This window comes from Nocardioides sp. YIM B13467, assembly GCF_042788075.1.
Classification (GTDB): domain Bacteria; phylum Actinomycetota; class Actinomycetes; order Propionibacteriales; family Nocardioidaceae; genus Nocardioides.
Map to the genome: position 1 here is coordinate 55,761 of NZ_JBHZPJ010000004.1, position 47,827 is coordinate 103,587.

The 47,827-nt window shown below is 68.9% G+C and carries 49 protein-coding genes, 3 tRNA genes and 1 rRNA gene (1 of these 53 running past the window's edge); 21 read left to right on the plus strand and 32 right to left on the minus strand.

Translation table 11 applies throughout. The features are described from left to right. On the plus strand, window positions 1-900 hold the 3' portion of the coding sequence (locus tag ACFX43_RS01195; RefSeq protein WP_378816003.1) for a TerC family protein. Its footprint begins 327 nt before the window's first position; only the last 900 of its 1,227 coding nucleotides appear in the window; its start codon lies off the left edge, out of view; the stop codon is at window positions 898-900. A gap of 16 nt (window positions 901-916) precedes the next feature. Here the strand turns inward: ACFX43_RS01195 and ACFX43_RS01200 are convergent, their stop codons facing one another. Next, the gene (locus ACFX43_RS01200) at window positions 917-2,263 is read right to left on the minus strand and encodes a serine/threonine-protein kinase (RefSeq protein ID WP_378816005.1); all 1,347 of its coding nucleotides are present in this window, start codon (window positions 2,261-2,263) and stop codon (window positions 917-919) included. A 92-nt stretch (window positions 2,264-2,355) separates the two neighbouring features. Here ACFX43_RS01200 and ACFX43_RS01205 point away from each other — a divergent pair, with 92 nt between their 5' ends. Continuing rightward, window positions 2,356-3,192 carry an APH(3'') family aminoglycoside O-phosphotransferase gene (locus ACFX43_RS01205; RefSeq protein WP_378816007.1) on the plus strand — a complete coding sequence of 279 codons (837 nt, stop codon included), beginning with the start codon at window positions 2,356-2,358 and terminating at the stop codon, window positions 3,190-3,192. A gap of 45 nt (window positions 3,193-3,237) precedes the next feature. Here the strand turns inward: ACFX43_RS01205 and ACFX43_RS01210 are convergent, their stop codons facing one another. Beyond that, on the minus strand, window positions 3,238-4,179 hold the full coding sequence (locus ACFX43_RS01210) for an AraC family transcriptional regulator (protein ID WP_378816009.1): 942 nt from the start codon (window positions 4,177-4,179) through the stop codon (window positions 3,238-3,240). A gap of 121 nt (window positions 4,180-4,300) precedes the next feature. Between ACFX43_RS01210 and ACFX43_RS01215 the strand changes: the two genes are divergently transcribed. Next, window positions 4,301-5,053, plus strand: coding sequence for an SDR family NAD(P)-dependent oxidoreductase (locus ACFX43_RS01215; protein WP_378816011.1), 753 nt, complete (start codon window positions 4,301-4,303; stop codon window positions 5,051-5,053). Between the two features lie 97 nt (window positions 5,054-5,150). On the opposite strand, the gene ACFX43_RS01220 is transcribed toward ACFX43_RS01215, so the two are convergent. From ACFX43_RS01220 to ACFX43_RS01235, 4 genes are all read right to left on the minus strand, one after another. Further along, entirely contained in the window at window positions 5,151-5,993 is an 843-nt protein-coding gene (locus tag ACFX43_RS01220) for an alpha/beta fold hydrolase (RefSeq protein ID WP_378816013.1), read from the minus strand. A 75-nt stretch (window positions 5,994-6,068) separates the two neighbouring features. Beyond that, window positions 6,069-6,623, minus strand: coding sequence for an NADPH-dependent F420 reductase (locus tag ACFX43_RS01225; protein ID WP_378816015.1), 555 nt, complete (start codon window positions 6,621-6,623; stop codon window positions 6,069-6,071). Continuing rightward, entirely contained in the window at window positions 6,620-6,862 is a 243-nt protein-coding gene (locus ACFX43_RS01230) for a (4Fe-4S)-binding protein (protein WP_378816017.1), read from the minus strand. Before ACFX43_RS01230 ends, ACFX43_RS01225 begins: the two co-directional genes overlap by 4 nt. A 2-nt stretch (window positions 6,863-6,864) precedes the next feature. Next, window positions 6,865-7,182: a GNAT family N-acetyltransferase gene (locus tag ACFX43_RS01235; RefSeq protein WP_378816019.1), complete on the minus strand. Its 318-nt coding sequence runs from the start codon at window positions 7,180-7,182 to the stop codon at window positions 6,865-6,867. 96 nt (window positions 7,183-7,278) lie between these two features. Between ACFX43_RS01235 and ACFX43_RS01240 the strand changes: the two genes are divergently transcribed. Further along, window positions 7,279-8,466, plus strand: coding sequence for a CE1758 family FMN-dependent luciferase-like monooxygenase (locus ACFX43_RS01240; RefSeq protein ID WP_378816021.1), 1,188 nt, complete (start codon window positions 7,279-7,281; stop codon window positions 8,464-8,466). Further along, on the plus strand, window positions 8,466-9,152 hold the full coding sequence (locus ACFX43_RS01245; protein ID WP_378816023.1) for a CE1759 family FMN reductase: 687 nt from the start codon (window positions 8,466-8,468) through the stop codon (window positions 9,150-9,152). The genes ACFX43_RS01240 and ACFX43_RS01245 overlap by 1 nt, the downstream gene beginning before the upstream one ends. A gap of 15 nt (window positions 9,153-9,167) precedes the next feature. Here the strand turns inward: ACFX43_RS01245 and ACFX43_RS01250 are convergent, their stop codons facing one another. Together ACFX43_RS01250 and ACFX43_RS01255 are read right to left on the minus strand one after the other, a co-directional pair. Then, a complete protein-coding gene (locus ACFX43_RS01250; RefSeq protein WP_378816025.1) occupies window positions 9,168-9,668 on the minus strand; it encodes a MarR family winged helix-turn-helix transcriptional regulator in 501 nt (166 codons plus the stop codon). A 69-nt stretch (window positions 9,669-9,737) separates the two neighbouring features. Next, a complete protein-coding gene (locus ACFX43_RS01255; RefSeq protein ID WP_378816027.1) occupies window positions 9,738-10,649 on the minus strand; it encodes an AraC family transcriptional regulator in 912 nt (303 codons plus the stop codon). Window positions 10,650-10,722: 73 nt separating this feature from the next. Here ACFX43_RS01255 and ACFX43_RS01260 point away from each other — a divergent pair, with 73 nt between their 5' ends. Together ACFX43_RS01260 and ACFX43_RS01265 are read left to right on the plus strand one after the other, a co-directional pair. Next, a complete protein-coding gene (locus ACFX43_RS01260; protein WP_378816029.1) occupies window positions 10,723-11,511 on the plus strand; it encodes an SDR family oxidoreductase in 789 nt (262 codons plus the stop codon). Continuing rightward, a complete protein-coding gene (locus tag ACFX43_RS01265) occupies window positions 11,508-11,942 on the plus strand; it encodes an anthrone oxygenase family protein (RefSeq protein ID WP_378816031.1) in 435 nt (144 codons plus the stop codon). The genes ACFX43_RS01260 and ACFX43_RS01265 overlap by 4 nt, the downstream gene beginning before the upstream one ends. A 103-nt stretch (window positions 11,943-12,045) precedes the next feature. Here the strand turns inward: ACFX43_RS01265 and ACFX43_RS01270 are convergent. Further along, a tRNA-Arg gene (locus ACFX43_RS01270) sits at window positions 12,046-12,118 on the minus strand. Window positions 12,119-12,267: 149 nt separating this feature from the next. Between ACFX43_RS01270 and ACFX43_RS01275 the strand changes: the two genes are divergently transcribed. After that, window positions 12,268-13,299 carry a LuxR family transcriptional regulator gene (locus ACFX43_RS01275; RefSeq protein ID WP_378816033.1) on the plus strand — a complete coding sequence of 344 codons (1,032 nt, stop codon included), beginning with the start codon at window positions 12,268-12,270 and terminating at the stop codon, window positions 13,297-13,299. A 384-nt stretch (window positions 13,300-13,683) separates the two neighbouring features. Here the strand turns inward: ACFX43_RS01275 and ACFX43_RS01280 are convergent. After that, window positions 13,684-13,777 (minus strand) — tRNA-Ser (locus ACFX43_RS01280). Between the two features lie 43 nt (window positions 13,778-13,820). Next, window positions 13,821-14,315 carry a hypothetical protein gene (locus ACFX43_RS01285; protein ID WP_378816102.1) on the minus strand — a complete coding sequence of 165 codons (495 nt, stop codon included), beginning with the start codon at window positions 14,313-14,315 and terminating at the stop codon, window positions 13,821-13,823. Window positions 14,316-14,405: 90 nt separating this feature from the next. Here ACFX43_RS01285 and ACFX43_RS01290 point away from each other — a divergent pair, with 90 nt between their 5' ends. Next, the gene (locus tag ACFX43_RS01290) at window positions 14,406-14,711 is read left to right on the plus strand and encodes a hypothetical protein (protein ID WP_378816035.1); all 306 of its coding nucleotides are present in this window, start codon (window positions 14,406-14,408) and stop codon (window positions 14,709-14,711) included. A 55-nt stretch (window positions 14,712-14,766) separates the two neighbouring features. On the opposite strand, the gene ACFX43_RS01295 is transcribed toward ACFX43_RS01290, so the two are convergent. From ACFX43_RS01295 to ACFX43_RS01310, 4 genes are all read right to left on the minus strand, one after another. Continuing rightward, window positions 14,767-14,854 (minus strand) — tRNA-Ser (locus ACFX43_RS01295). Between the two features lie 42 nt (window positions 14,855-14,896). Next, complete coding sequence (locus ACFX43_RS01300; RefSeq protein ID WP_091044463.1) at window positions 14,897-15,127, minus strand: biotin/lipoyl-binding carrier protein; 231 nt, start codon at window positions 15,125-15,127, stop codon at window positions 14,897-14,899. Between the two features lie 49 nt (window positions 15,128-15,176). Continuing rightward, entirely contained in the window at window positions 15,177-16,886 is a 1,710-nt protein-coding gene (locus ACFX43_RS01305; RefSeq protein WP_378816037.1) for a hypothetical protein, read from the minus strand. Window positions 16,887-16,971: 85 nt separating this feature from the next. Further along, window positions 16,972-17,748 (minus strand): carbon-nitrogen hydrolase family protein, encoded by a 777-nt coding sequence (locus ACFX43_RS01310; protein WP_378816039.1) that lies wholly within the window; start codon window positions 17,746-17,748, stop codon window positions 16,972-16,974. Window positions 17,749-17,771: 23 nt separating this feature from the next. Here ACFX43_RS01310 and ACFX43_RS01315 point away from each other — a divergent pair, with 23 nt between their 5' ends. Genes ACFX43_RS01315 through ACFX43_RS01325 form a run of 3 tightly spaced genes read left to right on the plus strand, consistent with a single transcriptional unit; the run spans window position 17,772 to window position 19,930 of the window. Continuing rightward, window positions 17,772-18,341, plus strand: coding sequence for a molybdenum cofactor guanylyltransferase (locus tag ACFX43_RS01315; RefSeq protein ID WP_378816041.1), 570 nt, complete (start codon window positions 17,772-17,774; stop codon window positions 18,339-18,341). 9 nt (window positions 18,342-18,350) lie between these two features. Continuing rightward, on the plus strand, window positions 18,351-19,325 hold the full coding sequence (locus tag ACFX43_RS01320) for an NAD(P)H-quinone oxidoreductase (protein WP_378816043.1): 975 nt from the start codon (window positions 18,351-18,353) through the stop codon (window positions 19,323-19,325). Between the two features lie 14 nt (window positions 19,326-19,339). Continuing rightward, window positions 19,340-19,930, plus strand: coding sequence for a bacterial proteasome activator family protein (locus tag ACFX43_RS01325; RefSeq protein WP_378816045.1), 591 nt, complete (start codon window positions 19,340-19,342; stop codon window positions 19,928-19,930). Here the strand turns inward: ACFX43_RS01325 and chrA are convergent. Beyond that, window positions 19,927-21,063, minus strand: coding sequence for a chromate efflux transporter (gene chrA, locus ACFX43_RS01330; RefSeq protein WP_378816047.1), 1,137 nt, complete (start codon window positions 21,061-21,063; stop codon window positions 19,927-19,929). The two genes, ACFX43_RS01325 and chrA, sit on opposite strands and share 4 nt — an antisense overlap. Before the next feature lie 164 nt (window positions 21,064-21,227). Here chrA and ACFX43_RS01335 point away from each other — a divergent pair, with 164 nt between their 5' ends. Further along, entirely contained in the window at window positions 21,228-21,443 is a 216-nt protein-coding gene (locus ACFX43_RS01335) for a hypothetical protein (protein WP_378816049.1), read from the plus strand. 267 nt (window positions 21,444-21,710) lie between these two features. On the opposite strand, the gene ACFX43_RS01340 is transcribed toward ACFX43_RS01335, so the two are convergent. Genes ACFX43_RS01340 through ACFX43_RS01350 form a run of 3 tightly spaced genes read right to left on the minus strand, consistent with a single transcriptional unit; the run spans window position 21,711 to window position 23,252 of the window. Next, a complete protein-coding gene (locus tag ACFX43_RS01340) occupies window positions 21,711-22,280 on the minus strand; it encodes an NUDIX hydrolase (RefSeq protein ID WP_378816051.1) in 570 nt (189 codons plus the stop codon). Between the two features lie 10 nt (window positions 22,281-22,290). Further along, entirely contained in the window at window positions 22,291-22,620 is a 330-nt protein-coding gene (locus ACFX43_RS01345) for a YnfA family protein (protein WP_378816053.1), read from the minus strand. After that, window positions 22,617-23,252 (minus strand): histidine phosphatase family protein, encoded by a 636-nt coding sequence (locus ACFX43_RS01350; protein WP_378816055.1) that lies wholly within the window; start codon window positions 23,250-23,252, stop codon window positions 22,617-22,619. The genes ACFX43_RS01345 and ACFX43_RS01350 overlap by 4 nt, the downstream gene beginning before the upstream one ends. Before the next feature lie 84 nt (window positions 23,253-23,336). On the opposite strand from ACFX43_RS01350, the gene ACFX43_RS01355 reads away from it, so the two are divergent. Continuing rightward, on the plus strand, window positions 23,337-24,287 hold the full coding sequence (locus tag ACFX43_RS01355) for a helix-turn-helix transcriptional regulator (RefSeq protein WP_378816057.1): 951 nt from the start codon (window positions 23,337-23,339) through the stop codon (window positions 24,285-24,287). Window positions 24,288-24,385: 98 nt separating this feature from the next. Here ACFX43_RS01355 and ACFX43_RS01360 read toward each other — a convergent pair whose 3' ends face one another. The 8 genes from ACFX43_RS01360 to ACFX43_RS01395 form a co-directional block, all read right to left on the minus strand. Further along, entirely contained in the window at window positions 24,386-25,777 is a 1,392-nt protein-coding gene (locus tag ACFX43_RS01360; RefSeq protein ID WP_378816059.1) for a cytochrome P450, read from the minus strand. A gap of 96 nt (window positions 25,778-25,873) precedes the next feature. Continuing rightward, window positions 25,874-27,148 (minus strand): hypothetical protein, encoded by a 1,275-nt coding sequence (locus ACFX43_RS01365; RefSeq protein WP_378816061.1) that lies wholly within the window; start codon window positions 27,146-27,148, stop codon window positions 25,874-25,876. Window positions 27,149-27,300: 152 nt separating this feature from the next. Next, window positions 27,301-27,987 carry a TetR/AcrR family transcriptional regulator gene (locus ACFX43_RS01370; RefSeq protein WP_378816063.1) on the minus strand — a complete coding sequence of 229 codons (687 nt, stop codon included), beginning with the start codon at window positions 27,985-27,987 and terminating at the stop codon, window positions 27,301-27,303. Window positions 27,988-28,298: 311 nt separating this feature from the next. Further along, entirely contained in the window at window positions 28,299-29,996 is a 1,698-nt protein-coding gene (gene atzF / locus ACFX43_RS01375) for an allophanate hydrolase (protein ID WP_378816065.1), read from the minus strand. Continuing rightward, window positions 29,993-33,673: an urea carboxylase gene (uca, locus tag ACFX43_RS01380; protein ID WP_378816067.1), complete on the minus strand. Its 3,681-nt coding sequence runs from the start codon at window positions 33,671-33,673 to the stop codon at window positions 29,993-29,995. Before uca ends, atzF begins: the two co-directional genes overlap by 4 nt. Beyond that, window positions 33,670-34,461: an urea amidolyase associated protein UAAP2 gene (locus ACFX43_RS01385; RefSeq protein WP_378816069.1), complete on the minus strand. Its 792-nt coding sequence runs from the start codon at window positions 34,459-34,461 to the stop codon at window positions 33,670-33,672. The genes uca and ACFX43_RS01385 overlap by 4 nt, the downstream gene beginning before the upstream one ends. Next, window positions 34,458-35,312, minus strand: coding sequence for an urea amidolyase associated protein UAAP1 (locus ACFX43_RS01390; protein ID WP_378816071.1), 855 nt, complete (start codon window positions 35,310-35,312; stop codon window positions 34,458-34,460). Before ACFX43_RS01390 ends, ACFX43_RS01385 begins: the two co-directional genes overlap by 4 nt. Window positions 35,313-35,781: 469 nt before the next feature. Next, window positions 35,782-36,567, minus strand: coding sequence for an HAD family hydrolase (locus ACFX43_RS01395; RefSeq protein ID WP_378816073.1), 786 nt, complete (start codon window positions 36,565-36,567; stop codon window positions 35,782-35,784). Window positions 36,568-36,850: 283 nt separating this feature from the next. Between ACFX43_RS01395 and ACFX43_RS01400 the strand changes: the two genes are divergently transcribed. Then, window positions 36,851-37,429, plus strand: a complete 579-nt coding sequence (locus ACFX43_RS01400; protein WP_378816075.1) for a TMEM165/GDT1 family protein — start codon at window positions 36,851-36,853, stop codon at window positions 37,427-37,429. A gap of 4 nt (window positions 37,430-37,433) precedes the next feature. Here ACFX43_RS01400 and ACFX43_RS01405 read toward each other — a convergent pair whose 3' ends face one another. Both ACFX43_RS01405 and ACFX43_RS01410 read right to left on the minus strand, forming a co-directional pair. Next, a complete protein-coding gene (locus tag ACFX43_RS01405) occupies window positions 37,434-38,666 on the minus strand; it encodes an RNA polymerase sigma factor (protein ID WP_378816077.1) in 1,233 nt (410 codons plus the stop codon). 1 nt (window position 38,667) lies between these two features. Next, window positions 38,668-39,045, minus strand: coding sequence for a YciI family protein (locus ACFX43_RS01410; RefSeq protein WP_378816079.1), 378 nt, complete (start codon window positions 39,043-39,045; stop codon window positions 38,668-38,670). Window positions 39,046-39,242: 197 nt separating this feature from the next. Between ACFX43_RS01410 and ACFX43_RS01415 the strand changes: the two genes are divergently transcribed. Continuing rightward, complete coding sequence (locus ACFX43_RS01415; protein WP_378816081.1) at window positions 39,243-40,061, plus strand: nicotianamine synthase family protein; 819 nt, start codon at window positions 39,243-39,245, stop codon at window positions 40,059-40,061. Here ACFX43_RS01415 and ACFX43_RS01420 read toward each other — a convergent pair. Beyond that, window positions 40,058-40,942 (minus strand): LLM class flavin-dependent oxidoreductase, encoded by an 885-nt coding sequence (locus tag ACFX43_RS01420; protein ID WP_378816083.1) that lies wholly within the window; start codon window positions 40,940-40,942, stop codon window positions 40,058-40,060. The two genes, ACFX43_RS01415 and ACFX43_RS01420, sit on opposite strands and share 4 nt — an antisense overlap. Before the next feature lie 135 nt (window positions 40,943-41,077). Between ACFX43_RS01420 and ACFX43_RS01425 the strand changes: the two genes are divergently transcribed. Genes ACFX43_RS01425 through ACFX43_RS01435 form a run of 3 tightly spaced genes read left to right on the plus strand, consistent with a single transcriptional unit; the run spans window position 41,078 to window position 44,074 of the window. After that, on the plus strand, window positions 41,078-41,506 hold the full coding sequence (locus ACFX43_RS01425) for a YciI family protein (protein ID WP_378816086.1): 429 nt from the start codon (window positions 41,078-41,080) through the stop codon (window positions 41,504-41,506). Window positions 41,507-41,557: 51 nt separating this feature from the next. After that, the gene (locus ACFX43_RS01430; protein ID WP_378816089.1) at window positions 41,558-42,787 is read left to right on the plus strand and encodes an RNA polymerase sigma factor; all 1,230 of its coding nucleotides are present in this window, start codon (window positions 41,558-41,560) and stop codon (window positions 42,785-42,787) included. 21 nt (window positions 42,788-42,808) lie between these two features. Further along, window positions 42,809-44,074, plus strand: coding sequence for an Nramp family divalent metal transporter (locus tag ACFX43_RS01435; RefSeq protein WP_378816092.1), 1,266 nt, complete (start codon window positions 42,809-42,811; stop codon window positions 44,072-44,074). 37 nt (window positions 44,075-44,111) lie between these two features. Here ACFX43_RS01435 and ACFX43_RS01440 read toward each other — a convergent pair whose 3' ends face one another. Continuing rightward, the gene (locus tag ACFX43_RS01440; RefSeq protein ID WP_378816094.1) at window positions 44,112-44,912 is read right to left on the minus strand and encodes a siderophore-interacting protein; all 801 of its coding nucleotides are present in this window, start codon (window positions 44,910-44,912) and stop codon (window positions 44,112-44,114) included. A 75-nt stretch (window positions 44,913-44,987) separates the two neighbouring features. Here ACFX43_RS01440 and ACFX43_RS01445 point away from each other — a divergent pair, with 75 nt between their 5' ends. Beyond that, window positions 44,988-46,010, plus strand: a complete 1,023-nt coding sequence (locus ACFX43_RS01445; RefSeq protein ID WP_378816097.1) for a DUF2332 domain-containing protein — start codon at window positions 44,988-44,990, stop codon at window positions 46,008-46,010. A gap of 56 nt (window positions 46,011-46,066) precedes the next feature. Further along, complete coding sequence (locus tag ACFX43_RS01450) at window positions 46,067-47,362, plus strand: MFS transporter (RefSeq protein WP_378816100.1); 1,296 nt, start codon at window positions 46,067-46,069, stop codon at window positions 47,360-47,362. 342 nt (window positions 47,363-47,704) lie between these two features. Here the strand turns inward: ACFX43_RS01450 and rrf are convergent. Then, window positions 47,705-47,821: ribosomal RNA gene (gene rrf, locus ACFX43_RS01455) — 5S ribosomal RNA — on the minus strand. Between the last annotated feature and the right edge of the window lie 6 nt (window positions 47,822-47,827).

A 47,827-nucleotide genomic window follows, 5' to 3' on the forward strand; every position in this document is an offset into this window, starting at 1 on the left:
TTCTCGCTGATCGCCCGCACCGGATTCATCTTCGTGGGCGCCGCGCTGATCAACACGTTCGCCTGGGTGTTCTACCTGTTCGGCCTGATCCTGCTGATGACGGCCGGCAACATGCTGAAGCCCGACAACGACTCCCACGGGGAGAACTTCGTCGTCCGCCTGGCCCGGCGGCTGTTCCACGTCAGTGAGCACTACGACGGCGACAAGCTCTTCACGGTGGAGGACGGCAAGCGCATCCTGACGCCGATGCTGCTGGTGATGGTGGCCATCGGCGGCACCGACATCCTCTTCGCCCTCGACTCGATCCCGGCGATCTTCGGCCTCACCCAGAACGTCTACCTCGTCTTCACCGCGACCGCGTTCTCGCTGCTGGGTCTGCGCCAGCTCTACTTCCTGCTCGACGGCCTGCTCGACCGGCTCATCTTCCTGTCCTACGGGCTGGCCGCGATCCTCGCCTTCATCGGCGTGAAGCTGATCCTGCACGCGCTCCACGAGAACAACATCCCGTTCATCAACGACGGCGATCCCGTGCACGTGGTCGAGATCAGCACCGGCCTTTCCCTGACCGTCATCCTCGGCGTACTCGTCGTAACGATCGTCGCCTCGCTGTTCAGCAAGCGCGGCCGCGCGAAGAATGCCATCGCCAACGCCCGCCGGCACGCCGCCGCCTACCTCGACTCCGAATACACCGCCGACCCGGCCGAACGCGAGCGCATCCACAACGCCCTCCTCGCCGAGCGCGACCTCATCGTCTCCCTCGGCCCCGACTACCTGCAGATGGCGCGCGAGGAGACCCCTCTCATGGAGCTCCTCGAACGCGCCCTCGCCAGCCACACCGCCGCCGTCGAGCGCGGCGAGGCCACCCCCGCAGGACCGCCGAAGATCCTCCGCGAGGAGTAGGGCTACCTGTTCCGGGCTAGCAGCAGACGACCTGCTGCACCTTGAACAGAGTGTCCTCCTGGCGCTGCATGTTGACGTAGCCCTGGTCCACCCAGACCACCCGGAAGAGCCCGTCCCCGAGGTCCTCGACCCGGCGCTCGCCGTCGGCGTCGAGGTCGTCGAGGATGTGGTAGTAGAACCCGTCGCCGCCGTTGGCGTCATCGGTGCAGTCCCACGCGGCCGGGTCGGCGAGGTCGGGGATGTAGAGGCCTGCGGCCTCGCAGTCACCAGCCTGGAGCGCGTCGACGAACCGTACGGCCGCGGTCTCCGCGCCGCTGACCGGCTTCCCAGCCGTGGTCTCCTCGCCGCTCGCCGGCTCGTCGGCCGGTCCGCCGCGCGCCACGAACCAGGTCGCGGCACCGCCCAGCGCGAGGGCGGCGACGACGGCAGTCGCGACGAGGCCGGCGTTGCGCCGGCGGCGCGCGGGCGGCTGCGGCTGCGACTGCGGCTGCGGCTGCGTCGGGGACGGCGAACGGAGCACGGTCTGCGCGTCCGAAGGAGGAGGTACGGCGACCGCCCGCCCCTCGGCCGCGGCGGTGAGGGCTGCGGCGAAACTCCCCGCGTCCGGCCAGCGGTCCTCGGCCCTCGGCTCCAGAGCCCTCATGATCACCGCGGACACCGTTGCCGGCACGGGCGCGACCGTGCCGAGGTCCGGAACCCGGGACACGACCGTCAACGCCGGCGCGGGCGAGCGCCCCGCGAACATCGCCCACGCGACCGCGCCCAGGCTGCGTACGTCGGCGCGATGGTCGATCGGCAATGACTCGTCGAACTGCTCGGGCGCCATGTAGGCGGGCGTCCCGATCTGCCTCGTCACCTCCGTGTGCTGGTCGAGCGCACGCGCCACGCCGAGGTCGGCGACCATCGCCCGCAGCCTGCCGTCGGACCCACCGGCGAGCAGGATGTTGGCCGGCTTCACGTCGCGGTGAATGACCGAGCGCGCGTGCAGTGCATCCAGGCCGGACGCCGCCTGCGCGACCAGATCGGCCACCAGCTGCGGCGGCATCCCCTGAGGGTGCTGGGTGATCAGCTCCGCGACGCTGCCCGCGTCGGCGTACGCCATCACGAAGTAGGGCGCACCCGTCGCGGTCTCGCCGATGTCGTGGACCGAGACGACGTGGGGCGAGTCCACCGACCGGAGGAAGCGCGCCTCCTGCAGGAACCGCTCCCGGATGTCGGCCGCCTGCGTCCACTGGGCGCTGAGCACCTTCACGGCAACGAGCGAGTCGAGGTCCGGGTCGTGGTAGAGCCACACCTCGGCGAATCCGCCGGAACCGAGTGGCTTGACCTGGCGCAGGCGCCCGAGTGTCTGGGGAAGGGTCACCGGGACATTATGGGGCCGGGTCTCAGTCCGAGCGCGCGAACCGCTCTGCAAACCGTTGGACCCCGCGTGGTCCGCGCCGAGATCATGGATCCATGTCGGTCGACATCTCCTCGGTAGCGGCCGGACTGCTGCCCGCCGCCGACACGAGCTGGGAGCCGGTCACGGCCGGCGAATCCGGCGCCTTCGTCCTTCACGATCGTGACCGTGAGCGCTATGCGAAGCTCGTTCCCACCGCGGCCAGGGATGACCTGGCCGCCGAGCGAGACCGGATCGCCTGGCTCGGCGAGACAGGCGTCCCGACTGCATCGGTACTGGGTTGGCGGGCCACCGACGACGGCGCGTGCTTGATCACCAGTGCCGTTCCCGGTGTTCCGGCCGATCAGCTCGACGCCCCTGCACTCCGGCGCGCCTGGCCGGGGATCGCTGCCACACTACGTGAGCTGCACTCCCTACCTGTGGCGGACTGCCCCTTCGGCGGAGGACTCGCGTCGATGATGGCCCTGGCGCGTACGACGGTGGCAGAGAACCGAGTCCAGGCCGAGTTCCTGCCGGTGGACCTGCAGCAGATATCGCCGGCACGGATCCTCGGCCAGCTCGAGGACGAGCTGCCGCGACGCGAACGTCAGGAGAAGGACGAGCGGGTCGTCTGCCACGGCGACCTCTGCTTGCCGAACGTCCTCATCGATCCCGACACGATGGGCGTAGCCGGACTGATCGACCTGGGCCGCCTGGGCGTCGCCGACCCGTACGCCGACATCTCTCTGCTGTTGGCCAACGCCCGCGAGACGTGGCCCGACGAGGTCGCCGCTCGCCAGGCTGACGATGACTTCGGCGAGCTGTACGGGATCGACCTCGACGCGGCGAGGCAGCGCTTCTACCTGATGCTCGACCCGTTGACCTGGCCTGGGGAACAGCGGTCTGGCGGCTGATTCAGGGCGGTGTAGTGGTGCTACGCGCCGGGTAGGGATTCGAACTCAACTTCCGTTCGCGGCCGAGCACCGTTGCTGGTCACGGAACTTCGCGGGCGATGAGCCGACCACGCGGCGGAAGGCGGTACTGAACGCACTCTCGGACTGGTAGCCGGTGGCTCGTGCCAGCTCAGAGATCGACAACGCGTCCCGGGCGAGGGCGTCGCGAGCGAGGCTCATGCGCCACTGAATGAGGTACTCCAGGGGCGGGACCCCGACGTGGCTCTTGAATGCCTGGGCGAACGCGGAGCGGGACATGTGGCTGATCTCGGCGAGCTCGTGGAGGTTCCAGGGGTGTGCCACGTCCGCGTGCACTGCACGTAGAGCTGCGCCGATGCCGTCCTCGTTCAAGGCTCCGAGCCAGCCGGTGGGCCGGTCTGTCTGGCCCGCGTGAACACGCAGCATGTGAACGAGCAGGATCTGTGCGAGGTGGTTCTGCACCAGCGGGCCGCCAGCGGCGGCGACTCCGACCTCGGTGGCCAGGTGATCGATCAGTTGCGCAAGCCGGCTGCCATGAGGATCGGAAGCGCGGACGATCACGAGCGGCGGCAGTAGATCGGTCAGGAGTGCCGCGTTCTGGTCGTCGAACGCGATGTGCCCGACGCAGAGATAGAGGTCGTCCTCGGACTCCGGGCCGACTCGGACGAAGCCATCCTCGGCGTCCGCCCACACAGCCTCCGCAGGGCGCGGGCTGACGTCGGGCGTGCTGGCCAGTACGTACGGCGGCGGGTTGCCCAGCATGAAGGTGTCACCCTCGCGCAGGAGCACCGGTTCATGCCCCTCGAGGATCAGCCAGCAGCTGCCGCGTACGAGACCACCGATCCGCACGTGCAGGAACGTGTCGAAGCTCAACGCCCATTCGCCCACGGCCCGGAGGCTGGGCCCGATCACCGTGCGGGGCTTCAGCAGGCCGATCGCGTCAGCAACTGGATCACGGAAGCCAAGCACTCACCGACACCTCTGGACGATACGTAATGAATAGCGGACTTTAGATTATGGATCTTACAGCGACGGCGTCGCAGTATCGATGTCGTAGTCGGCAACGAGAGAAATGATGGAGAAGACTCACATGGGACATTTGGACGGCAAGACCGCGGTAGTCACCGGCGGAAGCAGCGGGATCGGCCTCGCCGCCGCTGTGCGGCTGGCGGACGAGGGTGCGTATGTGTTCGTCACCGGGAGGCGTGAGGCCGAGTTGGAGGCCGCCGTCAAGACCATCGGATCGGACCGGGCGAGGGGCGTGACTGGCGACATCTCCAAGTTGGCCGACCTGGACCGGCTCTACGACGCGGTCCGGGCCCGCGGCAAAGGGTTGGACGTACTCGTGGCGAACGCGGCGGTTGGCACGTTCGTGACGTTGGAGCAGACCACCGAGGAGCACTTCGACCAGACCTTCGGGGTCAACACCCGAGGCACTCTGTTCACCGTGCAGAAGGCGCTCCCGCTGCTCAACGACGGCGCCTCGGTCATCCTGACCGGCTCCACGGCGGCCGACCGTGGCATGGAGGCGTTCGGTGCGTACGCAGCGTCGAAGGCGGCGGTCCGATCCTTCGCGCGGACCTGGTCGACCGAGCTGAAGGGTCGCGGCATCCGGGTCAACGTGGTCTCGCCGGCATGGATCGAGACCCCCGGGGGCACCGCGGCTTTCGGCGACGAGGAGACCGCCCGCGCCATGAAGGAGCATGTCGCAGCGACCGTGGCCAAGGGCCGCATGGGTCGGCCCGAGGAGGCCGCCGCGGTCGTGGCGTTCCTGGCCTCGGAGCAGAGCAGCTACGTCGTCGGCTCGAACCTCTACGTCGACGGCGGAGAGAACCAGACCTGAGCCCAGACCCGGGAAGGTCACGAGCCGTTCCACCGATATGGCGGCCACTGCCGTCGTCGCCCAGTTGCCGTTCTCGAGGTCTTCGCGCGGTCGATGATCACCTGCGGAGGAACTCCATGAGGGCAGCGTTGACCTCGTCCGCATGGGTCCACAGGAGGCCGTGGGGAGCACCCTCGACCTCGATGTAGTCGGCGTCAGGGACCGCCTGGTGGAAACGGCGTGCCGTAGCGTCGATGGGAAGGATGTTGTCCTTCGTTCCGTGCAGGATCAGCGTCGGCTTGCCGGCCGCGCGAACCGCGTCGACATCGCTGCGAAAGTCCTCGATCCAGGTCGGGACGACTGCGTACGCGGCCACCGGCGCACTGCTGATCGCGACGTTCCAGCTGCCGGTGACGGCCTCCTGGCTGATCCGAGAGCCGAGGTTCTCGTCCAGGTTGTAGAAGTCCTTGAAGAACTGCGTGTACCAGGCGTAGCGGTCGTCCTTGGCGGCCGCGGCGATGCCGTCGAACACGTCCTGCGGGACGCCCCCGGGGTTGTCGTCGCGCTGGACGAGGAACGGCTCGAGGGACGCGAGGAACGCGAGCTTCGCGACGCGCTCATGCCCGTATCGGCCGACGTACCGCGCGAGTTCACCGGTGCCCATCGAGAAGCCCACGAGTACGACGTCGCTCAGGTCGAGGGTCTCGAGGACCGCGTTCAGGTCGGCGGCGAAGGTGTCGTAGTCGTAGCCGCTGCCGACCTTGGACGACTGCCCGAAGCCGCGACGATCGTAGGTGATCACCCGGAAGCCCGCCGCGAGCAGCTCGCGCGTCTGCTTCTCCCAGCTATGACCGTTCAGCGGATACCCGTGGATGAGCACCACCGGCTGTCCGGCTCCCTGATCCTCGTAGTACAGCTCGACCGGTGTGCTGTTCTCCTGCCCAACAGCGATGAAAGCCATCATCTTTCCCTTCTGTACGACCAGCACGACGCTGGCAGCTCATTGACAGTGTGCATGCAGGCTCAGCTCTTGGGGTCAGAGTTGTTCCGGCGGCGCCATGCGGTAGACGAACTCACCGAGGCCGGACTGCGAGATCGCGAAGATCGTGCCGGCGAGGCCCTCTTGAGTCGCGGCCATGCTCAAGTCGCCCAGACGGACCGCCTCGAACCCGGCATCGTGGCTGAGCTGGCTGACGACGTCGTGGGCTTCGTCGTCGCCGGACCACAGGTTGCTCGGTCGTACGCGAGCACCGGCGACCCGGCCGAAGAGCGAGGCGAAGTTGGTGTTGAACGCCTTGGCCGTGGTCCCGCCGGTCACCGACTTGACGTACTCGGCGTTGGAGGCGAACCCGGCCGGAGGCCGCGCGCCGCCGTAGAGGTTGGTGGCGTCGAGAACGGTCTTGCCCTCGAGCCCGGTCACCGATGACAGGGCTGCCTCCACCGCGACTCCAGGAACGGCGAGCAGGACGGCTTCGGACTCGCTGGCGTCACCACCGTCTCGTCCCAGCCTGCTCACTTGGTGGCCGGCGTTCTCCCAGAGATCGGCCAGTCCACCGCCGATGTTGCCGCGGCCGATCACCGTGATGTTCATGCCGACCACGACCCCTCAGAGTGCTCGACGACACGAAGGGCGCCGGAGGGGCAGCGCCCGATCACCTCTCGCAGGGTCTGAGCGGTTCCCTCCGAACCAGCTTGCGTGGGGTCGATCCACGGCCGAGCGGCAGGATCGAAGACGGCGGGCATCCCACGTACGCACTCGGCCGCGTGCTGACACACATCACCGTCGAAGGAGACGTCGACCACGGGCCCGGTGTAGGTCTTGCGCGCCATGGTCAGTCCTTCGCCGTCGACGGGGGCACACGCTTCACGAGTGCGACGTACTCGCGGTGGTTCCCGATCCAGCCCTTGATGAACGGGCACAGCGGCATCACCTTGCGCTCGCTGGCGTCGCGGACGTCGTCGAGCGCAAACCTGGCGATCGCCGAGCCGACGCCCTTCCCCTCGTAGGCCGGGTCGACCTCGGTGTGGGTGAACACGATCAGGTCGGTGGCGAGGATGTACTCCGCGAACCCCACCACGGTTCCGTCCACACGCGCTTCGTAGCGCAGACGCTCTGGGGCATGTGCGACCTCAATATCGATGTCTGTCATCTCTCGTCCTTGCTCGGTGTCCACGTATTTGTTTGTGCGCACAAGTATCCTACCCGCGCAGGCAAGTTGCTCCTTCGAGCGTTAGGACCACGCATCATGCAGTTCGGGATCTTCAGCGTCGGGGACGTCACCCAGGACCCGACCACCGGCTACACCCAGAGCGAGGCGGAGCGCATCCGCAACATCGTCCGCATCGCGCAGCGGGCCGACGAGGTGGGCCTGGACGTCTTCGCCATCGGGGAGCACCACAACCCGCCGTTCATCCCCTCGTCGCCCACGACCCTGCTGGGTCACATCGCGGCGCTGACGGAGCGGATCATCCTCAGCACCTCGGTGACGCTGATGACTACCAACGACCCGGTCAAGGTCGCCGAGGACTACGCGATGCTCCAGCACGTCGCCGGCGGCCGGCTCGACGTGATGCTCGGAAGGGGCAACACCGTCCCGGTCTACCCCTGGTTCGGGAAGGACATCCGCCAGGGCGTTGCCCTGGCGCTGGAGAACTACAACCTTCTCCACCGGCTGTGGCGGGAGGACGTCGTGGATTGGGAGGGCAAGTTCAGGACTCCGTTGCAGGGTTTCACCTCGACGCCGCGACCGCTGGACGATGTCGCGCCGTTCGTCTGGCACGGCTCGATCCGAACTCCCGAGATCGCCGAGCAGGCGGCGTACTACGGCAACGGCTTCTTCGCCAATCACATCCTGGCCCCGAATCTCGCCTTCAAGCCGCTCGTCGACCTCTACCGCAAGCGGTTCGAGCACTACGGTCACGGCACCGCGGAGCAGGCGATCGTCGGCCTCGGCGGGCAGGCGTTCATCGCCCGCCGGTCGCAGGATGCGGTCGAACGATTCCGCCCGTACTTCGAGGCCTTCCCCGTCTTCCGCGGAGCGCGTCTGGAGGACTGGATGACGGGTACGCCGCTGACGGTCGGCAGTCCGCAGGAGGTCATCGACAAGACGCTGACGTTCCAGGAGGGCTTCGGTGACTATCAGCGCCAGCTCTTCGCGGTCGACGGCCTCGGCCTCCCCGTCGAGGTCGCACTGGAGCAGGTCGAGATTCTCGGGACCGAGGTCGTGCCAGTTCTGCGCAAGGAGATGGAGTCGCGCCGCGCGCCCGGCGTCCCCGAGGCACCGACCCATGCCTCGTTGGTCGCAGCCAAGTACGGCGACGGCGAGCCCCGCCAGCCGCGGCCGAACCCGAACCGTGGCGACAACCTGTCCGGCCCCTCCCCCTACCACGACAGCGATCCGAACGTCGCGGCCCAGTTCCCGGCGGCGCTGTGATGGGCGCGGTGACCATCGCCGTCCTCACCGCCGGCGTGAGCGACCCGTCCTCGAGTCGGCTCCTCGCCGACCGAGCGGCCCAACGTACCGCCGACGCCCTGGGCGCCTCCGGTCTGAGCGCGATGTTCCGCTCGGTCGATCTGTCGACGATCGCGGTCGACATCGCCCAGGCGCTGGTCTCAGGCATGCCGAGCCGAAAGGTCACCGCGGCCGTCAACGACCTCGCGGAGTCCGACGCGATCATCGCGAGCACCCCGGTCTACAAGGCCGGGATCAGCGGGCTGTTCAAGTCCTTCGTGGACCTTCTCGACAACGACCTGCTCATCGCGAAGCCCGTCATCTTGGCTGCGACAGGAGGCACGAGCCGGCACGCCATGGTCGTCGATGAGCAGCTCCGGCCACTGTTCGCGTTCCTGCGTGCGATCCCGATGCCGACATCCCTGTACGCCGCCCCCGAGGACTGGAGCTCCCCGGACCTGGGCGACCGGATCGCCCGAGCGGCCGGCGAGCTGGCCATCTTCCTGCGGAACGGCACCGGCCCCCAGATCGCCGAACAGAACTGGAGCCGCCACCGACATCAGTTCGGCGGCACCGCCGCGGGCGCGCCGCAAACGATCAACGATGTCGACTTCTCGACCGACCTGATGCGTCTCGCCGCCGGCGGCGAAACGGAGCAAGGAACGTGAAGATGCGTCTACTGATCAGCGGCCGCGGCGACGAACCGGCGGTCCGACCTCGGCCTGAGCGATCGCCGCGAGAGCATCGGCGAACGCGGCCAGGTCGACGTTCTGGAGATGATCCATCACGTGGCGCCGGACGCTCTCCAGGTGCACCGGCCAAGCCTTCTTCAGACACTTCAATCCGGCCGGGGTCAAGCGCGCCAGCTGGCCGCGACCGTCCGCCGTCGAACGGACCCGCTCGACCAATCCCGTCCGCTCCAACCGCTCCACGACACGAGTCAGCCCGCTGACCGAGATCGATACGTAGTTGGCGAGCTCGCTCATACGCAACGAGCGCTCAGGAGCCTCGGACAGGTTCATCAGCACGGTGTACTCCGTGAGACTCAGGCCCTCCGACTGCATGAGATCGGACTCGAGCACCCGCGGAATCACCACGACCGCCCGCCCCAACGCACGCCAGGCAGTCTCCTCCTCGGGCGAGAGCGGGGCCACCTCCCCGTCCGCTGCACGCCTACTATCCATACCAACGAGGCTAGCGGGTAGTTGCTTGACGTAATAACGATCCTTCGAGCGGTCGAAGTCACCCAGCGCTCAGGCGACGTGGCGGCTCCGGAAAGACGTCGGCGAGGTGCCGTGCAGACGCTTGAAGGCCGCGCTGAGGGCGAACGGGTTGGCGTAGCCGACGCGGGCGGCGATCGCCGACAGGGTCAGGTCCGTGCCGATCAGCAGATCCGCGGCCAAGGCGAGCCGCCACCGGGTCAGGTACGCCAGCGGTGGCTCGCCGACCTGCTCGGTGAAGCGCCGGGCCAGAGCGGCTCGCGAGAGACCGACCTGCTCACCGAGGCCGGCGACCGTCCAGGGGAGCTCAGGGTGTCGTTCCATCGCCCGCAGCACCGCGGCCACGGCATCGTCGGCGGGAAGAGCCGGGGAGGCCGCGAGCACCTCACGCACGGCTTTGACCACGAGTACGTCCAACAGTCGGTCGAGCAGGGCCGTCTGACCGGCCTCCTCACGCACCAGCTCTGCCGAAAGGAGGTCGAGAACGGCGGTGTCGAAGCCGCGCAGCACCACGCTGGTCGGCAGCCGAGACAACAGCAGCGAGCCCACCGATGTCTCGCGTTCATAGGTCCCGATGAGCATCACGGTCGCCTCCGGCGAGCGACTGTTCCCCCAGGTGCGTACGCCCAACGCCAGCTCCTCGGCCAGCAGGGCACCGCTCGGGTCGACACAGACCTGGCCCGGCAGGATCCGGATGTCGGCGGGGCGATCGGCCGAGTCGGCGATGACATAGGTCGCGGGCCCGCGGCACACGATCACGTCACCTGCCGCTACGTCCTGCGGTCCCTCGCAGCCGGTGAAGACCGCCTCGCCGCGTGCGATCGCGATGACCGTGAGCGGCACCTCGTCCTCGGCGGTGATCGACCACTCCCCGTCGAACACCGCCTTCAGCAGGAACGCGGCCTGGGCCCGCGGACCGTCCATGAGCAGATCCAGTGACGACATGGTGAGACGATAACGCATGCTGCCTGGAGCCGAGCGTATTCCACCGTCGCTCGGCTCCGGCCAGATTAGAGGCATGACAACTCTCATCACCGGCGCCACCGGCAAGACCGGCCAGCGCGTCGCCCACCGCCTCCAGACCCTCGACCACGATGTACGTGCCGTCACCCGCCACACGGCACCCCGGTTCGACTGGCACGACCAGACCACCTGGTCCGAGGCCGTCGACGGCTGCGTATCGGCCTATCTGACCTTCCAGCCCGACCTCGGTCTGCCGGGTGCCGACGAGATCATCGGTGCGTTCGCCGCCCAGGCGGTCGCCGCGGGCTGCAGCCGGCTCGTACTGCTCTCCGGCCGCGGTGAGGACGGTGCTCAGCGAGCCGAGCAGGCCATGATGGCCTCGGGCGCCGAGTGGACGATCCTGCGTTCGGCCTTCTTCATGCAGAACTTCACCGAAGGTGCGTTCGCGGACGAGCTCGCGGCCGGTTCGCTCACCATGGTCGAGCACACCGTCGCCGAGCCGTTCGTCGACGCCGACGACATCGCCGCCGTCGCCGTCGCAGCCCTCCTCGACAAGGGCTACGTCGGCCGGGTTCTCGAGCTCACCGGGCCTCAACTGCTCACCTTCGAGGAGGCCGCGCAGGCCATCGGCGGGCCCGCCGTCACGTACCGCTCCATGCCCACCGAGGACTACGTCGCGGTCCTTACCGCGGCCGGGTTGCCGGCGGCCGACGCGGCCGGGCTGGCGTACCTCTTCGAGGAGGTTCTCGACGGACGCAACGCGTACGTGACCAGGGACGTCGAGTCGGCCCTGGGCCGCGCAGCTCGAAGCATCGATCATCTCGGCCGGGGTGAGCAGTCATGAGCGAGGTCGTACTCACCGGCGCGAGACTGCTCAACGGCGTCACCGCCGGCATCTACATCGCCTTCCTCGTCGCCTTCATGCCGGCGCTGCACGGCCAGCCAGACGAGGTCTACGCACGGGTCATGAACCGGCTCAACGTGGTCATCGTCAACCCGGTGTTCCTGGCCTTCTTCCTGGGCGCCCCGCTCCTGGCCCTGACCCTCCTCGGATGGCACCGGAGCCCGCTCTCCATCACCGCCGCCTGCCTGGCCGTGGCCGCCGTCGTCATCACCTTCGCGGCGAACCTGCCACTGAACGACGCCCTGGCCAACGGCGGCGCCGTGTCCTCGTTCGAGAAGCCGTGGCTGATCTTCCACACCCTACGAACCCTCGCCGCCACCGGTGCCTTCGTCCTTCTCAGCCTGCCCGGGACGATCGCTGCTCGAGCGTAGGCGTCCCGAGAAGCTGCCGGAGCGCCGGATGCGGACATGAAGAAGGCCCCTGCCCGGGCGGTATGCCTGGTCAGGGGCCAATCTCTCGTGTTGACATGTTCTGCGCGCCTGTAGGGATTCGAACCCCAAACCTTCTGATCCGTAGTCAGATGCTCTATCCGTTGAGCTACAGGCGCAGTGTTACCGAAGCAACGTGTAGAAGATTAGCGGAAGATGGTCCGTGACCAGAAATCGCCACGTGTGAGAAGATCTGGCGCTAGCCACAGCATCGGGGAGGTGGAGCGTGAGCAAACGTCGACCCACGCCGTCCGGCGAGGAGAACAACGTGACCGACAAGGGACGCACGCCCGGGACGCGTGCACTGATCGAGGCCAAGGGCATCGAGCTCTTCGAACTCATCGCGAATCAGGGCGGGATCCCCGTGTCGGACCCACGAGTCAGCGAGGACGGGGAGTACGCGGGCGCGTTGGCAGCTCTTGAGGAGCTGGGGCTCGTCCGCAATCCCGACGAGGCACCGGACACCTGGTTGACCGTCGACCCGGCGACCGTGCAGGCACAGGTCGTCACACCCATGACCCAGGAGGGGATCAGGCTCCTCCAGGAGTCGGCTGAGTGGGCCAACGACTTCACCGCCCTGCACAGCGCTTGGCGCCGCTCGACGCCGGCCGATCAACGTGGTGGTGGCATCACCAACCTCCACCGGCCACAGATCCAGCCGTACATCGATTCTCTGGTTGCGGAATGCGAATTCGAGGCACTCACCGCCCAGCCGCAGGCAACGCGTGATCCCAGCGTGCTCGCGGAAACCGCCCGTAAAGACGCCGCGCTCCTCAGGCGCGGCGTGACGATGCGAACGCTCTACCAGCATGCAGCCCGCCGCCACTCTGCGACCCGGGACTACGTCGTCGCGGTCTCACAAGCGGGAGGCGAAGTCCGAACACTGGACGAGTTCTTCAACAAGATCCTCATTTTCGACCGTCGGGTCGCGATCATCCCGGGACCCAACGGGATCGATACGGCCATAGCAGTGCGAGAGCCTGCCATCGTGGCCTATCTGGTCGATGTCTATGAGCGATCGTGGGAACGAGCCCGCCCCTTCTCCGCAGCGGACACATCGACGATGAAAGAAGTGGCTGGCGAGCAGCGGTCGATGACCCTGCGGATGTTGATCGAAGGGCATTCCGACCCCGCGGCATCGAAACGCCTTGGCGTGAGCCCACGAACGTACGCCGGCTATGTCTCCGACCTCAAGGACGAGTTCGGAGCGGACACTCGGTTCCAACTGGGCTATGAGATCGGCCGCAGCGATGCCGAGACCGACAGGCTCGGCAACACTGCGCCTCCACAGCGCGACTGATGCCGGTGAACGATGTCACCACTGATCACCGGCATCGGATGCCGCACATCACCAGCTGGTGTCGTCGTTCGCAGCGATCCAGCTGGTGTCAGCCTGATTGATCCAACTGGTGTCGGCCTGAGCGGGGGCCGTGGCGAACAAACTAACGACGACCGTCGCAGCGGAGGCCAGCGCAAGAGCCGCCGCAGAGCGTACGAGCTTCATAGTTTTCCCTTCGTGGTCTCGAGGCCGCGGTTGTCGCCGAGAGGCCTACGCATCGAATTATGGTGCCAGCCGCAGGTTAAGAACAACCTTCGTTCCGCTGTACGAACCTAAGCAACGCACAAAATTGCAGGTCAGAGACGAGTTTGGCCCCCTCATCAAGGGGGCCAAACACATTGAAACTGGCGGAGGCGGAGGGATTTGAACCCTCGATGGGGTTTAAGCCCCAAACTCGATTAGCAGTCGAGCGCCATAGACCGGACTAGGCGACGCCTCCATACCGCTCGAACAGGCTACAAGACCCGCACTCCTGGGACCAATCAGGGCGCGTCGGACGATCCCGCGGTGGTGTCGAGAGGCTTGATCGTGGCCTTCAGATAGACCTGGAGCTCGCGTACGAACTGCTCTCGGTCGATGCTGAGGATGGTCACCGGGATCGTGGTGGCGCCACCCTTCTTGAGCCGCAGCTCCAGGCACGGCGTGCCGGCGGGCATGGTGGTCACCGCCTCCTGGATGTCGACCCAGCGAGCCTCGCGCACACCGGCGCCTCGCACGAACGCGACCCGGTAGCCCTGGGCGCTGGCGCGCAGGACGTACGCCTTGTTGCGAAGCCACCATCCGAACCCGATCACCGCGACGACGCCGGCGAGGAGCGGGACGAAGAGCCACGCGAAGTCGATCCGGGCCGCGATCACGACGGCCGTGCCGGCGAAGACCATGAGCGCCAGGCCGACCATGGCGGCACCGACGAGGCGGGCCTGCACGGATGGCGCGAGGCGGTAGTAGGTGAGCTCAGCAGATGACACGCTCTCCATTGTGGCCGACACGGGAGCCGAGAGCCGCATCGGCTTGCTCCTTTACGTGACCTAGGTCACAATCTGCTCATGACAGGTGTGCTTCCCAATATGTCGGATGTTCTTCGGGCCCTGGATACCGCAATCGCCGCTCCCCGTCCGGGGGCCAACGTCGGTCTCTGGCGCTGGTCGGTTCGCCAGCGCCTCGGAGGCGTACGTGAGGCGTTGCTGGTCCTCGACACCGGTCAGGAGTGGCATGCCCTCACCGATGTCAGCGCGCTCCGCGACCGCGGCACGTTGCTGAGCAGGCTCGCCGTCCTCGCCGACGACGTGCTCGACCGCACCGACCTCGAGGATCTCCTCCTCGAGCTGCGGCGGTTGATGATCGACGTGGATCGGCACCTACAGGAAGTCTGAGCAGGGCCACACCCTTGCCAACGCCCCCTCAGCCAGCTTTCGCTGGCGCTCAATCTGGCAGAGAGGGCGGGATTCGAACCCGCGGTAGGTCTCCCTACGACCGCTTTCAAGGCGGTTCCGATCGGCCACTCCGGCACCTCTCCATGCGCCCGTGGGCGCGTGGGCGAGTCTAGTGCGCCTGAGGCTCAGGCGCTCAACTCGACGAGAACGTCGCCCTCCTGGACGACGTCTCCGGAGGCGACCTTGACCGCTACCACGGTGCCCGGGGCCTCGGCGAGGACCGGGATCTCCATCTTCATCGACTCCAGGAGCATGACGGTGTCCCCGACGGCCACCTTGTCCCCGGGTTGCACTCCGACGCTCATGACGTTCGCAACCATCTCGGCAGCGATCGTGGTGGGGACTCTTCGGTTCATACCCCAGAACCTATGGGTTACCGCATGGTAGCCCCAGCCGGGGAGCGCCTCAGAGCAGTGCGTGCGTACGGCCCGGCTCGGGGCGGACGGCGCTGGCCTCGTCGGCCTCGCGGGCCGCCCTGCGACCGCTGCCGGCGGCCGTCGAGCCGGTGAGCGCGAGGTCGATGCGAATGATGACGAACGCGATGACCAGACCGATGAGGATGCTGTAGACGACCGAGAGAGCAGCCTCGGCGAGCCCGACATCGGGGTTGAGGAACGTGCTGGCGACAGGCGCGGTGAGCGCGACACCGAAGAGGCAGACCCACCAGCCCTGGCGGCGCCGGGAGCGCATGTGGCTGCCCCAGACCAGCGCCGGGACCCCGAAGAGCGCCTGGATCGGGTGCGGGTAGCCACCGATGTGGATGCGGCACCAGCGCTGCATGTCGTCGACCGAGTCCATCAGGCCGGTGCTGCCGTAGCGGCGCAGCATCTCGGCGTAGATCAGCGTGAGCGCGAGCATCAGGCCACCGATACCTACGATGATCGCGCCGCGCCGGCCGAGGCCGTGCAGGCCGGCACCGAGGCGGTAGACCGCGAAGAAGGCGATGGCGAGCGAGCAGGCCAGCGTTGCGTACTCGAACCGGGAGACCATCACCACCGGCTCGAAGCCGAGCGCCGCGAAGCTGCCCAGCGCGGCGATGCCGACGGCGATGAACGTCTCCCGGATCGTCTTCGGGAAACGACGCGACGGGACGGTGGCCATCACCGCGAGGACCGCAGCCACCGATGCGACCAGAACCGCTGCACCCGTACGCAGCGCCTCGTTGTCCACGAGCACCACGACGAGCCCGGCGACCCCTGCCAGGGAGCCGAAGATCAGCGGGCGGCCACCGGTGCGGTGGGCCAGCGCGAAGGTGTAGGCGGTGCCGACCACGACGGCGCCGAGGCCGCCGAAGATCTCCGGGCCCAGGTCGAAGGCACTGACCGCAAGGCCGAGCACGCCGACGGCGAGCGCGACCAGCCAGATCGCCCGGATGGTGCCGGCGGTCAGGCTCTCGATGATGCCGAGGCCCGCGCGGGCGGCGCCGGCTCCGGGGACCCGCGGCTGAGCGAGGAACGAGGTCACCTTGGCGGCGGGGGTGGGCCGACCGGACGGCTCGGTGTCGTAGGGCCCGGCGGGATCGTGGATCGGCTCGAGGTGGCCGGACTGGTAGGGGTCGGGCTGATAGACAGGCTGCTGGATGTGCGGCGGCGTCTGCGGAGCCTGCGCCAGACCGGTCGTCCCGAGGTAGGGAGCCGGCGTGGAGTAGGCCGGCGCCTGCCAGGCACTCGGCGGCGGCGCGGTCGGCCCGCTCAGGGCCGGCTCGGGCTCGGCCCGGAACTCCGGCGCCGGGTAGCCGCCGTAGGGGGCCTCCTCCGGTGCCGTCCGCGCGGCTCGCTTGCCCGTGTAGCCGTTCGGCTCGTCGAACTGCTCCGGCTCGGCACGGCCCGCGATCCGGCGACCACCCCCCGTGGAGGGAGGCTCCTGAACCGGCTGACGCTCGTCGTACCACGTCTCGTCGGCCCAGCCGTTCTCGCTCCAGCCCGGACCGTTGCTCTGCCCGCCGAAGGTCTGACCGGTGTCCTGATAGCCGTTCCAGTCGTCCTCCGCCCACTGGTCATACGCCAGCGACTCGCTCGAGGTCGGCTCCACGTAGGCGGGTGTGGGCTCGCTGCGACCGGCTGCACGACGGCCACGCTTGCTCTTGTCAGCGCGACGGCGGGGGGCTCGGTCCATAACAGGCGAGGATACCGGGGAAGGGGTGAACCTAACGAGTCATCGATATCCGTTTACCGCTGTGACGGGGAGTTGTTGACCGAGGTCACATTCTGCGGTTGACCAGGGAGGGGTTGGTGCGACGCGCCTCCTCGAGCACGGCTCGATCGATCGTCGCGGAGACGATCTCGTCGCCGTCGCCGGCCTCGGCCAGAACGTCCCCGAGAGGGTCGACGATCATCGAATGACCGCAGTAACGAGGGGCCGACTGGGCGGCCGCCGCGATGAAGACGGTGTTCTCGATCGCGCGTGCTCGCACGAGGGTGCGCCAGTGGTCGACCTTGCGCGCTCCGGCGACCCACGCGGCCGGCAGCACGATCAGCTCGGCTCCCTGGTCGACCAGACGCCGGGCGAGTTCGGGGAAGCGCAGGTCGTAGCAGGTCATCAGCCCGGTCGGCACTCCGTCGATCTCGACGACGACCGGTTCGATCGCGCCCGCGACCAGCGCGTCCGACTCCTTGTAGCCGAAGGAGTCGTAGAGATGGATCTTCCGGTACGCCGCCTCCGCACCGCCCCGCACGAGCAAGGTGTTGAACGGCCGGCCGTCGGCATCGCCGCTGGTCTCGAGCATCCCGGCCACCACCGTGGCGCCGCGCTTCTCAGCCACCCGGGACAGCTCGGTCCCGAAGGGCCCGTCCTGGGCCTCGGCGTACGGACTCAAGTCGGATCCCGGCTTGCCGAAGTCCCTGGCGAAGACCTCGGGGAAGACGACCAGGTCGCTGTCGGTGGGAGTCAGCTCGGCCAGGAGGGACCGGTTGGCGTCGGGTTCCAGGCCGGAGGCGTGCTGCACGAGACTGATCCGGAGGCTGTTCCAGGTGGTCACCTCTCCAGACTAGGGTCTGCCGTGTGACTGCTTGGGACGAATGGGAGCCGTACGCGGCCGTGCTGCTCGCCGGAGGACGCAGCTCCCGCCTCGACGGGATCGACAAGTCCGGCATCGAGCTCGGCGGTCGCACGATGCTGGCCTGGGCGCTGGACGCCGTCGTCGACGCGATGGAGGTCGTCGTCGTGGGCGACCCGGTGCACACCGAGCGTCCGGTGACCTTCGTCCGCGAGGACCCCCGCTTCGGCGGCCCGGTCGCCGCCCTGCTGACCGGCGTGGACGCGTTGCTGACCCCGCGGGCGTACGTCGGGGTGATCGCCGTCGACATGCCCTTCCTGCGCCCGCGGACGCTGTCGCGGCTCAGGGAGGCGGCGTTCGGTCGCGACGGTGCCGTGCTCGTCGGGCCGGACGAGCGCCGCCAGCTGGCCCTGGTCCTCTCCGCCGCCCGGCTCGCCGAGGTCCGCCCGGACCACGAGGGGCAGCACGGGATGCCGTTGCGCAAGCTGCTGGCCGACCTCGATCTCGTCGAGGTCCCCTCCGAGGGCGACGAGCACCGCGACATCGACACCTGGACGGACTTGAAGACGCTCTAACGTGTAGGCATGCGAGCCGTCGTAGCCGAGCAGCCCGGAGGGCCCGAGGTCCTCACCGTCACCGACCGTCCCGACCCGGAGCCGGCAGCTGGTGAGGTCGTGATCGACGTCGCCGCCGCGGGCCTCAACCGAGCCGACCTGCTGCAGCGGCAGGGCTTCTACCCGCCTCCTAGGGGCGCCAGCGACATCATCGGGATGGAGTGCAGCGGCGTGATCTCCGCGGTCGGCGAGGGCGTCGACGAATGGCAGGTGGGCGACGAGGTGTGCGCGCTGCTGGCCGGCGGCGGCTACGCGACGAAGGTCGCCGTCCCGGCCGGACAGGTGATGCCGGTGCCCGAGGGGGTCGACCTGGTCACCGCCGCGGCGCTCCCCGAGGTCACCACCACCGTGTGGTCCAACGTGTTCATGGTCGGCGGGCTGACTCCCGACGAGACGTTCCTGGTCCACGGCGGCGCCGGCGGGATCGGCACGATGGCGATCCAGCTCGCCAGCCAGATCGGCGCCCGGGTGCTCACCACCGTCGGCTCGGCCGAGAAGGCCGAGCTCGCCAAGTCTCTCGGCGCCGAGGTGGCGATCAACTACAAGGACCAGGACTTCGTCGAGGTCGCCAAGGTCTACGGCGGCGCCGACGTCATCCTCGACAACATGGGCGCGAAGTACCTCGCCCGCAACATCGAGGCCCTCAACCCCGAGGGCCGTCTGGTCATCATCGGCATGCAGGGCGGCACCAAGGCCGAGCTCGACATCAACGCCCTGCTCCGCAAGCGGGCCGCGGTGATCGCCACCAACCTCCGCGGCCGTCCGGTCGAGCAGAAGGCGACGATCTGCGCCGAGGTCGTGGAGCGCATCTGGCCGATGGTCGAGGCTGGTGAGGTGAAGGCGGTCGTGCAGGACGTACTTCCGCTCGCGGAGGCCGCCGAGGCACACCGCCTCATGGAGTCTGGCACGCACACCGGCAAGATCCTGCTGACCACCGGACGCTAGGTAGGGTTGAGCGCATGACGCAGGAGCAGACCGGGGAAGTCGTGGTCATCGGACCCGACGGGCAGCCGATCGCGGTGCCCGCCGACGTACTCAAGGACGCCACCGCACCGGAGGCCAACGGGGACGAAGAGCGCGATGTGACCGACCTCGTGGAGCAGCCCGCGAAGGTGATGCGGATCGGTTCGATGATCCGCCAGCTGCTCGAGGAGGTGAAGGCCGCCCCGCTCGACGAGGCCTCCCGCAACCGGCTCCGTGAGATCCACCAGGCCTCGATAAAGGAGCTCGAGTCCGGGCTCGCACCCGAGTTGGTCGAGGAGCTGGAGCGGCTCTCGCTGCCGTTCGCCGAGCAGCAGACGCCGTCCGAGGGTGAGCTGCGGATCGCGCAGGCGCAGCTGGTCGGCTGGCTCGAGGGTCTCTTCCACGGCATCCAGACCGCCATCTACGCCCAGCAGGTCGCCGCGCGCGCCCAGTTCGAGCAGATCCGCAAGGGCCTGCCGCCGGGTGTGAGCCTCTCCCCCGAGGGTCAGCCGACCCCCGGCCAGGGCGGGCCGCAGCAGGGCGGCCAGCACGACCACGGCGACTCCTCCGGCGGGCTCTACCTCTAGGGCAGCGGCCCACCGGCGAGAGCCACGACGACCCCGACCCCTGCCGCGAGCAACAGCGTGAGCACCACCCCACGCTTGAGCAGCAGCAGGAGTACGCCGGCGGCAGCCAGCACCACCCACTGCCACCATTCGCTCGTCGCCAGTGCCAGCGGGACCGCCGATCCGAGGATGGCACCGATGGCAGCCGGCCCGGCGCCGTCGAGGAACGCGCGGGCGAGCGGCGAGGAGCGCAGCGCCTCGAAGTGCCGTCCGCCCGCGATGATCATCACGAACGACGGCCCGAACGCGATCACGGCAGCACCCAGCGCCCCGAGGAGTCCGGCGGCCGCGAACCCGACGACCGCGACGGTGTGGACGACCGGACCCGGGGTGATCTGCCCGAGCGCGACCGCGTTGAGGAACTCGGCGTCGCTCATCCAGCCGTAGCGATCGACCGCATCGGACTGCATCAGCGGGATGATCACGAACCCGCCGCCGTACGACAGTGCGCCGACCTTGAAGGCCGTCCACGCCAGCGGCGCTGCCACCGCGGCGGTGAGCGCTCCCTGGGCCAGGACAGGCACCGTGAGGACGGACTGGAAGGAGTTCGTACGCCACGGCCTCCGCATCGCCACCTCGACGAGCCCCGCGCCCACGAGCACGAGGACGACCCAGGCCCCGGTGGTCGCGGCGGCGACGGTGCCGACGACGGCGTAGAGGATCCATCGCGGACGCGACGGGGTCCGCTCGTAGGAGGAGGGCACCAGCGCCCAGCCCGCCTGGACCGCGACCGCAGCGACCGCCGCACCGGCACCGGCGCCCGCACCCAGCACCCACGCGGGCGGGTCGCCCAGGAACAGCGCCGCCAGGGCGAGGATCAGCACCAGACCCGGCAGGATGAACGCGAGCCCGCCGACCAGCGCGCCGAGCGCTCCGCGGACCCGCCAGGCGGTGAAGATGGCCAGCTGCGTCGAGGACGGTCCGGGAAGCAGGTTGCAGGTCGCGATCGCGTCCTCGAACTCCTCCGGCTCCACCCAGCCGCGGCGCTCGACGACGGCCTCGCGCAGCAGCCGGATGTGGGCGGGCGGACCGCCGAACCCGATGACGCCGATCCGGCCCCACTCCCGAGTGATCTCCACCAACGTCGTGGTCATGACGCGCAGCGTACGGGTCTTGAGCGATGTTTCTCAGTTGTGGATTTTCTTTAACTTCAATGTGGCGAAAAGCTGCGTCATGACCTCCCCGTGACTCCGTTCCATCCACGTGAAGGCCGCCGGACAACGGAGGCCAGCGCCGTCCGCCGAGAAGAGGAACTCCCATGGCTACCACCACGATCACCGCACGTCACCGCAGTGACCTGACCGCCGTCGAGTCGATCCGCAACAACGTCCTCGACGCCGTCCGCAGCCTCCGCAAGCCCGACCCGTCCGAGCACAAGCACCGCGGCGGGATGCCGCCGGCCGTCGGCACCACGATGTTCGGCGTCGCCGCCGTGGCAGCCACCGGCATCGTCGCGCTCGGCGCCTTCCGCTGACCATGCGCCTACATCTTCGGTCCGTCGTACACAGCCTGATGCTGTGGGTGGACGCCCTGGGCCTACTGAGGGGGAGGGCCAGGGCGCGGTCGGGGGGCCGCACCACGGACTGAGTGTCGTCGCTCGAGCGGGATCGGGGGATTCACGCTCGAGCGGACGGCACACGCGAGGGATCTCGTCGCACCGAGGGATGTCGACCGGATCTCGCAAGACCGCAGCCGACCATCGAGGGGGATGGTCGGCTGCGGCATTTCCAGAGCCCGGACGTCAGGCCGGGACCGACGACTCCTCCACCCATCCGCCATCGGCAGGATCGGAGGCGGCCGCGTCGCGGCGTACGTCGGCGTCCTTCCACAGGTCGAGCAGCACCGCCGGCCAGATCTCCTCGTCGGTCGCGGCAAGCTCCTCGCGCGTCCACCAACGGTGCTCGGCCATGGTGAGCAGCTCCTCCTCGGTGTGGCCTGCGGTGGAGACCTCGAAGGCCGGCACCCAGCACGCGTAGAAGACGTCGTCCTGGTCGATGACCACGTCGCTGTAGCCGTGCACCACGGTGCGCCGCATCGTCGGCCCGAGCAGGTCGGCCTCGGTGACCCGGAGGCCGGTCTCCTCCTCGAGCTCGCGCACCGCGGCGATTCGCTCGCTCTCGCCCGGATCGATGCCGCCGCCTGGCGTGATCCACCAGCGCGCTCCCGGGACGCCCGGGTCCGAGTCGGCGAAGAGCAGGATCCGGTCGCGGTCGTCGATCAGGAGCACTCGGACCGTGCTCCGGGTGCGGCGTGGCCGCTCCTCCGGAGGTACCGGGACGAAGGTGCGCGGGGAGTCTTCATCGGAGGCCATGGCGCCATCCTCACCCACGCGGCGCATACATGATCACGCCCATCCCGGCGAGGCACATCGCAGCACCGGCGATGTCCCAGCGATCGGGCCGGTAGCCGTCCATCGCCATCCCCCACGCGATCGAGCCGACGACGAAGACACCGCCGTACGCTGCCAGGATCCGCCCGAAGTGGGCATCGGGCTGCAGCGTGGCGACGATGCCGTAGAGGCCGAGCGAGATGAAGCCGGCGCCCACCCAGAGCCAGCCGCGATGCTCCCGCAGTCCCTGCCAGACCAACCAGGCGCCACCGATCTCGGCGATCGCGGCCAGCACGAACAGCAGGAGCGAGCGGAGGATCAAAAGCCGTCGCCGATCAGGTGCGCACCGCCCAGAGGGTCGTTGTTCCAGCTGATCGTCGTCCAGCCCTCCTCCAGGCTGCCCTCGACGACCGCGAGGCCGGTGTTGCGGATCCGGTTGTCGTCGCCGAAGGCGGGCGACCGCGTGGTGCGCAGTCCGGTCCACATCCGGATCGCCGCACCGTGCGAGACGATCGCGACGGTGTCATCGGGATCGTGCTGCTTGACCACGGACTGCACCGCGGCGTCGTAGCGCGCCAGGAACTCATGGCCGGCCTCGCCTCCCGGGACCGGGGTCTCGAGCGTGCCGCGGATCCAGTCGCCGAGCGCCTCGAGATAGGCCGTCACCGACTCCTTGTCGGTGGCCATCTCCAGGTGGCCGGCACTGATCTCCTCGAACCCCTCCTGCACGACGACCGGCAACCCGAGCCGGTTGGCGAGCGGCTCGGCGGTCAGCTGCGTACGCACCAGCCGGGAGGTGTACAGACCCGCGATCCGCTCCCCCGCCAGCGCATCCGGCACTGCCGCGGCCTGGGAGAGTCCGAGCTCGGTCAACCCCGCCCCCGGGAAGGCAGTGTCGAGCGCCCCCGAGACGTTGCTCGGGGTCTGGCCGTGTCTGATCAGCAGAAGTCTCATATGCCGGTAAGGGTACGGGACCCACCGCGCTGGAAGTGACGGACTAATGTGAATCCGGACGAACTACTTCCGGGAGCCGCCACGATGGGACATGACGAGAGCCCGACCGCTCGGGCGCTGCTCACCCTCGAGCTGCTGCAGTCCTCCCCCGGCATCACCGCCGAGCGTCTGGGCGAGCGGCTGCGGGTCACCGAGCGCGCGGCCCGGCGCTATGTCGCGATCCTGCGGGAGGCGGGGATCCCGGTCGAGTCCGAGCGCGGTCCCTACGGCGGCTATCGCCTCGGCCGAGGGATGCGTACGCCGCTCATCTTCACCACCGCGGAGGCGCTCGGTCTGGTGATGGCCCTGCTCGACGGTCACCACGACATCGCCGACGCCACCGGTCCGGTCGGGAGCGCGGTCGGCAAGATCGGCCGGGTGCTGCCCGAGTCGCTGTCCCAGACCGTGGCCGCGGTGCGACGTACGATCTCAGCCGTTCCCGACCAGAGCGCCGTCTCGCCCGATCCCGACGTCACCACCAGCCTGGTCCAGGCCTGCGACTCCCGGCGGCGCACCACCATCGCCTACACGACCGAGAACGGCAACGAGCGCAAGATGGTCGTCGACCCATGGGCGGTCGTCGTGCGCCACGCCCGCTGGTATCTCCTCTGCTGGTCGCACACCGCCGACGCGCGCCGGGTGCTCCGAGTCGACCGCATGGGCGCCGTCGACATCGAGGAGACCAGCTTCGTACGTCCCGAGATCGACCCCGTCACCGAGGTCGAGGAACACCTCGGCGAGGGCTGGGCCTATGCGGTCGAGGTCGTCTTCGACGCCCCGTTCGCGCAGGTCGACCGATATCTTCCGCGCGTCCTGGGCCGCCTCGAGCCGATCGACGACGGCCACTGCCGTCTCGTCGGGAGCACCAACAGCCCGGCGTGGTACGCCCAGGAGCTCGCCCGCCGCGCGGTCCCCTTCCGGGTGGTCGAAGGCGACGAGGTACGCCGCTGCGTAGCCGTCCTCGGCCAGCGACTCCTCGACGCAGCCGCGCGCTGAACGCCGAGACGTCACCGGCGTCGGCCGAGGTGGCACCGAGGTGCCGTCTCGGCCGACGGGAGTGACGTCTCGACCGACGTACCTGACCTCTCGGCGGGTCAGCTGAGGCGGGCGGGGAGATGCGAGTAGCCGCGGAGGATACGCGTGGGGTGGCGTTCGCGGTCGCCGACGAGCTCGAGGCCGGGGAAGCGCTCGAAGAGGAGGCGGAGACCGATCTCGCCCTCCATCCGGGCCAGGGCGGCGCCGAGGCAGAAGTGGCGGCCGCTGGAGAAGGAGAGGTGGTCGCGGGCGTTCTCGCGGGTGACGTCGAAGGTGTGCGGGTCGGTGAAGACGGCCGGGTCGCGGTTGGCGGCGGCCAGCACGGTGTTGATGATCGTGCCGCGTGGGATCGCCTGGCCGGCGATGGTGGAGTCGCGCCGGGCCACCCGGCCGGTGAGCAGCACAGGCGGGTCGAGCCGCAGGATCTCGTCGGAGGCGTTCGACCAGAGGTCGGGCTGCGCCTTGAGCACCTCGAGCTGATCGGGGTTGTCGTGGAGCAGCGCGATGCCGTTGCCGATCAGGTTCACGGTGGTCTCGAAGCCGGCCGCGAAGACCAGCCCGGCGATCGCCCGCAGCTCCCGCTCGCTGAGCCGGTCGCCGTCGTCGCGCAGCGCCACGAGCTGGCTGAGCAGGTCGTCGCCAGGATTCTCGGCGAGATACTCGAGATGGCCACGGAGCCAGGTGTCGAACTCCTCCAGCGAGGCCTCCATGTCGCGGAAGGTGCGCCAGCCCAGCCCGATGTCGAGGCTCAGCGCCGCGCCCTTGCCGAGCTCGAGCATGCGTTCGCGCAGTTCGACGGGGACACCGAGCACCTCGGAGATCACCGTGATCGGCAGCAGCCCGCAGTAGCGGGTGACCAGGTCGACGTCGGCTCCCGACGCGGCCTCCTTCTCGAGGTCGTCGAGCAGCTCCCGGGCGATCTCCTCGGTGCGAGCGCGCAGCTTCTCGACCGCACGCACCGTGAAGACACGGGTGACCAGCTTGCGGTAGCGGGTGTGCTCCGGCGGCTCGGTCGCCAGCAGCGACGGCGGCTGGAGCGGGGCGAAGACGTCACTGGCCGACCAGTTCGCCGCCCTCGCCAGCAGGCCGGTGCCCGACTCGTCGGGCGCGAAGAAACCGGTGATGAAGTCGTTGCTGGTCAGGACCTCCTTGATGACCTCGTGGTCGACCGCGAGGTGGCTGAACCCGCCCTGGTAGAGCGGCCCACGCGCACGGAACTCCTCGAACAGGTCGACCAGGTCGAAGGTGTGCGACCCGGGCCCACTCAGGATCAGGTCGCCCTGGAGATCGCCCTTCCTGGCGGACCGGACGATGGCCGTACGCGGCAACCCGTGCCCCAGCGCCCAGCGCACGCCCTGCTTGGCGGTGCGCTCCACCGTGCCCAGCGTCCAGCCAAGCGTCCGGCCGGCTATCGTGCGGGTGCCGACGGGCGGCGTGATCTTGAGCGGCATGCGAGACCTCCGAGGCGCAGGAACACGTTCTCATGCAGCGTACGCCGCACCGGAGGCCGCCACATCCGACCGTGGTAGCAATTCAGCCCAGGCCAGTCAGCGCCGCACGAACTCGCGATCGCCCTTGGGCCAGGAGTGGGTGTAGCCGGTTACCTTCCTGGCACCGTCGACCCGGACGCTCCACTCCGCGTGCCCGGAGGCGACCGGCTTGACCACGACGAGCTGGTTGGGCTCGGTGATCGTGACAGTACGCGTGAACCGCTCCGGCGCACCCCATGGATCCATCGCGATCGTGGCCGTCACCGGCAACCTGCTGGCGTCGATCCGCAGCCCGATGGCCTCGGTCATCGCGATCGCCTCGACCGACAGCGTCCTGGTCGGCTCGGGCGCCGGCTTCTTGGTCGGCTTGGGCTTCGGAGTCGGCGTGGGAGTCGGCGTCGGCTCGACGCGGACCGAGGACGCCGACGCGCTCGGCGAGGGCGCCTCCGAGGGGGCCTCGTCGCTGGCCCCCGCGCTCGGCGCCGACTGCTGGCTCTGCGGCTCCTTCTTGTCGGAGGAGTCCGCGTCGGAACCGGTGACGACGCCGCGTACGACCTCATAGATCAGGATCAGCAGCAGGATGGCGAGGACGACCAGCACCACCCGGCCGCGACGCGTCATCCGCGACCGCCGGTAGGGGGTCGATTCCAGGTGGTGCAGCGGCACCAACGGTCCGGCGACGGCCCTCCTGGCGGGGGTTCCTCGCTCTGGTCCGGGCTCTGCCTCGAGTTCCGCTTCCGGCTCTGGTTCCGGCTCTGGTTCCGGGTCCGGTTCCGGGTCCGGGTCCGGTTCAGGCATCGGGACCGGCACAGGTGCCGGAGGCGGAACCGGTGCCGGGGGCGGCGCTGGCTCGGGCGCTGGCTCCGGCTCGGGCTCAGGTTCCGGCTCAGGCTCAGGGTCCGGCTCGGGCGCAGGCGGTGGTTCGGGCGCAGGCGGTGGCTCGACAGCCGGCGCCGGAACAGCCAGGACGGGTGGCACGTACGGCTCGGGTTCGGGGTCCGGCTCGACGACGCCCTGGACGATCACGGGCCCAGCGCCGGCGGGGAGCCAGGCCGCGCCGGGTACGTCGTCGGGCGAGCCGTAGCTCCCGAAGACCTCGAGCGTCTCGACATCGGTGACCTGCCCGTCGGGATGGACGACCATCCGGACGCGGGCCTCGTCGTCGGTGGCGACGACCTGGACCGGCTTGCGGCTCGGGCCGGCGAGCTGTTCCCGCACGGCGCGTATGCCTGCCTGGTGCGGGTCCTCGCCCCACGGACGATCCACCACCAGGCCGTTGAGTGTCGTGACCCCGCGCGTGACGGAGAGGATGGCTGTCTGCTTCCGGGCCATCAGCGGCCTCCGGAAGGGTCAATGCACACGTGTGGGGTCCTCGCGGTGGGGAAGCGGGCAACGGGCTCGGAAAGTGTGTCGTTCAAGCCTCAACAGGGCAACTCACACGCGCAAGCCCTACCCACCAGTTACCGACTTGTCAGCCTGCCTTGTCAGGCGGGCTCGCGAACCCTGTCCTCGAGGAAGTCGTCGAGCATGTCCACGGCGACCGCGTTCGCAGCTTGGATCTTGTCCTGGCTGACACCGCAGATCCGCAGGCACGAGGAAGCGATCGCCCACGCCTCCGGGCACGTGATCCTCCGGACCGTGTCCTTGGTGATCATCTCGGCGCGCATGCTGATGACGCCTTCGACCTGCTGGATGAGCATGTTGCCCAGCTGCTTCAGACTGACGCCCTCGAGCACCTTCTCCGAGGCCACCTTGCTGGCCAGATCGGCGTAGGCAGCAGCGAGCTCTTCGTGCTCCTGGCGGAACTCGGTGTAGACCTCGCCGTTGGTCACATCAGGCAGCATGTAGAGCATTCCGACGTTGTGATCCACATCGGCAAGCGTGCGTACGTCGACGAGAACCAGCAGATAAAGAGCCGTTTCATAATCGAGCGGTGGCACCTGGTTGCGGATCTTGTCGACCTTGTCCGTGGTCGGACGAACCGACTTACGGAGCAGCTCGACAAGGATCTCGTCCTTGCCTGCGAAGTGGTAGTAGAGAGAGGCCTGACGGATGCCGACCTGGTCGGCGATCTCGCGGGTGGACGTCGCCGCGAAGCCCTGGGACACGAAGAGTCGCGCAGCGGCATCGAGGATCTGGTCACGGGGTGAGGCGGTACCCGAATCGGGCACATGCCTGGGGCGGCCGGGCCGAGAACGCCTAGTTGTCATGTACGCCATCTAAGCGGCCTCCCGAGTTTCGGGGAAGATTCGAAAGAGTCTTCTTCCCCTAAAGAACAGAGTCGAAAGTCCCACAGGAGGGTTGAATTCCCTGTCAACAAAGTGTATGGCATGACGAACCGATAGGCGCGGCACAGCATCCTCCCGGGGCGATAATGCTGGCGGAATTCTGCCTAGTGTGACGGGGGATTCGGCCCGTGAACAGAGTCGTGTGCCACCTGGAGGAATGACCCCGGTCCCGTAACAGATATCCACGAAGAACGTTAAAGGCCCTGCTCAGACCGGTAACGGCGCCAACCACCGTGCGCGGAGATATCAGCAGCCTTTTCGACCGCAAAAGGCTCGACGAGAAATCCCGAAACCGTGGAGCTGTCTGACAGCGTGACCTTTCCGATGACCATCGGAGCAGGTACGCCACCCACGAACGTACCGAAGCCCGCGGCCGGGACGCGCCACAGCTCGCCCTCGATCGGCACCCCGTTCCCGGTGGCACCCACCCGGACCAGTCCGGGCTTGGGCGGCACCGTCTCGAGCGCGAACAGCCGGTAGTCGGCAGAGGTCGACACCGGGCGCAGCAGCGTCGCGCCGGCCTCGACCAGCTGGTGGTTGAGCGGCTGTCCCGCCAGGTGCGCGCCGACCACGAAGAGATCGACACAGGGACTGAGCAGCGTGTGGCCGAGCGCGGCCAGGGTGCGGTCGCGGCCGGCGGCCCCGGTCAGCATCACACCGAAAGGCAGCCCGCCGACCTGGCCGGCCGGGATCGCGAGCGAGGCCATGTCGAGCAGGTTCGCGAAGTTCGTGTAGCGGCCCAGGCGGGCGTTCGCGCCGACCGGATCCGCGGCCACCTCGGCCAGCGTCGGATGCCACGTCGTCGTCGGCGTCAGCAACGCCGAGCAGCCCGCCAGGGCCTCTCTCCCCGCCGCCCCCAGGCGCGCCAGGTGGGCCACGTCGCGTGCCCAGTCGGCTGCGCTGGCCGACGCCCCGGCGAGCACGATCTCGGCGACCGTCGGGTCGAGGTCGGTCCCGATGAGGTCGCGGTTGGCTTCGAGGTGGGAGCCCACCGCGGCGTACCTCTCGGCGACGAAGGCGCCGTCGTAGAGCAGCCTGGCGGCCTCGAGCAACGGCGAGATGTCGGTCTCGACGATCTCGACCCCGGCGTCGGCCAGCCGCGCGACCACGGCCCGGAAGGCTGCGGCCCACCCCGGAGCGAGCCCGTCGAGATGCTCGCCCGTCGGCACCGCGACTCTCGGCGCCGGCGGCAGCCCGGCATCCGCCGGCAACGTACGTGACAACGGGTCCGACGGGTCGGGGCCGGCCATCAGCTCCGCGGCCGCCCGGGCAGATCCGAGATCCCGGGCGAAGACGGTGACGCAGTCGAGCGTGTAGCAGGCGGGTACGACGCCGGTGACCGGCACCAGCCCGCGCGACGGCTTCACCCCGACGATGCCGTTGAGCGCCGCCGGCACCCGACCGGAGCCCGCGGTGTCGGTCCCCAGCGCGAGGTCGACCAGACCGAGGGCGACCGCGACCGCCGAACCCGAGGAGGATCCGCCCGAGATCCGGCTCGGATCCCAGGCATTGCGGACCGCTCCGTACGGGCTGCGGGTGCCGACCAGGCCGGTCGCGAACTGGTCCAGGTTGGTCTTCCCCACGACCAGCGCCCCGGCGGCTCGCAACCGGGCGACCGCAGTGGCGTCAGCGGTGGGCGGGTAGGCGAACGAGGGAGCTCCGGCGGTCGTCGGCAGGCCGCGGACGTCGATGTTGTCCTTGACCGCCAGCAGGCGTCCGGCCAGCGGCAGGACCTCTCCACTGGCCACCTTCGCGTCGATCGCGGCGGCCTCCTCGAGAAGGTCGTCACGCGTACGCAGCGAGATCCAGATCTCAGGACGATCCGACGCCTCGATGCGGTCCAGGGCCTCGGTGGCGCGAGCGACCGCACCTCCCGGAAGTGAATGGATCAAGAGCCGAGCCCGTCGAGCGGTCGCACCGCGGCGATGACCTGCCCCGGGACGATCTGCTCGCCCGGCTTCACGTAGACCTCGACCACCTCGCCGGCGACCGGAACCGGGACGCTCGCCTCCATCTTCATCGCCTCGACGACCATCAGCGGCGCGTCCTGGGTCAACCGCGCACCGCGACTCGCGACGACCTTCCAGACGGTCGAGGTGAACGGCGCGGTCACCTGCACGCACCCCTCCGGCACCTCGACCTCCGACGGTTCGCCCCGCGCGTCGATGCGGTCGCAGATGTCGAACTCCCCGGCGGCCTTCCAGCGCTCGCGCTCCTCCTCGAAGGCAGCGGACTGCTGGTCACGGAAACCTGCGATCGAGTCCGCGTTGGCGGTCAGGAAGCGGTCGTACTCCTTGATCGAGAAGGTGCCCTCCTCGGTCTCGAACTCGCCACGCCCGGCGTCGACCTCCGCCCGCAGCTCCAGGAGCTCGTCGGCGGAGACGGGATACCACTCGATCCGGTCGAAGAACCGCAGCGCCCACGGGTCGTCGTGGAAGAGCCCACCGGCCGACGTCGAGCGCCGAAATCGGTTGAAGACCTGAGTGGTCCGGCCGACCAGCTGATATCCGCCCGGCCCCTCCATCCCGTAGATGCACATGTACGCGCCGCCGATGCCGACGGAGTTCTCCGCCGTCCAGGTGCGCGCCGGGTTGTACTTCGTCGTCACCAGCCGGTGCCGCGGGTCCAGCGGTGTCGCGACGGGCGCGCCCAGATAGACGTCGCCCAGCCCGAGCACCAGGTACGTCGCGTCGAACACGGTCCGATGGACCTCCTCGACCGAGCCGAGCCCGTTGATCCGGCGGATGAACTCGATGTTCCACGGCGCCCACGGCGCGTCGTCGCGTACGCCTGCGGTGTAGCGCTCGATCGCCTCCCGGGTCGCCGGGTCGTCCCAGGAGAGCGGCAGCCGCACCCGCCGCGAGGGCACGGTCAGCTCCGAGGTGGCCGGGAGGTCCTCCTCCAGCTCGCGCAGCAGCCCGGCGACCTGACCGGCCCGCAGCACCGAGGAGTCGGTGTGCACCTGAAGCGACCGGATCCCCGGGGTGACGTCGATGATGCCGGCGGGCGCGTGCTCGGCCAGAGCCGACTGCAGCGCGTGCACCCGCATCCGAAGCCCCAGGTCGAGCGTCATCGGCCCGTACTCCACCAGCACAGAGTTGTCCCCGCTGCGCCGGTAGGTGACCTCCGGCCGCGCCGGCGTCCCGGGCAGCCTGCCCAGCACACCGTCGTCGCCGTCGCCGCCCGACCCGCGGGTCACGGTCAGCGAGGAACGATGGTTGACCAGGCTGGCGGCCTTGCCCTCCCGCACCGGCACGAACCGCACCGTGTCGCCGGGGCGTAGCTGTCCGATCTTCCACAGCTCGCCGCTGGCGACCACCGCGGGGCAGACGAAGCCGCCCAGCGAGGGCCCGTCGGGGCCGAGGATGATCGGGGTGTCGCCGGTGAAGTCGAGCGATCCCACCGTGTAGGGCGTGTCGTGGATGTTCGAGGGATGCAGCCCGGCCTCGCCACCGTCGGCGCGGGCCCAGGTCGGTTTCGGCCCGATCAGGCGTACGCCGGTGCGAGCCGAGTTGTGGTGCACGCGGTAGCTCGCCGAGTAGAGCTGGTCAAGGTCCGCGCGCGTGAAGAACTCCGGGGCGCCGTGCGGGCCCTCGGTTACGCCGATCTCCCAGGAGTTGGTCAGCGCCGGCCGCCGCGACTCCGGGGTCGCCGCGGGCTGCGCCTGCGGGTCGACCGCGGTTCCGGGGCGGAGCACGTCACCGCGCTGGAGCGTACGCCCGGCGTGGCCGCCGAACCCGCCGAGCGTGAACGTCGAGGCGCTGCCCAGGTAGTCGGGTACGTCCAATCCCCCTCGGACCGCGATGTAGGTCCGCAGGCCTGGCCCGCCGGTTCGACCCAGCGTCAACGTCGCCCCCGCGGGGAGCTCGATCGGCTCCCACTGCGGGACGGGGGCGCCGTCGACGCTGACCGGCATGGGGGCACCGGTCACGCAGACGACGGCGGGATCGGAGAAGACCAGCGTCGGCCCCACGGCCGTCGCCCGGCCGGTTGCCAGCGGCACCGTGACCTCGAGGCCCGGGGCACCCCGGTGGTTGCCGACGGCCAGGTTGGCCTCGGCGAAGGAGACCGGGTCGAACGGACCCGAGGGAGGTACGCCGACCTGCCAGTAGCCCACCCGGCCGGGAAGGTCCTGGACGGTCGTGAGCACGCCCGGGTCGAGCACGTCGATGCGCGGATCGGGGTCCCCGCCGCGGCCCTCCTTGGCTCGCTCGGGCAAGGTCGAGGTCGAGTGCGTGGCCGAGCGGAGCTCGGCGTACGTCGTCATCGCGCGCAGGGCGGAGATGTTGGTGACGATCCCGTCGATCCGGGTGCTGGCGAGCGCCTCGCCCAGCCTGTCCAGCGCCTCGTCGCGGGTCGCGCCGGTGGCGATCACCTTGGCGAGCAGCGGGTCGTAGTGCGGCGAGACCTCGAGCCCGGTCTCGATCCAGGAGTCGACCCTGACGTTGTCGGTCGCGGCCGGGAGCACCGCCCGCGTGACCAGGCCCGACGACGGCATCGAGTCCTTGGCCGGGTCCTCGGCGTAGACCCGTGCCTCGACGGCGTACGCCTTGGGTGCGGGGCACTTGCGGAAGAGCTCGTCGGGCAGGGCGGTGACGCCGTCGCGGGCGAGTCGCAGCATGAGCTCGACGATGTCGATGCCCATCACCTGCTCGGTGACCGCGTGCTCGACCTGGAGGCGGGTGTTCATCTCCAGGAAGGAGATCTGCTCGCGGCCCGGGTCGTAGACGAACTCCACGGTCCCGGCCGAGCGGTAGGAGACCGACTTGGCGAGCTGACGCGCGGAGTCGTGCAGGACGGTCCGTACGTGCTCAGGAAGAGAAGGCGCTGGCGCCTCCTCGATCACCTTCTGGTTGCGGCGCTGCAGCGAGCAGTCGCGGTCGCCGAGCACGGCGACCTGCCCCTCCCCGTCGCCGAAGACCTGCACCTCGACGTGGCGGGCGGGCCGCACCAGGTGCTCCAGGAACACACCGGCGGTGCCGAAGCTGGTCTGGGCGAGCCGGGCGACCCGCTCGAACGCGACCCTGACGTCCTCCTCCGAGCTGCACGCGGTCATCCCGATGCCGCCACCGCCGCCGGTCGCCTTGACCATCACAGGCAGCCCGATCCGGGCGGCCTCGTCGGCCGCCTCGTCCGGCCCGGAGAGCAACCCCGTCCCGGCCAACATCGGCACCCCGGCGTTCTCGGCGAGCCGGCGGGCCGAGTGCTTCTCGCCGAAGGCGCTGATCTGCTCGGGCGTCGGCCCGACGAACCGAAGCCCCGCTGCCTCCACCTCACGGGCGAAGGCCGCGCTCTCGGACAGGAAGCCGTAGCCGGGATGGAGCAGCCCCGCGCCGGTGCGCAGGGCTGCTGCGATGATCAGGTCGCCACGGAGGTAGGAGTCCCGTGCGGGCGCGGAGCCCAGACAGACGGCCTCGTCGGCCTCCCGCACGTGTGGTGCCGCTCGGTCGGCCTCGGAGAAGACCGCGACCGTACGCATCCCGAGCTCGCGCGCGGTGCGCATCACCCGGCGGGCGATCTCCCCTCGGTTGGCGACCAGGACGGTGTCGAAGGACGGGCCAGAGGTCATGCGTCGGCCTCGTAGTCGGCGTCCGGCTCGGACACGATCATCCGCAGGGGCGTCGGGTTGAAGTCGTTGCAGGGGTTGTTCATCTGCGGGCAGTTGGAGATCAGCACGAGCGTGTCGATCTCCGCGCGCAGCGCGACCCGCTTCCCGGGCGCCGACATGCCGTCGACGATGCCGAGCGCACCGTCCTCCTCGACGGGCACGTTCATGAACCAGTTGATGTTGGAGACGATGTCGCGCATGCCGAGCCCGTGCTTGGCACCCTCGGTCAGGAAGTTCTCCCGGCAGCCGTGGTGATACATCACGTGGTGGCCGTAGCGCAGCGTGTTGGACTCGCGCGAGCAGGCGCCGCCGATGGTGTCCTGGCGGTCGATCTCGTTCTCGACGACGGTCATCAGGGCACGACCGAGGTTGCTGCGCAGCACCGTCCCGGTGCGGATGTAGGCGTTGTCCTGCCACGCGAGCGTGTCCGGAGCGCTGTAGCGCTCGTCGGTGTGGTGCGCGTTGTAGAGCAGGCAGTCACCCGACTGGTTGCCACCGACGTCGACGATCGTCAACACCTGCCCGGCACGTACGACACCCGACCACGAGGCCCGCGGAGCCACCTGCTCGTCCAGCACGACGGCACCCGGCACCAGCGGGTCACCCCACTCCAGGTGAGTGCTGTCGGCGTACGACGCGCCGACCGGGACGCTGGAGACCAGCTGCCCGTCAGGCGTCAGATAGGTGGTCACAGGGACGGGAATGGTCGCCACAGGCCTCATCACCGGGTTGTCGATCGTGGTAGTCACAGGCCCCGAGCCTCCGCATAGTCGAGTGTGTTCAGATACGCCCGCCGAACCTCGGGGGAGGCGTCGAAACGCTCGTCCGCCGGGGTGGTGGGAGTTGTTTCCGGCGTACGCCAGGCGTGCACGCGCAGCGGCCCGACGATGTACTCCGGACGTGGGTCGCGCGGGTGCGGGACGTTGGCGATCAGCACGAGAAGGGGCAGCTCGGCCACGAGCTCGACCGAGGCCCCCGCTCCTGACGAGCCGAACCAGTCGAAGCTCCCGTCCGAGGCGACCCGGACTCCTTGGAAGAACGAGACCGACGGAGGTACGTCGGCCGGCCCGAGCCCGTGCTTGGCGGCCGCCTTCACGAAGAGATCACGGCCGGCGGGCGCGGGCCCCTCGGGCAGCGCGGTGCCGTAGCGCAGCGCGTTCCAGGCAGCGGTGCTCGTCCCGCAGAACGCGTCGTGTCGGCCCGAGGTGTCGGCGATGATCGTGGCGAGCACCCGGCCGTCACCGGAGAGCAGCGGGTGGCCGGCACCGAGGTAGGCCTGCCACGGGATCTTCTGGGTGTCCGCGACGTTGAGCCGCTCGGTCGGCTCGAGCGCGTTGTAGACGAGAGTGTGGGCGCAGGCCTCACCGGTCGGGTCCTCGAGCCGGAACCGCGTACCGCGGGCGAGGACCTTGTGGGTGTAGTTCCCTGGTGCGACCGTCTCGGCCCACGTCAGGGTGTCCGGGTCGACGTCGTCCGGACAGAACGGGCTCGACGAAGCCGGTAGGTACGGCATCCAGTCGCTGACCTGCCCCCCTTGCGCGCGAGCATCTGCCCGTGCGTTCAGCACAGTGTCCGTGCTGTGGTCTGCAGCTAGCGCCACCCGGGTCCTCCTTGAAGCATGATTAACCTGTCGACTGACAGGTAAGCATGTAGGTCAAGGGCGTCGGGGGCAAACCAAGACTGTTGGAAACCTGAGTCCGAAATGTGGGGTCGGAGTCGGAGAAATTCTTCCCTGTCGGTCGATCGATTCTTACCGTTTTCGGTCGAAACTCGCTAGGGGGGAAGGACCATTTACTGCCGATTTCCCGCCTGCGGTGCCGCCTGATGGAGCGATCTCCTCGAAGATGGAGCCAGCCCGACAGGCGCGTAACCTGTCAAAAGACAGATAACAGGTTCGGTGTGATATCGGACACCGTTCCGATGGCACTCCGGCACCGTGCCGAGGAGCGGACCGAAAGCCCGGCGGATCCCGGATTCGGCTGACATCGACCCTCAGAAGTGGGACCCTGACCCACGCTGGACAGTCGTCAAGAGATGCCGACGCATCTGCCGCCCGCCTCGACCGACGCTCAGCGGGACGATCTCTTGGAACCCCACGGCACCACATTGCCGGAGACGAACGTCCGCGATTCGGACCCTTCGCGTGGCACCGGGATGCCGATCATCCCGACGAGCTCGCCCAGGTCGCTGATCGTCGGCCCGCTCCAGTCGGGATCGAGGTCGGAGGCGACGTCCCGGTCGAGCTCTTCGAGCGCCCTGGACCGGAACCGCACCGCCCTCATCCCGACCGCCTCGGCGGCGCTGAGCTCGTGGTCGGCTCCGTCACCGACGTAGACGCACTCGCCGGTGCGCACCTCCAGCGCCGCCGCGGCGACGAGGTAGGCGCCCGAGTCCGGCTTGCGTACGCCGGTCTGGCAGGAGAACGAGACCGCGTCCAGATGGTCCGCGAGCGGGCTCTGCGGCCAGATCGCGACCGTCTCCGCCCCGCAGTCGGCGACGAGGCCGAGCTTGAACCCTCGTTTGCGCAGCGACTTGAGCGCAGGCAGCGCCCAGGTCGCGGCATGCAGGGAGAGCGAGTAGTTCAGCCTCCGCGTGATCGCGCTCTCCACCTGGGACTCGGTCGGGGACCCGCCGACCCGTCGGGCCAGGTAGCGCACGGTGTGGTGCACATCGGCCATCAGACCGCGTACGCGCTCGTCGAAGGTGTCCGCGACCGCGGCCGCGAACGCATCGGGGTCGACTCCGAGATCCGCGCCCATCCCCCTGGCCACCGCGGCGTGCTCGGCGGGGTGGCCGCTCGGGACGAGCGTGTCGTGCAAGTCGAAGAGGACCGCGCGCACTCCGGCCTCGTCCATGAAGTCAGCCTAACCAGGATCGGATCTTGGATGACGGAATTCGGCGAACCGGCCGGCGACCGCCCGAATGGGACGGCGTCAGGCCCGTCGCCTAGACTGAAGCCGCGAAGGGGAGTAGTCCTCAACAGTCGCGTCGACACACTGGCCTCAGGGCCCGGCGCGATCGGCCACGAAGTGGCGGACGAGACCTTCGACCATGCATCCGTATCAACATGACGGTGCTGGTCGAAGGACGATCAACCCCTCATGGGACTCCTCCGGCCGGCGCCGGAGAGGAACCCCCGTGTACGCCTTCCTGCTTTCGACCGCGGTCATCTTCGTCGCCGAACTCGGCGACAAGAGCCAGCTCATGGCGATGACCTTCGCCACCCGTTACCGGGCTCGAGACGTGATCCTCGGGATCACCGCCGCCACCGCGATCGTCCATCTGGCCTCGGTCGCCATCGGCGCCCTCATCGGTGACGCCTTCGCCGAGCACCAGCACTACATCACCATCGTCGCGGGAGTCGCCTTCCTGGTCTTCGCGGGATGGACCCTGCGCGGCGACGAGCTGACCGAGGACGAGGCCAAGAAGGCTCGCAACAGCCGGGGCATGGCGATCGTCGCCGTCGGTATCGCGTTCTTCCTGGCCGAGCTCGGCGACAAGACGATGCTCGCGACGATCACCCTGGCCACTCAGGAGGGCTGGCTCGGCACCTGGATCGGCTCCACCGTCGGGATGGTCGCCGCCGACGCGCTCGCCATCGGTGTCGGCGCGCTCCTGGGCCGCAAGCTCCCCGAGAACGTGATCAAGTACGGCGCCGCCGCGCTGTTCGCGATCTTCGGGATCATCCTCGTCATCGACGGCGTCGTGCAGATGTGAGCAGTCACGCCTGGTCGAGCGACTCGACCCGGCGGTTCAGGTAGCGCTGCTCCGGCACGCTCTGGGTCAGCCGGGCCGCCAGCACGTAGTGCTCCCGAGCCGTCGCGACGTCACCGGACTGCTCGAGCAGGTGCGCGAGCACGGCATGGGCGCGGTGGTGGCGCTGCATCGCCGGGTGCTCCAGCAGGTCTCGTACGATCTCGATCCCGTGCTCGGGGCCGAGACTCATCGCCACGGCGACGGCGCGGTTGAGCGTGACCGCCGGCGAGGGCGCGACCTGCGCGAGCATCCCGTAGAGCAGGTTGATCTGGAGCCAATCGGTGGCCTCGTACGACTCCGCCTCGGCATGGACCGCGGCGATCGCGGCCTGCAGCTGGTAGCGACCCACCGGCCCCTCGGGAAGTACGTCCTCCAGCAGTGCGACACCTTCGCGGATCAGCTCCTGGTCCCACTGCGAGCGGTCCTGGTCCTTGAGCGGGATCAGGTCGCCGAGGTGGTCGACGCGACCGCACGAGCGGGCCCGGGTCAGCAGCATGAGCGCGAGCAGGCCGGTGGCCTCGTCGTGCTCCGGAAGCACTCCACGCACGATCCGGGTCAGCCGGATCGCCTCGTCGGTGAGCTCGATGCCCTGCAGCTCGGGGCCGCTGGTGCGGGTGTGGCCCTCGTTGAAGATCAGGTGGCAGACGTCGAGCACGCAGGCGATCCGCTCGGGCAGCTCGTCGGGCGCCGGCGAGCAGAACTCCTCATCCTTCAGCGTGGCCCGCGCGCGGCTGAGCCGCTGCCCCATGGTCGCCTCCGGAACCAGGTACGCAGCCGCGATCTCCGACGTCGTCAGACCGCCCACGCACCGCAGTGTGATCGCCACCTGGGAGGGGCGGCGCAACGCGGGATGGGCGCACATCATCATCAGCCGCAGCGAGTCGTCGTAGGCCGAGCCGATCTCCACGGCGGCCGGGTCCGGTTCGTCGAGCCGCCGGGCGATCCCGTCGGCGACCTCGCGCCGGGTCCGAGCCGTGTCCGCGCGCATCTGGTCGATCAGCCGCCGATGAGCCACCCGGATCAGCCAAGCCCGCGGGTCGGCCGGCAGGCCGTCGCACGGCCACTTCTGGCTGGCGGCGATCAGCGCCTCCTGGGCGGCGTCCTCGCAGTCGGGGAGGTCGGGATGGACCCGCAGCAGGGCGCCGAGGACGTGGGCGGACTCCTGCCGCCACACGTCCTCGACTCCCGTGACCGTCATGTCAGTAGGTTGCCACCGGCCGCAGCTCGACCGTCTCACCGGGGCCGCTGAAGCTGCGTACGACCTCTTCGGCTCGCTCCTGGGACTCGACGTCGATCAGGAAGAAGCCGGCCAGATGCTCCTTCGCCTCGGAGTATGGGCCGTCGGTGGCGATCGGCTCGCCGGCGTCCCACCGGTAGAGCTTGGCCGAGGCCGGATCCGCGAGCGCCTGCCCGCCGATGAGCTCACCGTTGGCCGAGAGCTCCTCCATGATCCCCTCGAAGGCCGCGTTGAGCTTCTCCCTGGAAGCCTGTGGCAGCGACTGGAACTCAGGGATGAAGTCACCCGTCGGGTGACCCCACGGCTGCGGGTTGGAGTGGATCAGGATGACGTACTTCATGGCTCTTCCCTCTCGTCGGCGCCTTCCGTAGGCGTGCTTACGGGGATACGTCGGAGCCGAGTGGCGTAGTTCTACATCGTCCCAGAACCGAGCCGCCGACGCGTGCGATACGGGGTGAGGCGACTTCCGTGCCGCGGAGCGGGCTCCTGGCGGAACACCATGCAGCAGCCGTCATCGATGTGGAAGGGTGACCGGTTGTGAATCCGGGAACGTTCGAAGCCATTGACGAACGTCTTGTCTCCACCCTCGACGACCTGCTCGACCAGCCGTCGCTGGAGCCCGGGATCGTCGTCAACGCGCTCTTCAACCGGTTGGTGACCGCGGTGCTGAGCGTGCCCGAGTCGGAGGCCGAGACCGTGCTGGCCGCGCTGCCGCCGTCACGTCCACCGGCCCTCTTCCGCTCTGTCGCGTCCGCCGGAGAGCACGCGCTCGAGCGGGTCTGGGCCCGCCAGATTTCGCGCGCCCCCGACCCCGCGGCGGCGTTCGCCAGGTTCCCCTACCGCGAGAACTACCGGCTCCTCGTGGAGATGGAGCTGGAAGCCGTACGCCGCCAGGGCACCGCCCCACGGCACGTGGTGCTCCTCGGCTCGGGGCCGCTCCCCCTGACCGCGCTCTGTCTGGCCGACCAAGGCATCGCGGTGCACTGCGTCGACCACGATGCCGAGGCGATCCGGCTCTCATCCGCCGCGTTCGGACGCCTGGGCGCCGTCGGCGTCACGTTCGAGCACGCCGAAGCCTCCGCCGCCACGCCACCGCACCCCGTCGACATCGTGCTCCTCGCCGGCCTGGTCGGGTCCGACGATGCCGCCAAGGCCGAGGTGCTCGGCAAGGCGGTCAGCTCTCTGGCCCCGGGCGGCCTCGTCCTGGCGCGGAGCGCCCGTGGGCTGCGTACGCTGCTCTACCCGCAGGTCGGTCCGCAGGCTCTCGCCGGCCTGGACGTGGTCGCCGAGGCCGACCCCGAGGTCGACGCTCCCGGGACCGACGTGATCAACAGCGCCATCCTCGCCCGAGTCTAGAGCGCCGGGTCGAGGACCTCGGCCTTGAGCTGTGCCGCCCGCTCGATCCGCTCGGCACCGGTCTCGCTGAGGTTCCAGGTCGGCAGGATGAACTCGTCGAACCCGGCATCGACATAGCGGCCGATCAGGTCCTGCAGCTCACCGGCCGAGCCGGTCTGCGTCCGGGCGAAGCCCGGGTTCGCACCGTCGAGGTCGAGCATGAGGTTGGTGGTCGTCTTGATCGTCGCGGGGTCGCGGCCCACCTGCTCGCACGCCTCCAGGAGCTTGGCGCGCACCGCGCCGGCGCTCTCGGGCGTGCCCCAGGTGTTCCACTCGTCGGCGTACCTGGCGACGACGCGCAGCATCCGCGGGCCCTTGGCCCCGACCAGGATCGGCAGCGGCGAGGCCACCGGCTTCGGCTCGCACGGAGCGTCGGTGAGCTGGAAGTGGGTCCCCTCGAAGGTCGTACGCGGCTTGTCGAGCAGCGACCGGGTGACCTCGATCGCCTCCTCGAACCGGTCGACCAGCACCTTCGCGCTCGGCAGGTCGATGCCGTACGCCTTGTGCTCGTTGATCTGCCAGCCGGCACCCATGCCGAGCACGAACCGCCCGCCGGCGATGTGGTCGATCGTCGCGGACCGGTTCGCGAGCAGCGCCGGGTGATGGATCGTCGTCGGGGAGACGAGGGGGCCGATGCGTACGTTCTCGGTGGTCGCGGCCAGCGCCGGGAGGATCCCCCAGACCTCGTGCATCGGCCCGTCATCGATCTGCTCGGAGCCGGTGTTGGGCATGTAGTGGTCGGCGAACCAGACGCCGTACCAACCGGCCTGGTCAGCCGCCTGCGCCTCGGCAAGGATGTCGGCAGTGGGAACGGCGGGACTGGGCCACAGCGAGATCTTCACAACCCCAACCTACCCACGAGTGAAACTCCCCCTTCGAAAATATTCTTGGCAGCGTTGTCGATCCCGCGTAGACCTCGTTCGACCAAGGGGTGAACGGGCCGGCAAGACGGCCCGACCGACACAGGAGAAACCGAGATGCCGAAGTACATGCTGATCTGGCGCACCATCGACGAGGACAAGCAGAACGCCGCGATGGCCGCCATCCCCTTCGAGCAGATGCTCGAGAAGATGGGGAAGCTCAACGACGAGCTCATCAAGTCGGGCGTGCTGCTCGCCATGGAGGGGCTGGACCCGGAGGAGCACACCGTCGTCACCTACACCGACGCCGAGGAGGCACCGGTGGTCACCGACGGTCCCTACGGCGAGACCAAGGAGCTCTTCGGGGGCTTCTACCTGATCTCGGTCGGCTCGAAGGAGGAAGCGGTCGAGTGGGCCAAGCGGCTCAGCTACTTCCCCGGTTCCGCCGTCGAGGTCCGCCGAGTGCCCACGATCGACGAGTTTCCGCAGGACAACCCGTGGATCCAGAAGGAGCTCGACTGGCGGACCAAGACCGGGCAGCTCTGAGGGCCGAGCGCTGTATCGAGCCTGTCGAGATGACCACCCGGGGAGACACCGATGAGTGACGCGACGCGCGCCGTCGAGGCGATCTGGCGCATCGAGTCCGCCCGCATCGTCGGCGCGCTCGCGCGCTACACCGGTGACTTCGCCCTCGCCGAGGACGCCGCCCAGGAGGCCCTCGCGGAGGCGCTGGTCTCCTGGCCGCGCGACGGCCAGCCGGCCAACCCGGTCGGCTGGCTGATGACCACCGCCAAGCGGCGGGCGATCGACACGATCCGCCGCGCCGGCGTCCAGCGCGAGAAGTACGAGGCCATCGCCCACGACCAGGACGAGGCGTACGCCGACGACCTGGACATCGAGCGGATCGATGACGACGTCCTCGCGCTGATGTTCGTCTCCTGCCACCCGGTGCTGTCCAAGGAGGCCCGGGTGGCCCTCACCCTGAGGGTCGTCGGCGGCCTCAGCAGCGAGGAGATCGCCCGGGCGTTCCTGGTGCCGGTGCCGACGATCCAGGCCCGGATCACCCGCGCGAAGAAGACGATCGCGGCCGCGAAGGTCCCTTTCGAGGTGCCCTCGCCCGACGAGCGCCGGCAGCGTCTGGCCGGCGTGCTCAACGTCCTCTACCTGATCTTCACCGAGGGCTCCACCGCCACGTCCGGTGAGGATCTGATCCGCACCGACCTCGCTCGCGAGGCACGCAGACTGACCCGGGTGCTGATCGGCGTGCTGCCCGACGAGCCGGAGGCGTACGGTCTGCTCGCGCTCATGGAGCTGACCGCCTCCCGCTTCCCGGCACGCACCGATGCCGCCGGCGACCCGGTCCTCCTCGAGGACCAGGATCGCACCAGATGGGACCAAGGTGCCGTACGCCGCGGCCTGGCCGCCCTCGAGCAGGCGACCCCACGGGGCCTCGGTCCCTATGGGCTCCAGGCCGCGATCGCCGCCACCCACGCGGTCGCCGACTCGGTCGAGACCACCGACTGGGAGCGGATCATCGTCCTCTACGAGGCCCTGGGCCGCGTCGCACCCAACCCGATCGTCGACCTCAACCGGGCCGTAGCGGTGGCGATGGCCCACGGACCGCTGCGAGCCCTGGAGATCGTCGACCGGATCGCCGAGGACAAGCGGCTCGACCACACCCATCTCCTCCCGACCGTACGCGGAGAGCTGCTACGCAGGCTGGGCCGAACGGTCGAGGCGCGCAAGGAGCTGGAGCGGGCGGCAGGGATGTGCACGAACGACCGCGAGCGTGCCGTCCTTCGGCAAAAAGTCGCTGATCTTCCCTAAAACGGGGTATACCTGTCGCCCATGTCACACACAGCGAGGACAGAGACAGCCGAAGCCCCTCGGTGGCGGATCCTGGGACCCGGCCTCGTGGTGGCCGCGACCGGCGTCGGTGCCGCCGACCTGGTCGCCACCCTGATCGCCGGCAGCAAGTACGGCTACGCCTTGCTGTGGGCCGTCGTCGTCGGATGTGTCCTGAAGGTGGTCCTGGTCGAGGGCGCCGGGCGCTACAGCCTGGCGACCGGTGAGACGATCTTCCAGGGCTGGCGGCGTCTGGGCATCTGGACGACTATCTACTTCGGTCCTTACATCGTGATCTGGGGCTTCATCTACGGTGCCGCGGCGATGGCTGGCACCGGCCTGGCCCTGGCAGCGTTGTTCTCGTTCGCGTCGGTGAAGGTCTGGGGCATCCTGTCCGGCCTGATCGGTCTCGCCATCGTGTGGGCCGGTCGCTACGGCCTCTTCGAGAAGTTCCTCGCCGTCCTGGTCGGCATCATGTTCGTGACGATGGTCGGCGCGGCGCTCGTCACCCTGCCCAACCTCCCCGACCTCCTCGTCGGCCTGGTCCCGACGATCCCCGAAGGCTCCCTGGTCAACATCCTCTCGGTCGCCGGCGGCGTCGGCGGCACGATCACCCTGGCCGCCTACGGCTACTGGCTGCGGGAGAAGGGCTGGCACACGCCGCAGTTCATGCGCGTGATGCGGATCGACAACACCACGGCGTACGTCGTGACCGGCATCTTCGTCGTCGCCACCCTCATCGTCGGCGCCGAGCTGCTCTACTCGGCCAACATCGCCATCGGCACCGGTGACCAGGGCATGCTCGACCTCTCCAGGGTGCTCGCCGACCGCTACGGCAACTGGTTCGGCAAGCTCTTCCTGATCGGCTTCTGGGCCGCGGCGATGTCGTCCCTCGTCGGCGTCTGGAACGGTGTCAGCCTGATGTTCGCGGACTTCATGGGGACCATTCGCGGAAAGGCCGACGAGCCCGAGGCCAAGAGCGGCGGCATCTGGTACCGCTCCTACATCCTCTGGCTCACCTTCCCCCCGATGATCTGGCTCCTGCTCGCCGACGAGCCCACCTGGCTGATCCTCATCTACGGAGTCCTGGGCGCCTTCTTCATGCCGTTCCTGGCCGTCACCCTGCTCTGGCTCCTCAACACCAGCCACACCCCCGCGGAGTGGCGCAACAAGTGGGTCTCCAACATCGGCCTCATCATCTGCGCCCTGCTCTTCGCCTGGCTCGCCTTCGACCAGATCCGCACCTCCATCCAGGGCCTCCTCGGCTGAGGTCCGAGCACCCGGCGGATCGGCGGGCGCCGAGCCCTTACGCCTGCGCCTTGCCGATCCGCCAGTAGCCGACGAAGGTGATCCGCGACTTGGGCACCCCGAGCGAGACCAGATGGCGCCTTCCCTCGGCCGGGATCGTCCGCTCACCGACGAGGTACGCCGAGAGCGTGGCCGGTGCCTCGGGGGTGAACGCCTTGACCTCGGCGATCGCCAGCGCCCCGGGCTGTGCGGCGGAGTCGCCTCGAGCCAGCCATCGCACCTCGACCCCCTCGGGCCCGGAGACGTCCTGGACGTCGGCCATGTCCGGGATCTCGATGATCGCCAGGCCGCGCGCGTCGCGGGGCATGTCTCGGAGGATCCCGACGATCGCAGGAAGGGCCGACTCGTCCCCGACGAGCAGGTGGAACGAGGCATCCGGAGCGAAGTCGAAGCCCGTGCCCTGGTCCATGAGCACGACCCGCTCCCCGGGCTGTGCGGTACGCGCCCACGGGCCTGCGATCCCGAGATCGCCGTGCACCACGAAGTCGACGTCGATCTCACCGAGCTCGGGCCGGTGCTCGCGCACGGTGTAGTTGCGCAGCGGCGGCCGGTCGCCATGCCTCAGGTACTTCAGGTAGTCGATCGTCCCGAGCTTCTCGGGCACCGCGTCGAAGTTGGTGGCCTCTCCGTTCGGCCGCGGCAGGAAGAGCCGGAACCACTGGTCGAAGCCGCGCTGCGGGAAACGTCGCAGATCATCGCCTCCCAAGGTGAGCCGCACCATGTGCGGCGTGACCTGCTTGTTGTGCACCACCTCGGCCGCGTACACGCCCTTCAGCTTGCGGCCGTCCTCGAATCCCATGCCAGCTCCATCTCCCTTTAAGTAAGGCTTACCTTACCCATACCCGCAAGTGCGCGTCAGTGCTTGGATGTGCCCATGGCGACTCTTCCCGAGCTCTTCCGCGACCACTTCGGCCACGAGGAGCACCTCTACGGCTGGCTGCTCAACCGGTTCGCGGACGACCTCGATGCAGGTGGTCCCATCGCTGAGATCTGCCGGGACCACCTCGACGCCTCCCGCGCCGATGCGGTGCAGCTGCGCCTCCTGGCGGCTCTTCACCGCATCGTCCTCCGCGGCGACGCTCCCGAGCTCGAGCGCTTCTATCCCAACCTCGGAGGCAACGACGCGTACGTCACCGCCTGGCCCCTGTTCGAGGAGGTGCTCGCAGCTCACGTCGACGAGCTCCGCGCAGGTCTGGAGGTGGCGCCCCAGACCAACGAGGTCGGCCGCTCCGCCTGCCTCCTCATCGGCATCTTCGAGGCCGTACGCCGCACCGGCCTGCACCGCGTCCGGCTGCTCGAGCCCGGCGCTTCGGCGGGGCTCAACCTGCTCGTCGACCGCTACCACTTCTACGGCGAGGACTGGGCGTACGGCCCCACGAACAGCCCGCTGACGATCGACACCCAGAGCGCCGGGGTGCGTCCAGTTCCGTTCGAAGTCGTATCGCGCCGTGGCTGCGACCTCGCCCCGCTCGATGTCTCCACCGCGGCCGGCCGCGAGTACCTGACCTCGTTCGTATGGCCGCATCAGGTCGACCGTCACGCCCGGCTCGCCGGTGCCCTGCGGGCCGCGGCCGGCGACCCGCCCGTGGTCGACGTCGGTTCGGCCGACACCTGGCTGAAGGAACAGCTCACCGAACCAACCGACGCCGATGTGCTCACGGTCGTCTGGCAGTCGATCACCGAGCAGTACTGGCCGATCGAGGTACGCACCGGCGTACGCGCTGCCGTCGCCGAGGCGCGTGGGCGCCTGCACATCGCCCACGTCAGCATGGAAGGCGTCCCGCCGGCGCAGACGGCCTCGGGATGGGACGTCCGCACCGACGGTCCCGTGCTCAGTCTCGATGGCGACGAGCTCGCCCGCTCGACCCACCACGGCCCGCCGCTGATCCTCGCGTAGCCGCGCGAGACCAAAGTCGGTTGACGCGTTCCGCGTCCGGGTAAAGGCTGTTCGGCATGCCCGCCGACGAGCTTTCCGGCTGGAGGCGCAACGCAGCGATCTTCCTCGCCGGCCAAACGGTCTCTCTGCTCGGCTCGATGCTGGTGATGTACGCCGTGATGTGGCACCTCACCATCGAGACCCGGTCCGGGTCAGTGCTGATGCTGAGCCTCGTCTTCGGGATGCTCCCGCAGGCGTTCATGTCGATCTTCGGCGGTGTCTGGGCCGACCGACATCACCGCAAGTTCCTGATCATGGGATCCGACGCCACCATCGCGGTCGCCACCCTGATCCTCGCCGGCTTGATGGTCAGTGGGATCGACGACCTCTGGATCATCTATCTCGCCTTGGCCATCCGCTCGGTCTTCGCCGGCATCCAGATGCCTGCAGTCACCGCGATGATCCCGCAGATCGCGCCGGAGTCTCAGCTGCTCCGGATCAACGGAGCCTTCCAGACCATCCAGTCCGCGATGACGCTCCTCGCCCCGGCACTCGCCGCGGTCATCTACGCCAGCATGGACATCGTCGCCGTCTTCTTCATCGACGCGATCACGGCCCTCATCGGCGTCGGCCTCCTGGCCCTCGTCCCGGTCGCCCGTCTCGTACGCCCCGACCAGGGGAAGGTCTCCTACTTCGGGGACCTCCGCGCCGGCCTCAAGTACGTCTCCACCCATGCGCACGTGCGTTGGATCCTCGTTCTCTTCACGCTTGTCATGGTGATGGTCGGAGCCCCCTCCTACCTCACCCCGCTCATGGTCACGCGCACCTTCGGCGACGAGGTCTGGAAGCTCACCGCGAACGAGCTGTTCTGGGGCTTCGGCATGCTGGCCGGCGGCGCCGCCATGGCCGCGTTCGGACCCAAGATCGTTCACCGCATGCGCTTGATGGTCGGCTCCGTCGTCCTCATCGGGCTGTTCGTCGTCGGACTCGGAGTCTCCACGAACATGTGGGTCTTCTTCGTCTTCGGACTGCTGATCGGGGTCGCCTTCTCGGCCCTGAGCGCACCTGCGTTCACCATCCTCCAGGAGCGCGTCGAACCAGAGATGCAGGGGCGAGTCTTCGGCATCGTCGGGATCGTCATGTCCGTTGCCATGCCGCTCTCCATGGTGGTCTTCGGCCCGCTCGCAGATCAGTTCTCGGTCGAGTCCCTGCTCGTCCTCGCCGGCGTGCTGCTCTTCCTCATGGTTGGCGGCATCCTCGCCATCCCCGGCGCTCGCCGGTCACTGGCTGAGGTCGACGTTCCCAAGGAAGAGCCCATCGCTACTGCTGCCTCGGTCACGCCGGACGAGGAAGCGTCCCAGGGCACCAAATGACAGCTGCCCGGCACCTCGAGGGCACCGGGCAACTGGAGAAGCTCTGGATCAGCGGCTGGTGACCAGCTTGATGGCCACGCCGAGACCCGCGGCAACGACGGCGGCGATGAGCAGCTTCTTGACCATGGGAACTCCTTGTTCGAGTGTTGTTGGTACGGACTGCAACTATGACATTGGACCTCGCATGGCTGCCCACGTCAACCGGGCGTGGCGCGAAGAGGTCCCATAATCATCTCGACAAGCTCGATACACCGCATCTCGACAAGCTCGATACACCGCGTCGTAAATGGGCACAAATGGCAGCAGGGCCACCTCCGAAGAGGTGGCCCTGCGCAAAGATATGTCCGGCGGCGTCCTACTCTCCCACAGCCTCTCGGTTGCAGTACCATCGGCGCTGAAGGGCTTGACTTCCGGGTTCGGGATGGGACCGGGTATTTCCCCTTCGCTATGGCCGCCGTAACTCTA

Bases quoted from the DNA above. Each gene is read 5' to 3' on its own strand.
- ACFX43_RS01325 (WP_378816045.1), top strand. From the start codon at position 19,340: ATGACGCAGGAGCAGACCGGGGAAGTCGTGGTCATCGGACCCGACGGG.
- ACFX43_RS01405 (WP_378816077.1), bottom strand. From the start codon at position 38,666: ATGACGGTCACGGGAGTCGAGGACGTGTGGCGGCAGGAGTCCGCCCAC.
- ACFX43_RS01430 (WP_378816089.1), top strand. From the start codon at position 41,558: ATGAGTGACGCGACGCGCGCCGTCGAGGCGATCTGGCGCATCGAGTCC.
- ACFX43_RS01365 (WP_378816061.1), bottom strand. From the start codon at position 27,148: ATGGCCCGGAAGCAGACAGCCATCCTCTCCGTCACGCGCGGGGTCACG.
- ACFX43_RS01290 (WP_378816035.1), top strand. From the start codon at position 14,406: ATGTCGGATGTTCTTCGGGCCCTGGATACCGCAATCGCCGCTCCCCGT.
- ACFX43_RS01450 (WP_378816100.1), top strand. From the start codon at position 46,067: ATGCCCGCCGACGAGCTTTCCGGCTGGAGGCGCAACGCAGCGATCTTC.
- ACFX43_RS01395 (WP_378816073.1), bottom strand. From the start codon at position 36,567: ATGGACGAGGCCGGAGTGCGCGCGGTCCTCTTCGACTTGCACGACACG.
- ACFX43_RS01360 (WP_378816059.1), bottom strand. From the start codon at position 25,777: ATGCCGCTCAAGATCACGCCGCCCGTCGGCACCCGCACGATAGCCGGC.
- ACFX43_RS01245 (WP_378816023.1), top strand. From the start codon at position 8,466: ATGGGCGCGGTGACCATCGCCGTCCTCACCGCCGGCGTGAGCGACCCG.
- ACFX43_RS01225 (WP_378816015.1), bottom strand. From the start codon at position 6,623: ATGAACATCACGGTGATCGGCCGCGGCAACATCGGCGGTGGACTGGCC.
- ACFX43_RS01320 (WP_378816043.1), top strand. From the start codon at position 18,351: ATGCGAGCCGTCGTAGCCGAGCAGCCCGGAGGGCCCGAGGTCCTCACC.
- ACFX43_RS01235 (WP_378816019.1), bottom strand. From the start codon at position 7,182: ATGACAGACATCGATATTGAGGTCGCACATGCCCCAGAGCGTCTGCGC.
- ACFX43_RS01230 (WP_378816017.1), bottom strand. From the start codon at position 6,862: ATGGCGCGCAAGACCTACACCGGGCCCGTGGTCGACGTCTCCTTCGAC.
- ACFX43_RS01305 (WP_378816037.1), bottom strand. From the start codon at position 16,886: ATGGACCGAGCCCCCCGCCGTCGCGCTGACAAGAGCAAGCGTGGCCGT.
- ACFX43_RS01250 (WP_378816025.1), bottom strand. From the start codon at position 9,668: ATGGATAGTAGGCGTGCAGCGGACGGGGAGGTGGCCCCGCTCTCGCCC.
- ACFX43_RS01265 (WP_378816031.1), top strand. From the start codon at position 11,508: ATGAGCGAGGTCGTACTCACCGGCGCGAGACTGCTCAACGGCGTCACC.
- chrA (WP_378816047.1), bottom strand. From the start codon at position 21,063: ATGACCACGACGTTGGTGGAGATCACTCGGGAGTGGGGCCGGATCGGC.
- ACFX43_RS01350 (WP_378816055.1), bottom strand. From the start codon at position 23,252: ATGAGACTTCTGCTGATCAGACACGGCCAGACCCCGAGCAACGTCTCG.
- ACFX43_RS01445 (WP_378816097.1), top strand. From the start codon at position 44,988: ATGGCGACTCTTCCCGAGCTCTTCCGCGACCACTTCGGCCACGAGGAG.
- ACFX43_RS01205 (WP_378816007.1), top strand. From the start codon at position 2,356: ATGTCGGTCGACATCTCCTCGGTAGCGGCCGGACTGCTGCCCGCCGCC.
- ACFX43_RS01260 (WP_378816029.1), top strand. From the start codon at position 10,723: ATGACAACTCTCATCACCGGCGCCACCGGCAAGACCGGCCAGCGCGTC.
- ACFX43_RS01215 (WP_378816011.1), top strand. From the start codon at position 4,301: ATGGGACATTTGGACGGCAAGACCGCGGTAGTCACCGGCGGAAGCAGC.
- ACFX43_RS01240 (WP_378816021.1), top strand. From the start codon at position 7,279: ATGCAGTTCGGGATCTTCAGCGTCGGGGACGTCACCCAGGACCCGACC.
- ACFX43_RS01285 (WP_378816102.1), bottom strand. From the start codon at position 14,315: ATGGAGAGCGTGTCATCTGCTGAGCTCACCTACTACCGCCTCGCGCCA.
- uca (WP_378816067.1), bottom strand. From the start codon at position 33,673: ATGACCTCTGGCCCGTCCTTCGACACCGTCCTGGTCGCCAACCGAGGG.
- ACFX43_RS01425 (WP_378816086.1), top strand. From the start codon at position 41,078: ATGCCGAAGTACATGCTGATCTGGCGCACCATCGACGAGGACAAGCAG.
- ACFX43_RS01300 (WP_091044463.1), bottom strand. From the start codon at position 15,127: ATGAACCGAAGAGTCCCCACCACGATCGCTGCCGAGATGGTTGCGAAC.
- ACFX43_RS01255 (WP_378816027.1), bottom strand. From the start codon at position 10,649: ATGTCGTCACTGGATCTGCTCATGGACGGTCCGCGGGCCCAGGCCGCG.
- ACFX43_RS01340 (WP_378816051.1), bottom strand. From the start codon at position 22,280: ATGGCCTCCGATGAAGACTCCCCGCGCACCTTCGTCCCGGTACCTCCG.
- ACFX43_RS01435 (WP_378816092.1), top strand. From the start codon at position 42,809: ATGTCACACACAGCGAGGACAGAGACAGCCGAAGCCCCTCGGTGGCGG.
- ACFX43_RS01220 (WP_378816013.1), bottom strand. From the start codon at position 5,993: ATGGCTTTCATCGCTGTTGGGCAGGAGAACAGCACACCGGTCGAGCTG.
- ACFX43_RS01410 (WP_378816079.1), bottom strand. From the start codon at position 39,045: ATGAAGTACGTCATCCTGATCCACTCCAACCCGCAGCCGTGGGGTCAC.
- ACFX43_RS01440 (WP_378816094.1), bottom strand. From the start codon at position 44,912: ATGGGATTCGAGGACGGCCGCAAGCTGAAGGGCGTGTACGCGGCCGAG.
- ACFX43_RS01335 (WP_378816049.1), top strand. From the start codon at position 21,228: ATGGCTACCACCACGATCACCGCACGTCACCGCAGTGACCTGACCGCC.
- ACFX43_RS01355 (WP_378816057.1), top strand. From the start codon at position 23,337: ATGGGACATGACGAGAGCCCGACCGCTCGGGCGCTGCTCACCCTCGAG.